Source organism: Legionella sp. PATHC035 (assembly GCF_026191115.1).
Taxonomy (GTDB): Bacteria; Pseudomonadota; Gammaproteobacteria; order Legionellales; family Legionellaceae; genus Legionella.
In genome coordinates this window covers 1,617,501-1,675,171 of record NZ_JAPHOT010000001.1, presented here as the reverse complement: position 1 = coordinate 1,675,171, position 57,671 = coordinate 1,617,501, and the positions used below count along the sequence as shown (strand labels likewise).

The window sequence follows — 57,671 nt, the reverse complement described above, 5'->3', positions numbered from 1 at the left end:
GATATCCCAACGTGTAGGGATTAATGCCGCTGTAATAAGGGCTGTTATAAGACGGTTGCATAATGACGTTAGTATGGCTTTGTAAGATCTCCAACATGAACTCATCGGTAACCAAACCTTCATCATACAGTGCATGTAAAATCGTATAGTGCCAAAAACAGGCCCATCCTTCATTCATCACTTTGGTTTGCCCTTGAGGATAAAAATATTGGGCCATTTTGCGTACGATACGCACGATTTCTCTTTGCCAAGGTTCTAATAAGGGCGCATTTTTTTCTATAAAATACAAAATATTTTCTTGTGGTTCTTCAGGGAAGCGTTTTTTCTTTGTCTCTTCGGCGACTTGCCTACTTTGCGGGATGGTTCGCCATAATTCATTGACCTGGGATTGCATGTAAATTTCGCGGTTTTGTTGGCGAATTTTTTCTTCCTGGATGGATAAAGGAGCAGGATGCTTGTAGCGGTCTACACCATAGTTCATCAATGCATGACAGGCATCCAAGATGGCTTCGACTTCATTGATGCCATAACGTTGCTCACAATCACTGATGTATTTTCGAGCGAATACTAAATAATCGATGATGGCATCTGCAGAAGTCCACATCTTAAACAAATAATTATTTTTAAAAAAAGAGTTATGGCCATAACACGCATGAGCAATCACGAGCGCTTGCATCGCCATAGTATTTTCTTCCATGAGATAAGAAATGCATGGATTTGAATTAATCACGAGTTCATAGGCCAAACCCATTTGCCCTCGTTTATAACTCTTTTCAACGCCCACAAAATGTTTGCCAAAAGACCAATGATGATATCCAATAGGCATGCCTACGGAAGCGTAAGCATCCATCATTTGCTCGGCGGTAATCACCTCAATTTGATTGGGATAGGTATCTAATTTAAAATCTTTAGCAATGCGCGCAATTTCGCGATCGTAGTCTTGAATTAATTCAAAGGTCCATTCTGCACCAGTGGATAATGGCTTCTTCTTTTTCATGCAGTTTTCCTTTTAAATAGCTCATGAAATACGGGATAGATGTCTGCGACCGTATCAATGTTCTCCATAGCAAAATTAGGGTAGCTCTCTTTCACCAATTGATAGACTTCCCATAAACTTTGATGATGGCGTGGCATGATTTCTATGTACGCAAAATATTGTAATAAAGGCATAATCTTATCTTGCAGTAACTCCTGGCAATAGGGCGAATCCGCATTCCAATTATCCCCATCCGATGCTTGGGCTACATAAATATTCCAAGCCTCTGGAGGATAACGTGTCTCAATAATCGTACTCAAAAGTTCCAAGGCGCTGGAAACTACAGTGCCTCCTGTTTCGCGAGAATAAAAGAACTCTTCTTCATTTACTTCTTTAGCGGATGTATGGTGCCGAATAAATACCAATTCTATTTTTTCATAATTTTTGGTAAGGAACATGTAAAGCAGAATAAAAAAGCGTTTTGCGATGTCTTTTTTCGCTTCATCCATGGAGCCGGATACGTCCATAACACAAAACATCACGGCTTGAGTGGATGGTGAAGGCACACGAACGCGAAAGTTATAGCGTAAATCAATGGTGTCGATAAACGGTACAGTTTGTATTTTCCTTTTCAGCAATTCAACTTTCTTTTGTAGATCCCTTAGGATTTCAGTGTCTTGAATAGGCTGCGCTTGCAATTGCTCTAGCTCCTCTAACGCTTCTCTTAATTGTTTTTTATAGGGGGAGGCTAAAGCCACTCGACGCCCAGTTGCTTGTTTCATCGAGCGAAGCACATTAATATTGTTTGGAATACCACTGGTGGTGACTCCAGCTCGTACTGTTTTGAAGGTGCTAACGCGGGCTAATTCTTTCTTAATCAAATCGGGTAATTCCAGATCTTCAAAGTACAGATCAAGAAATTCCTCCCGAGATAATTCAAAAACAAAATTATCTTCGCCTTCGCCACTGTCGCTGGCATTAGAACCCTCTCCACCACTACCCGAGCTGCCACTGGGTCTTCTAATTCTATCGCCAGTAATAAAATTATCATTTCCTGGGAGCACGCGTTCTATATGTCCACCTTGGCCGCGGTGAAATACAGGCTCAGAAATATCTTTGGCTGGAATCGTTATTTGCTCACCCTGATCAATTTCGGTAATACTTCGTTTGCCCACAGCATCAGAGACGGCTCGTTTGATCTGATTTTTATAACGACGAAGAAAGCGTTGGCGATTAACCGTACTTTTTTTCCCTGCATTTTGTCGTCTATCAATCAATTGCGACATAATTTAGCCCCAAATAATCTTTTATCTTGCACCTATTTGTAGTTGAGTAAGGACAACAGCCTACTCAAGTAAGCGTCATTACATAGATCCCCAACTACAAATAGCAGTACCCTTGGCTTTCTCTCATGCGAGTGAACGCGTTTTATTATTGTGACTTACGTACTCGCAAATACCATTCACAAAGCAAGCGTACTTGTTTGCGTGTATATCCTTTATCAATCATTCGAGAAATAAACTCTTCATGTTTTTTCTTATCATCTTCTGATGCTTTGGCATTGAAGGAAATTACTGGTAATAAATCCTCAGTATTGGTAAACATCTTTTTCTCAATGACGGATCTTAATTTTTCATAACTATTCCACACTGGGTTCTTACCACGATTATTGGCACGAGCACGTAAAACAAAGTTTACGACTTCATTACGAAAATCTTTTGGATTAGATATTCCTGCTGGTTTTTCTATTTTTTCAAGTTCTTGATTTAATAAAGCACGGTCAAATATTTCTCCGGTATCAGGATCTCGATAATCCTGATCTTGAATCCAGAAATCAGCATAGGTAATGTAACGGTCGAAGATATTTTGTCCGTATTCAGAATAGGATTCTAAGTAGGCTGTTTGAATTTCCTTACCAATAAATTCGACATACTTCGGTGCCAAGTATTCTTTGATGAAACCTAAGTACGACTCCTGAACTTCCTGGGGAAATTGTTCTTGCTCAATTTGGCGTTCCAATACATACATCAAATGGACAGGGTTTGCAGCAACTTCACTGTGATCAAAATTGAACACCTTGGAAAGAATTTTGAAAGCAAAGCGAGTGGATACCCCACTCATTCCCTCATCAACACCGGCAAAATCACGATATTCTTGATATGATTTTGCTTTGGGATCAGTATCTTTTAAGCTTTCTCCATTGTACACACGCATTTTAGAATAAATGCTGGAGTTTTGTGGCTCTTTTAAGCGGGTTAAGACCGAAAATTGCGCTAACATGTCCAAGGTCCCTGGAGCACATTGAGCATGAGTTAGCGAACTGTTATCAATCAGTTTTTGATAGATTTTAATTTCTTCAGAAACACGGAGACAATAAGGCACTTTCACGATATTAATACGGTCTATAAAGGCTTCATTGTTTTTATTGTTTCTAAATGATTGCCATTCAGATTCATTCGAATGCGCTAAAATAATGCCCTCGAATGGAATGGAAGATAAACCTTCAGTCGCATTGTAATTGCCTTCCTGCGTTGCCGTTAATAAGGGATGCAATACTTTGATTGGCGCTTTGAACATCTCGACAAATTCTAAAAGACCGCGGTTTGCGCGACACAATCCACCAGAGTAGCTGTATGCATCCGCATCGTCTTGGGAAAAGTTTTCTAATTTACGAATATCAACTTTACCGACCAAAGATGAAATGTCCTGATTGTTTTCATCGCCAGGCTCTGTTTTGGATACAGCGATTTGTTTCAAACGAGAAGGTCTGACTTTAACGACTCTAAATTGGCTAATATCCCCATTGAATTCATGTAATCTTTTAACTGCCCAAGGCGACATCAAGTAACGCAAGTATCGAGAGGGAATGCCAAAACGTTCCTGGAGTAACTCGGCATCTTCAGTTGGATTAAATAAAGACAATGGCGATTCAAAAACCGGCGAACCTTTAATGGCATAGAAAGGGATTTTCTCCATTAAATCTTTTAATTTTTCAGCAATAGACGATTTACCGCCTCCTACAGGTCCTAAAAGATAAAGTACTTGTTTGGTTTCTTCCAGGCCTTGAGCGGCGTGTTTTAGGAAACCGACAATTTGCTCTATCGGTTCTTCCATACCATAAAAATCTTGGAATACCGTATAGCGAGGGATGATCTTATTGGAAAAAATTCGTGATAAAATAGGATCATGACGTGTATCAATCATTTCAGGCTCGCCTATAGCCATGAGCAAGCGCTCCGCTGGATTGGCATAAGCAGACGGGTCATTTTTACACAATTCCAGGTATTCCTCCAAACTCATCTCTTCTTCTTTGTTATCTACAAATCGTTTGGTATAGCTGGTTAAAAAGTCTTGAGTGTTCATATGCCATCCCCTTTTATCCTTATGAAGGATATCTTGTGTTTCTTTACATTTATTGCATTTTACTGGTAAAAGCAATAAGTGAATTTCAGCTAACTTCGTAATACTTATAAAGATTGACCTAAGAAGTTACCCCTTTATAATCATTATAGGCTAAACTAAGAAAATTGTTATATAACTCAATAAACTTAATCGCTTTTTGCAAAGGATGTACTAATCATGCCTGACACTACCGTTTATTTAAAAAACTACCAGCCCCCTTTTTTTGCAATTGAGACTGTCAATTTAAATTTTGACCTCTATGATGATCATGCCTTAGTCACTAATGAACTTAAATTCATTCGACAACATGAAGGTCCTTTGCACTTATATGGTGATGAGCTCGAGTTGGTTAGTGTGCATATGAATGGTCAAAAATTGGAGCCATCTGCTTATGTCCTGCAACCTGATGCACTCATTATTGAAAATTGTCCTGATGAGTTTACATTAGAGATAGTTACGCGTATTTACCCACAAAATAACACTCAATTATCCGGACTTTATCGTTCCAATCATTTGTTTTGTACCCAATGTGAGGCCGAGGGTTTTCGCCGCATCACTTATTTTCTTGACCGTCCGGATGTCCTTACGACTTATACAACGCGCATTTCAGCTGATAAAAAACAGTATCCTGTTTTATTATCCAATGGAAATTTGATTGATTCTGGGACAGCTGCGGATGGGCGTCATTGGGTGATTTGGCAAGATCCCTTTAAAAAGCCATCCTATTTGTTCGCTTTAGTTGCAGGTGATTTAGCGAGCATTCGCGATACATTTGTGACCAGCTCCGGGCGAACCATTGATTTGCGTATTTATGTTGAGCCAGGAAATGAAGATAAGTGTCTGCACGCGATGGAATCATTGAAAAAATCCATGCGTTGGGATGAAGAAGTCTATGGGCGTGAATATGACCTCGATATTTTTATGATTGTCGCAGTCAGTGATTTTAATATGGGCGCCATGGAAAACAAAGGATTAAATATTTTTAATTCCAAATACATTCTCGCCCGTCCCGATACCGCAACGGACCAAGATTTCGCTGATGTCGAGGGGGTTGTTGCCCATGAATATTTCCATAATTGGACCGGTAATCGGGTCACCTGCCGCGATTGGTTTCAATTAAGTCTGAAAGAAGGCTTAACTGTTTTTCGCGATCAGGAGTTTTCTCGAGATATGAATTCCCGAGATGTGAACCGAATTATGGATGTTCGGGCGTTACGAAGTGCGCAATTTCCTGAAGATGCGAGTGCTATGGCACATCCTGTTCGTCCAGAGTCTTATCAAGAAATCAATAATTTTTATACCGCAACCGTTTATAATAAAGGTGCCGAAGTGATTCGTATGCAGCATACCTTACTCGGAAAAGACGGTTTTCGACGGGGTATGGATTTGTATTTTAAACGTCACGATGGTCAGGCAGTTACTATTGATGATTTTGTTGCGGCGATGGAAGATGCCAATCACATTGATTTAACTCAGTTTAAACGATGGTATAGTCAAGCAGGAACCCCAGAGGTACTGGTGAGCAGTGAATATGCACAAGGACAGCTTACCCTCAAGATGCAACAACACTGCCCGCCAACCCCTGAATGCCATGATAAAAAACCATTCCATATTCCCATTCGGTTTGCACTATTTGATGCTCATGGTCATCAGCTACCGGTCGATAAAGAGATTTTGGAATTAAAGGAACAAGAACAAAGTTTTACTTTTACGGACTTGAGTGAAAAACCCGTCATTTCATTATTACGAGAATTTTCCGCACCGATTAAATTGAAACAGGATTTGAGTCAGGACGAGTTACTCTTTTTATTACGTTATGAAACGGATGGCTTTGCCAAGTGGGATGCGGCGCAAAATCTGATTCTAAATTGCCTTAAAGAATGCTTGAATCAACCCGCTAACACATGGAAAGTTCCCTCTGCTTTAATTTCAGCCTTGCAGCATGTATTACTCGATGATTCACTGGATGCTGATTTACGGGCAGAATTACTCACTCCCCCGGGTTTTGAGGATGTTGCTACGCAATTAGACCGTGTGGATGTGAGTGCCGTGGAGCAAGTTCGTGATTTTTTCCATCAGCAATTAGGATGGTATTTATACGAAACAGCCCAATCACTCTATCAACAGTTATGGCAAATTGAAGATCATCGCATGAATGGCCTTGCTTATGGGCGCAGAAAATTGCGTAATGTATGCCTATGGCTCATGATGAAAGCTAAAGAAGCGGCTACTTTAGAACGGTGCGAGCAGCAGTTTATCGCTGCACAAACGATGACGGATCAAATCGCCAGTTTTTCTTTATTGGTTAATTCCACGAATCAAGGGTTGCGTGAACAAGTCATTGAAGATTTTTATAAGCAATGGTCTAAAAATGACCTGGTATTAGATAAATGGTTTGCCATTCAAGCGATGAGTGAGCTCCCCGAAACATTAACCCACGTCAAGGTGTTACTCAAACATTCCGCTTTTTGTATCAAGAATCCCAATAAAGTCCGTGCATTGATTGGCGCATTTTGTATGGGAAATCCCCGAAACTTTCATGCGTTAGATGGAAGTGGCTATCGTTTTCTAACTGAAATGTTAGTGACGCTGGATAAAATTAACCCCCAAATTGCTGCCCGTTTAGCCAATCCATTTACGCGCTGGAAACGTTATGACCAATCCAGACAAGAGCTGATGCGAGAGCAACTGCAACAGCTGGCAAAGCTGGAGTTATCACGTGATTTGGCCGAGGTCGTTTCTAAAAGTTTGCTGGTAAGCTAGCGAACCGATTGGTGCTATAGCCTGGGTGATGCGAAGCCGCAAACCAGGCTATGGGCTTCATTTTCTATCTCCAATCCAATACGGCTTCGAACCCTGCTACCATAGCTCGGTATCTCCATCTAACCATAATAGGAGGATAAGGTGTCTCAACGTTTTGCAGTGATTGGAAATCCTATTGCACACAGTTTATCGCCGATTATTCATCAATGTTTTGCGAAACAAGTGAACATACATCTGACTTACGAAAAGATTAAGGCCGATGACCCAGCCTTTGAACGCTTAGTGGCTGATTTTTTTGCTCAAGAGGGTAAGGGACTTAATGTTACTTTACCTTTCAAACAACGAGCTTTTGAAATGGCACCGCAGCGTAGTCTGCGTTGTAAACAAGCTGGAGCAGCGAATACCTTATGGATGGAAGCCAACCAGTTGCATGCCGACAATACCGATGGTATTGGGTTTATTCGTGATTTGAATCATTATATTACTGTGGAAGGCAAGCGTATCTTGATATTAGGGGCTGGAGGAGCGGCACGCGGGATAGTGCATCCCTTATTGGAAAATAGTCCTGAAGAACTGATTGTAGCCAATCGTAGCTTCGCTAAGGCGGAGGAATTTCAACGAGCTTTTCCACAAACAAAATGTGTAGCCTTTAATGAGATTAAAGGCCACTTTGATTTGGTGATTAACGCAACTTCCGCGAGTTTGGCCGGAGAATTTATCGCTTTACCTGATCAGTGCATGTCAGCCAAACCATTTTGTTATGATTTGTCCTACAAACAACACGGTACAACTGCTTTTGTTGAATACGCTAGAGCACTTAATTGTGAGGCGACAGATGGTTTAGGAATGTTGGTTGAACAAGCTGCAGAGGCTTTTTATATTTGGCATAAGATTATGCCTGAAACTCAAGAGGTGCTGATGTTTTTACGTACATCAAGGCCGCTGTGATAGATGTGTGGCCTGGGTTAGGTGAGGCTGTAACCCAGGGCCTACTTTACTTTGATGATCCAAAAGAATAAAAAAATTTTAGAGAGCCTTACTCAAAAAAGGCAATTACTTCTTTGGCATTATTAATCGTATCTTGGAATCCTAGCTCAAGCAATTCTCGAGTGTAATCTCGTTCAAACAGCACAAAACTTAAGAGATCGCCGGAATGTTTTTTTTCTCCTAAGAAATTGAGCAGATATCGAAGCAATGTCGGTAAGGCTTTAAAGTGTGCTTGCGCTAGAGGAGCCAGGTCTTGACTAGGACGTAAATGCAAAGTGGTAATGGGACGCCATGGGGAGCGGCGCTTTTTCCATATCGACAGCAGCATGGCAATTTCGTTCATGCGATTGACCATTTCAATGTCGCGGTCAAGGTTATCCAAAAAAAGCGCATTTAACATGTTTCCAAAAATATGAGAAAAGGGAATGTCGTCATGATTGCGTAAATTTTCTTGTTCAACAAATGTAGGCAATGCTCGAGTTCCTATAATTAGAATCTTATCTACTTCGAAACGGATGGAGCCACGAAGAGGGGCAGCCAAGCCCACACTTCCATCTCCATAATGAAAGCCATCAAGCAAAACGGTTGGAAAAAATAAAGGCAAGGCACTGGATGCTAGAATATGTTCTGCCTGAAAACTAACGCGTTTGCTGCCATGTCGTGGGTAATTCCAGTCTACAAACTCAGGACGGTTGTGCTCATAAAAAGAAACCGTTTGACGTGTCTCATAACAGTTACTGATTATTTCTAAAGTATCGAGGTATCCATTCTGGATATTTTGCGCAATCTTGTTGAAATCAAGTCCATCAGCAATCATTTCTTTCAGTGGCGTCGTGTCCAGCAGATGCGCCGCCTGTCGTTGTTTAATCATCATTGTGCTCATATTACGCACAACAGATTTGCTTAATGCCAAATTACTGGCTCGGTATACTTGCTGGCAATGAATTTCACTCCAAATGGTCTCCAGTTTATCAAGTGCTGTTGGGAAGTCATCGGCGTTTTCTGCAAGTACCGCCGCATTCATACTCCCGACACTAACCCCACTGACCATTTCAAAAGGTAATGTTTTTACTTGTAAAATATGACCAATTGCTTTCAAAACACCTGCTTGATAGGCGCCTCGAGCGCCGCCACCTGCCAAATAAAGGGCTTTTTTAGACATAATGATTATTTTTATCGCATTTATTTAGTCTCTACCTGAAATATAGTTGAACTTACGTCGGATTAGCAAGTTCTCATTTTTATTTTGAAAAAAATTTACACAAGTTCGGCGAAATCGGATATTATATCTTTCCATCAAAATGAGCTATTACTGAGCATGATAGAGTCTGAGATTGCGAATACGATACATGAAGCAGCTGTAATTCTTCAGGATATTCAGCGCCCAATCAATTATGATGCAGAACTTCCGCTTTCTAAGTTCCACTCTGACCAAGTCTCAAAAAAAGTAGTTTTGATCTCACAGATTATCAAAAGTACGGGTGATTCAAGCAAAGCAATGATGCAGATTGGTTCTTCCGCCAGAACCTTTCAAAATATTCCTCCTACAGAATCACTGACCACCGGATTGAGTGCCGGCTCAATTATTGTAGCTGTATTAGATTTTCTACTTATTCCCTTTATTTATCTTGCCTGTTATCTACTCCATACCAAAATTCCGGTAACCCGGGAGAATAATGCAAAGTGGTTTATTTCTGGGGTATTATTTGCCCTGACCATCACGTCAATTGCTGTCCCTACCATAGCCCTAGCAATTGCCTTTACCTCAGTTTCAATCTCCCTGGCTTTGAGTGTGTTTTTATTGGCCAAGACGCTTCATGAATACTATCAGGTAAGTCAAGAAAGAAGGGCCAATGGGAAATTGCTTGCCGGTGCTGAACTTGAAATGGAAGCGATTCAGAACCAGGCAGTGGGATTGACCATTGCTTTACATAAAGTGCGCACTGGATTTGAGCTGATTTCGCTATGTACCGAAATTCGCTTGCTTCAAGAAGCTTTTGCAGCCCAAAAAAGACACTTACTTGAACTTAAGTTAAAAGAATTAGATTTAAATAATAAACTAGAAAATGCGGACTTGAAGCAAGTAATGACTAAAGGCGTTGCTTTTAGTTTATCTGCGCTGGGTTTGCTTGGTTTGATTGTCTCTCTATTTTTTCCGCTAGCAGGTTTAGGAATACTAACCGCAGTATCCGCTATGTCACTTGCCTTTGTTGTTGTTCGTTTGGCAATACCGTTGTCGCAGCTTATAAGGGGACGGATTGGTAGTCAATTCAACTCCAATGCAGCAGAAAGTGAGCACACTGAAACATATGCCCTTGAGCATGAGCTCTCCACGGATTTGATGTTAGAGAGTTTTTGCGGCAGTAAAGAAAATGCCTATGAAATTTTAAAAAAGGCGCCTCCCCAAGACATCGATGATTCATTAACGAGCACAGCACCACTATTCCAACCTGGAAAGAACACCGCTGACCCTACCAGCATCAGTGGGTATCAACCCAATATGAATGGACTGTCTTAACCTTTTCAACCGATAACCATCATATTGATGTATCTTTGCTCATCTCTTTTTTAGACTCAAGCTCATTGCAAAAAATGAAAAACTCCTTTAATTTAAAAACATACCCCTCAAAGGAAGAAAACTCATGGTGAATATACTTCGCGAGCAACCTCGTGCATTCCACATGATTTTTATGTTGGAGTTATGGGAGCGGTTTGGGTTTTATACGGTACAAGGGATTTTGACTTTATTTTTTATTCGTTATTTGGGGTACAGCGATACGATTTCTTATTATACGTTCGGCGCTTATTCCGCTTTAGTTTACGGAATGGTGGTTATCGGCGGCTATTTAGGTGATAGGCTGTTGGGTACCAAGCGCACCATCGTTCTCGGTCTTGTTGTCTTGGCTGCAGGTTATTTTTCTTTAGCAGTTACTGATAAAGCCCATGTTTTCTTTGCGTTAGGCCTGATTTGTGTTGGCAATGGTTTATTTAAAGCAAATCCATCGAATTTGCTGGCAAAGTGTTATCAAGAAAATGATCCCCGCTTGCATGGGGGGTTTACCTTGTATTACATGGCAATCAACTTAGGTAGTATGATTGCGTTATTTGCAGGCCCAGCCATAGCGAGTCGCTATGGTTATTCATATGCTTATTTGATGAGTGCAATTGGTTTGTTAATTGGTTTGGCCAATTATTGGCTGCAGCGTCAATTTATTGAGCACATCAATACAGAGGCTGACCAACGGAAAATATCCGTTGCCCAATGGCTGATGATCTTGATTGGGATATTCATTCTTACTGAGTGTTCTGCTTATTTATTACAACATGTGATGCTTGCTAAAAATTTATTTTGGTTTATTACCCTGGCGGTCATTGCTTATTATCTTTTTATGACCCGTAAAGAAAGTAAAATTGTCCGGAGACGCATGCTGGTTGCCTTGGCCTTGATGCTGGAAGCAATCATTTTCTTTACTTTATATCAACAGATGCCAACTTCGTTAAATTTATTTGCAGTACATAATGTAATCCCCGTTTTCTTGGGCATTACAATTGATGCACAGAGTTTTCAGGCATTAAATCCTATCTGGATTGTATTAATGAGTCCTGTTTTGGCCTATTTTTATGATCTTCTCAACAAGAAAGGCATCCAGTTTTCTATTCCTTATAAATTTTCTCTAGGGATGACCATGTGTGGGGTGAGCTTTTTAATGCTCTTTTTTGCTCGTTATTTTTATACAGACCAGGGCATGGTTTCTTCTTGGTGGTTGATCATAAGTTATTTGTTTCAAAGTCTTGGTGAATTACTGGTATCTGCACTGGGTGTCGCGATGGTTGCAGAATTAGTACCCGCACAAATTGTCGGTTTTGTGATGGGGATGTGGTTTTTAACTTCCGCGATTGCAGGGTTTATTGGCGCTACCGTCGCTTCTTATACCGCACTTCCCGAGCACATTAAACCCGGGGTGGACTCATTGATGATTTATACCTATGTGTTTGCTTGCATTGGCCTTGTCACTTTAATCATTGCGTTGCTGATGTGGTTATTATCGCCACGATTGAGTCGCTATATTGCGGTGAAAAAGACAGACTTAAACCAAGAAGCACAAGAAGCACAATTCTCTGTGTCTAAGTGCTTTATAGTACAACCATGAGCAGAGTCATTTCATAGACAAAAAAACCGATGGAACTACAGTTTAATCAGGGCTCTAATTTGAAAGAATCATGTTAACCTAAACTCAGTTGCGAATTTAGGTTAACTGAATGTATTCCTATCTCCAGTGACCGTGGCCACCGTGCCAACCATGCCAGCCGCCATGCCAACCACCACCGTGCCAACCGCGACCACCATACCAGCCGCGTCCTCCCCAATAACCCCAGTTTCCACGATGACCCCAGCCGGAATAGTAGTAACCACCACTTGGATAGTAGTAACTTGAGTAGTAACTTGGGTAATAGCCGGAATAATAGTAGCCCCCAGGGTAAGAGGAGACATAACAACCGCTTAATAGGAGTGTAGGTACAAACACTAGCGTTGCGATAACAAGTTTTTTCATGTTCGCTTCCTTAGTCAATGTTCGTACATTAATTATACTTCATGAGCATAAGTTAATCAAAGGGGTTATGTATTTTGCCTTCTTATCGCTGAGAACCCGCTATTGATTAGGGAGTAATTAATATAAATTGGATAAACTGTGTTCATGTGGATTGATTCTATTGTACTATTGTCCAGTACCAGGTAATAAAGTTGAAAAATTGTAATCGAGGTGCAGCGTAGTGGGGCTATCGTTTACTGCCATTGAATTAAAGGATCGCTGAGCTTATGCCACTTCTGCGTTCCGTGGCGAGCCCTCGGAATCCAAGAATACCCTAACATCACTGGCTCCCTGGAACAAGGCACGGGACGTAGACAAGATTTTTAAAGCACTAAGTTGGTCTTCTCCCCACTGCGATAATGAGAAAGAAATGAACATCTTAATTAGCCAACGTTCTCAAAAATTGATAAGGAAGTATTGGTTAGCATCTGGTGCTGAACGCGATGAACTTCCTAGTATTACGTTGTCTATTGATCTGAATACGTTGATATCCTGGTTAAAAAAAGAACAACCCAAGCATTCCAATAAGTCAAAAACAGACCAACAAAAAGTCGAATTTATTCTGGTCTCTCTACGAAAGGAGCTGTTGCACGATTTATTTGCCGCGATGAAAGGGGATGACATCAAATTGCCGCAAGAAGAGAAAAACGAGTCGGTGACAGAAAAAATCAAGTTTGCATTACTTACCGCGGCTGGCATTTTGGTCGCTGCGTGTCAGGGGTTTGATGGTATCGTCACCATGTTGGGCATTTTCGAGTTGTCCTCGTCAGTGATTCTGGGGGCTGGATTTGTATTTTCAATTCTTTCTGTAATCGTTTTTTGCGGGTTTGATTTAGTGAAAGTATCAAATGCTTTGGGAGTTAAGCTTAGCGAAGCTTATAAATTATTGGATGCTTACTTGTCGCAATTGCAGATGATTAAATCCATAAGAAAAAAAATCGAGGGATACGATTTTTCAGACTCAGAGTTGTCTCCAAGTGATTTACAACAATTAGAAAAAATAATTTCCATGCTGCAAACACGGTTTAAATCACTGACAGAGGCCAGTAAGCAATTTGAGCAAGCGCTTCATAGTGACGACATGCAAATGGCCAAAACGCTCATTTCAGGAGCGTCTGCAGTCCTTTTCTTGGGTGGTGGTTTTTTTGCAGGCCAATCAGTAGCCCTTTTTATATCCAGTCTTTTTGTCAATCCAATAATACATACTTTTTGGCCGGTAATTATATTTAGTACTCTAGTTGGAATAGCCGCATTTAGTCTTTATTGGTATGTTGAGCGCCCTGGACTCAATAAGTTAATGAGCAGCTGGTTTGGCCTGAATGAAGAACATGTGCAGAAACTATGTGATCAGGATTTAATAATCAAGGAAACAAAAAAGCTCGCTAATTTAGAGAAAAAAATAATTAATGCATCCAGATTAGCCGATAGACTGGCTCAGTTAGGGGGCCCTTTTTGCCGTAGCGACAATGAACTTACGGCGGAACGCGCAGTCATTAACATAAAAGCAAGCACCAATTATTACTCCTTTCTTAAATCTCCGGATTTATCACCGCCTATTTCCAGTGAGCAGGAAAATTTGGATAAGACCCTATGTATTTCTATCTAGAGCCTGTCGGCATTGGATACAAGTAATCCATTCTCTTGAATGTGATCTGCTTTTGAAGTTATATATTCAAGATATCTTTTACAAAAGGAATGGTTATTTTTCGTTGCGCGGCAAGTGAGGCATCATCCAAACGATTAAGTAAATTCTGCAAATCATGCATATTTCGCGAACATCGATTGAGGAGGAATTGCCCTACACTATAGGGTAAATCAAATCCTCGTTTTAAAGCATGCAGTTTTAATGTATTAATTTTATCTTCATCGTTTAATTCCATTAACTGGATGACCAAACCCCAACTTAATCTAGAGCGTAGGTCAGCTAACTGGATGGGGATTGTGGTTGGTGATTGATTTCCCGAAATGATTAAAGTACTTTTTTCCATATCTTTGATTTTATTGTATAAATGAAATAAAGCCTCTTCCCACTCCGGATCTTTGGCAATCATGTCTATATCATCAATACAGATTAATTCTTGATCTTCCACACCTTCTATGGTTTGCGGTCCCCATTCTTTAAGAAGAGTCAAAGGAAGATAGATGGCGGTTTGCGTGGCGTTAACGGCTTGACAGCATGCCTGCAATAAGTGAGTTTTTCCACTACCTGTATTACCCCAAAGATAAAGCAACCGATCTTCTCTATGCGTGAGCATGTGATGCAATTGTTGCTGCAGGAGTTTATTCGAACCCCAATTGAAATCAGCTAGGGTTGATTCATCATTTAGTTTTATAGCCAGTGCTAATTGCTTATTCATTATGATGGTTCTTTTTTGGGCCAAGCTTTTCTGCCCCATGTCCAGATATAATCAATATAAGTAATTGCTGTAGTAAATGTCGTTAACAGAATCAACACATTAAGGAGGTAGGGAGGAAATTCAAAATAAGCTAATTCAAATAAACACGAGGTGACAAGCGTTAATTGTAATGCTGTATTAATCTTACTGAGTAATGTAGGTTGAAAGTCCAGTTTGCGGCGTATAAATTGATACCAAGCTAGGACCCCCAAAGAAATTGTCAAATCTCTGAGAAAAACTAAAATGACTAACCACCAAGGCAAAACGCCAATTAAGGCTAAAGAGATGAAGCTAGTGGCAATTAATAGTTTATCAGCGAGCGGATCGATGAACGAACCAAAAAAACTTTGCCAGTTAAAACTTCGGGCTAAAAAGCCATCCAAGCCATCACTTAATCCAGCGAATATAAATAAATAAAAAGCAATGGTGTACTCATGATGGTATAGATAAAATGTGAAAGGCCCAATCAATAGGAGACGTAATAGAGTCAGAGCATTTGGAATGTATTTTAATATCATAGGCCATACGATAATTTAATAACCCTTATCTGCCCGCACCGTTCACACTTAATTGAGGGATTGGATTTTGAAGGGAATATGTGTTTTGCTAAACGATAAATCTAGTGTATACAATACTCGTAGTTCTGTCACTTATGTTTCTCTTCATTTTTACGGTACATAATCACGGTATTACCTATCATTTGCACGAGTTCTGCATGCAGTTGCTGGCATAGCTCACCTGCCATAATCAGTCGGTCTTCTCTTTCAGCGCCGTTAATTTTTACCTTTATTAATTCGTGCGAAAGCAATGCAACATCAGTTTCCGCAATAACTGCTTCAGTTAATCCTTTGGCTCCAAGAAGTACGACAGGTTTTAAGTGATGTGCTTGAGCTTTAAGCGCTTTTTTGAGTGCGGTATCCACTGTAACGTTTCCTTAATACCCTCCAATAATTCAATTATTTTGGAGGTTGATTGATAAAATGGCAAATTATTGCACGTTTTGCTGGGAAAAGGTAGTGAAATTCAGTATCATAGGTCTAATTGATACTCATAAAAAAATTTATGAAGCGTACTAAAAGCAGTAAACGGTGGTTGCAAGAGCACTTTGATGATGTTTATGTAAAAAAAGCACAAGCAGAGGGCTATCGTAGTCGTGCCGTATACAAGTTAAAAGAAGTTGACGAGAAAGAGTCATTACTTAAACCCGGGATGACTGTAGTTGATCTAGGGGCGGCTCCTGGAGGGTGGACTCAGTATGTATCTCAACGGTTACAAGGGCGCGGCCGCATCATCGCTTTGGATATATTGCCTATGGATGCTTTACCTGATGTCGATGTTATTCTCGGTGATTTTCGAGAAGATGAAGTGTTGCAAAAACTGATGGATCTGATTCCACAGCGCAGTGTTGACTTGTTATTATCAGATATGGCCCCAAATATGAGTGGCTCCGCTGCGATTGATATTCCCCGGGCCATGTATCTGGTGGAACTGGCTTTTGATTTTGCGGAAAAAATGTTAAAGCCTGGTGGGTCCATGCTGATTAAAATCTTTCATGGGGTTGGCTTTGATGATTTAGTAAAACAGGCGAGAGCTTCTTTTGAGAAAGTCGTGATTCGGAAGCCTTTAGCTTCCCGAGCTCGCTCAAAAGAAACCTATTTGCTGGCAAAGGGATACAATTTATAGTAACTTTATGATCTAAAGGAATTCGATCATAAAATAAAGCTGTACGTCACTAACGAGGTTAATACTTTGAACGACATGGTTAAGAATTTATTTTTATGGCTGATTATAGCAATTGTGCTTGTTTCAGTTTTCAGTAATTTCGGCCCTCGAAACTCGGTCGCTGAGAAACTCTCTTACAGCCAGTTTTTGAAAGAAGTCGATCAAGGTATGGTTAATTCAGTCACCATTGAGGATGATAAAATCATCAAAGGGATGACGAAAAATAACAAACGTTTTGTTACCTACATGCCGATGCAAGATAACGCTTTGCTTGGTGAATTATTGAAAAGCAAAGTCGATGTAAGTGGCCAAGAAAAGCAACAAGAAAGCTTCTTACTCCATTTGTTTATCAACTGGTTCCCCATGTTGCTTTTAATTGGGGTATGGGTTTTTTTCATGCGCCAGATGCAAGGCGGGGGTGGTCGAGGGGCAATGTCTTTTGGTCGTTCACGTGCACGCTTGCTTGGTGAGGATCAAGTCAAAGTAACTTTTGCAGATGTTGCTGGAGTCGACGAAGCGAAAGAAGAAGTTAAAGAATTAGTTGATTTTTTACGCGACCCTACCAAATTCCAAAATCTGGGGGGACGTATTCCCCGCGGTGTATTACTAGTTGGTTCTCCTGGAACCGGTAAAACTCTTTTAGCTCGAGCTGTTGCAGGGGAAGCTAAGGTACCCTTCTTCACCATTTCAGGTTCTGATTTTGTTGAAATGTTTGTAGGTGTTGGTGCATCTCGTGTTCGTGATATGTTTGAACAAGCTAAAAAACACGCGCCCTGCATTATTTTCATAGATGAGATCGATGCCGTAGGTCGCCACCGTGGTGCTGGTCTTGGCGGAGGTCATGATGAACGTGAACAAACGCTAAACCAATTGCTCGTTGAAATGGATGGTTTTGAAGGCAGTGAAGGGGTCATTGTTGTTGCAGCAACCAACCGTCCGGATGTTTTGGACCCTGCATTATTACGTCCAGGCCGATTTGATCGCCAAGTTGTAGTTCCTTTACCGGATATTCGCGGCCGAGAACAAATATTAAGAGTGCATTTGCAAAAAGTTCCAGTAGATGGCAATGTGGACATTATGGCAATTGCTCGAGGTACTCCAGGGTTCTCAGGAGCAGATTTAGCAAATCTTGTGAACGAAGCCGCTTTATTTGCCGCGCGGGCTAATAAACGTAAAGTCAGCATGATAGAGCTGGATAAAGCAAAAGATAAAATCATGATGGGGGCTGAACGGCGCTCGATGGTGATGGATGATAATGAGAAAAAGCTGACTGCATACCATGAAGCAGGTCATGCGATTGTGGGATTAAGTGTCCCAGAGCATGATCCTGTTTATAAAGTCTCCATAATTCCACGAGGCCGTGCTCTTGGTGTGACGATGTTCTTACCAGAACAAGATAGATACAGTCACAGTAAACGACGTCTGGAAAGCCAATTATCAAGTTTATTTGGTGGCCGGATTGCAGAAGAACTTATCTTTGGTGTGGATAGCGTGACCACCGGGGCGTCAAATGACATTATGCGTTCCACTGAAATCGCGCGTAAAATGGTCACGAGTTGGGGCTTATCAACTTTGGGGCCGCTTACTTTTGGTGAAGAAGAAGAGGAAGTATTTTTAGGTCGTTCAATGAATAAACATAAGGAAATGTCAGATAGAACGGCGCAACAGATTGATGATGAAGTACGTGCAATTATCGATAGAAATTATAAACGCGCCAAGGAAATTTTGGTTTCGAATATGGATAAGTTGCACTTAATGGCTCAAAGCCTAATTAAATACGAAACTATAGACTTCAAGCAAATACAAGAAATTATGTCCGGTAAGGAGCCTTCTCCTCCAGAAGATTGGGGTTCATCTAAACCTTTAGATGGTGCCGAAGTGGTAAATAACTCGCCAGAAAAGCCATCGGAGCATGAAGTGATTGTAAATCCTGCTGAAGAGCACTGATACCATTAGTGAGAGAAGCAGGTGAACATAAAGCAATTTTCAGGTTGGCTTGAACGCCAACCTATCTTAAAAAATTTCCCAGAAAAACCGCTCATTATGGGTATATTGAATGTCACTCCAGATTCTTTTTCTGATGGAGGCAAATTTCTATCTCTAGGTAGGGCGTGTGAACATGCATTTCACTTAATTAGCCAAGGAGCTGATTTAATTGATATTGGTGGACAATCAACTCGACCAGGAGCACAGCCTGTCCCAATAGATGCAGAATTAAATCGTGTTATTCCTGTTATCGAACAAATCCGTGCTAATTCAGATGTTTGTATCTCAATTGATACAAATAAACCCGAAGTAATGGAAGCTGCGGTGTCCGCAGGCGCTAACATAATTAATGATGTTTATGCTTTACGTAGCCCAGGAGCGCTTGAGATGGCGGCGAAACTTGCAGTTCCTGTTTGCTTGATGCACATGCAGGGAGAGCCCCACAACATGCAACACCAGCCCTATTATCCACAGGGTGTGCTTAGTGAGGTGACTCAGTTCTTTTCAGAACGTATTGCTGAGTGCGCGCGCGTAGGGATCAAAAATACAAATATAATCCTAGATCCAGGCTTTGGATTTGGAAAACAAGTACAAGATAATTTGCTCTTAGTCAAAAATCTTGATAGCTTTGCAACATTTGCAATGCCGCTGCTTTTAGGGGTTTCACGTAAAAGCACAATTGGAGCAGTACTTGCTAAAGAGGTGGGTGAGCGGTTAATAGGAAGTATAGCGGTCGCAGTTTATGCAGCATTGAAAGGTGCGAGTATCATAAGAACGCATGATGTAGATGAAACAAATCAAGCGTTGCATATGATCACCATGATTGGTAAAGCGGGCGTTTAGCAGCTCACGCGAGCTATAAATTCTTAATAAGAAGGTGGTTAAGGATGAGTCAACGTAAATATTTTGGTACTGATGGAATACGGGGGCATGTAGGGTTGTCCAATATTAACCCTGAATTTGTGTTGAAATTAGGCTGGGCGGTTGGCCGCGTACTGGCTAATGGTCATCGCAAAAAAGTAGTTATTGGAAAAGATACAAGGGTATCAGGTTACATGTTAGAGTCTGCTTTAGAAGCAGGACTCTCAGCTGCTGGCGTCGACGTCGCTTTGTTAGGACCGATGCCAACGCCTGCTATAGCTTATCTGACCCAAACACTGAGGGCAAATGCAGGGATTGTGATTAGTGCATCTCATAACCTGTTTGAAGATAATGGGATTAAGTTTTTTTCCTCAGAGGGGGGGAAGTTACCCGATAGTGTTGAGTTGGCAATTGAAGCAGAACTGGACAAGAAAATGCAAACAGTGCCTTCACAAAATTTAGGTAAGGCAACGCGAATTAATGACGCAAGCGGACGTTATATCGAGTTTTGTAAATCCACTATTCCATCATTAACACGACTATCTGGCTTAAAAATTGTAGTTGATTGTGCCAATGGGGCGACTTATCACATTGCACCTAATGTTTTTTCTGAGCTAGGTGCGCAAGTGATCTCCATAGGCAATCGTCCTGATGGTTTCAATATCAATGAAGATTGCGGCTCAACGTGTCCTGAACTTTTAAGGCAAAAAGTTGTGAGCACGGGGGCAGATATTGGCATTGGCTTAGATGGCGATGGCGATCGTGTGGTGTTAATCGACGCTAATGGTCGTTTAATTGATGGAGATCAGATCCTTTATATTATTGCTAAAGATAGACATCAGCGTGGTGTCTTAAATGGCGGTGTAGTTGGTACTCAAATGAGCAACTATGGTCTGGAAATTGCAATTAAAAGTTTAGGCATTCCTTTCGTAAGAACACGGGTCGGCGACCGCTATGTATTGGAGGCTTTACGAGAAAAAGATTGGAAAATTGGTGGTGAAACCTCCGGTCATATTGTCTGTTTGGATAAAACCACTACAGGTGATGGGATCGTAGCTGCCTTACAAGTACTTTCAATTATGGTAAAACAGGGTAAATCACTGGAGCAGCTCATTGAAGGGATTAATTTACTGCCGCAAAGCTTAGTTAATTTAAAAACCAATTACGCTACCTTACTTGCGGAACATACACAAGTGATCGAAGTTGTTAGGGCTTTGGAGTCAAGCTTAAATGGAGAAGGAAGAGTCTTACTCAGGCCCTCAGGTACCGAGCCCTTATTGCGTGTTATGGTAGAAGGCATGGATGAATCTAGAGTAAGACAGCATGCGCAAAAGCTATGTGAGGATATAAGTCAAATTGAGAGAAATTTGGGTTTTCAGTAATAAAAAAGGTCGGATAGACTTTTTATCTGCTAAACCTTTAAATAAAAAAATCGCTTTAGGGCTACACATCAGCAATGACTTTGGGTATAGTCCGCAATTGAAAGCGAGGGGGCATAGATGAGACATAAGATAGTTGCTGGCAACTGGAAGATGAATGGACAGCTGCAGCAGGTGATTCAACTAAGTAAAGAGCTTAGAGAATTACTGGACACTATTAATGGGCTCCGAGTTATTGTAATGCCACCAGCTGTTTATATCCCGACGGTTCGAGATATACTTGCTGATTGTAAAATTGAAATAGGTGCCCAGAATGTGTATCCAAAAGATTTTGGAGCGTATACTGGGGAGATATCAGCACCAATGCTAAAGGATTTCAACTGTCGCTATGTATTGGTTGGACATTCTGAGAGAAGGCACTGTTTTCACGAAGATGAAAATTTTGTGGCACAAAAATTCCACCATGTAAAAGAACATGGTATGATACCGGTTCTTTGCGTAGGTGAAACGCTAAAAGAACGTGAAGCAGGGCAAACAGAGCAAGTGATTGCTAAGCAATTGCTCGCAGTAAGCGAACATGATAAAAATTGTTTTCGTGATTGTGTTGTAGCTTATGAACCGGTTTGGGCGATAGGCACAGGAAAAACTGCGTCACCAGAACAAGCGCAAGAAGTACATCAGTTTATAAGAAAACTGGTTGCAGAGATTAATGATAGCGATGCCGAACATTTATCACTTCTCTATGGAGGAAGTGTAAATGAAAATAATGCCAAGGCATTATTTACCATGCCAGATGTTGATGGTGGTTTGGTAGGTGGTGCATCGCTGAAGGCGAAACAGTTTGTGGAAATTGTGAAATGTATCAATTGATATTAATGATTCATGTAATCGTTGCTGTGGTTTTAATAGGCTTAGTTCTTATCCAACATGGCAAAGGCGCTGATATCGGTGCCGCTTTTGGATCTGGGGCTTCAAATACATTATTCGGAAGCCAAGGAACAGGTGGATTTTTATTTAAACTAACAGGTGGCTTAGCATTGACCTTTTTTGTCACCAGTTTATTGTTATCTTACTTAGTGTCTGTGCAATATCAAAAAGCAGAGCAACAAGTAATTCCTCAGCAAACTAGTGCACCTGCGAATTCAATTCCAGTGCCAGTAGATAACAGTAAAAAGAATAAATAAGATTTCTTGAGCTGCGCTGAAGCGCGTAGCCCAAGGGTTATTAACAGAGTTAATGGAGCTTGTTCACGTTATACTTGTCCGGCTAAAATAGCTTAAATTTTGAACACTAAAGTGCAGAAATTAAAGCAGATGAGCCAAGAAGTGAAACAGTTAACAGTCCCAAAAAAGAATATGCCGAAGTGGTGGAATTGGTAGACACGCCGTCTTGAGGGGGCGGTGGCGAAAGCCGTGCCGGTTCGAGTCCGGCCTTCGGCACCATTTTAATCCGTGCAAGGTGAAAAAATGCTATCTCAATATTTACCTGTTCTTATTTTCATAATTGTCGGATTGGCATTAGGCATCGCAATGATTGGGGCAGGCGCCTTATTTTCAAAGCATAAGCCTGATAGTGCCAAGAATTCTCCCTATGAATGTGGATTTGGAGCTTTTGAAAATTCACACATCCCATTTGATGTTCGTTTTTATCTAGTCGCTATACTATTTATTATTTTTGATTTGGAAACAGCATTTTTCTTTCCATGGGCATTAGTTTTACGCAAAATCGGCTGGTTTGGTTTTGCTGGAATGATGTTATTTTTAGGATTATTGGTTATTGGTTTTATTTATGAATGGAAACGTGGCGCACTCGAGTGGGAATAGATAATAAGAGTGCGAAGTAGGGCTTGTTGACAGTACGCGAGATTGAGCCTATCGCCAGATTTTTAATTAAACAGAAACATATTTAAAAATCGATGCGCGATAATCAAGACAGTAGCGTTGTAAACAGGTTCCAAATTCACTTCTGAACGCAACTTCAATCGAGAAGAAGCAGTCAGAGGTGATTTTTTATTAATAATTATCTGCTTAGAGGCTAGCTATGGCGGTTGCAGAATTGCAAAAAAGTGGCTTTGTAACGACTTCAGTCGAGAAACTTCTCGGATGGGCACGTAGTGGTTCTATGTGGCCTATGACTTTTGGATTAGCATGTTGTGCAGTAGAAATGATGCACGTTGGTGCGGCACGTTATGACTTGGATCGATTCGGTATTATTTTCCGTCCCAGTCCACGTCAATCCGATGTAATGATAGTTGCCGGTACCTTATGCAATAAAATGGCTCCTGCTTTACGTAAAGTGTATGATCAAATGCCCGACCCTCGGTGGGTTATCTCTATGGGTTCTTGTGCGAACGGTGGAGGATATTATCATTACTCCTACTCAGTAGTTCGAGGGTGTGATCGTATCGTTCCAGTAGATGTATACGTGCCAGGTTGTCCTCCAACTGCAGAAGCATTGCTGTATGGCATTATTCAATTGCAGAACAAAATCAGGCATAAAAAAGTCTTAGAAGCTTAAGATCATCAAAGGTGCAAATAGATGACAAAAAATGATTCTTTGGTTGAACAACTCAAAAGTGAATTATCAAGCCATATTAATGAAATTACTGTCGCTTATGACGAAGTAACTATTGAGTGTGGTATAACAACTTTAAAAGCAATGATGTTGGAATTGCGTGATCTGGACGCATTTTGTTTTGATCAGCTTATAGATCTTTGTGCTGTAGATTACCTGCTCTATGGTGAATATGATTGGGAAACAGAATCTGCAACAGGAAGCGGCTTCTCTCGAGGTGTGGAACGCCAAGAAACTAAAGCGTATACTTTAGACAGACCCCGTTTTGCCGTAGTTTACCATTTACTTTCGACCAAAAAAAATCATCGTTTACGTGTAAAAGTATTTGTAGATGAGTCTCATCTGATTGTTCCTTCTGTACATGATTTGTGGAAGGGTGCGAATTGGTTTGAGCGTGAGGCTTATGACTTATTTGGTATTTTGTTTGAAGGACATCCTGATTTAAGACGCATATTGACTGATTATGGATTTATCGGACACCCATTCCGTAAAGATTTCCCGCTGAGTGGTCATGTTGAAATGCGCTATGACGCAAAACTCGAAAAAGTTATCTATGAACCTGTAGATATCGAGCCCAGAGTTTTGGTGCCCAAGGTTATCCGCGAAGATAACCGATATATTGGTGATAAAAGGGGCAAAAAATGATTGAATTAAAGAATTACACTCTAAACTTCGGTCCACAACATCCAGCAGCACATGGTGTATTGCGTTTAGTTCTTGAGCTTGAAGGCGAAACGATTGTTCGCGCAGATCCCCATATAGGCTTACTGCATAGAGCAACAGAAAAATTGGCAGAGACAAAGCCTTATCTCCAATCGATCGGTTATATGGATAGACTGGATTATGTGTCTATGATGTGTAATGAGCACGCCTACGTACGAGCTATAGAGAAGCTTTTAGGTATTGAGGCGCCAATTCGTGCTCAGTACATTCGCACTATGTTTGATGAAATAACTCGAATTTTGAATCATCTGCTATGGTTAGGTGCTATTGCATTAGATATTGGAGCAATGACTGTATTTTTGTATTGTTTCAGAGAGCGCGAGGACCTTTTTGATTGCTATGAAGCCGTATCAGGGGCTCGTATGCATGCTAAATATTATCGACCTGGCGGGGTTGCTCGTGATTTGCCAGACACTATGCCTCAATACAAAGCATCAAGATGGCATAATGAACGCGAAATTGAAAAACTAAATGAAGATCGAAGTGGAACTTTGCTTGATTTTCTATGGGCATTTACCGAGCGTTTCTCTCATTGTGTCGATGAATATGAAACATTGTTAACAGACAATAGAATATGGAAACAACGTACCGTAGATATCGGTATCGTTTCTCCCGAAGAGGCCTTACAATGGGGTTTTACCGGCCCAATGCTTCGTGGTTCTGGAGTTGCATGGGATCTGCGCAAGAAACAGAGTTATGCTGCCTATGATCGTGTGGATTTTGATATTCCAGTAGGTAAAACTGGTGACTGCTATGATCGTTATTTGGTTCGCGTAGAAGAGTTAAGGCAGTCTAATCGTATCGTCAGACAATGTATTGAATGGCTTAAAGCAAATCCTGGTCCGGTTCGCATTGATGATCATAAGATTACCCCGCCGCGCCGCGTTGAAATGAAAGAAGATATGGAAGCCTTAATCCATCACTTTAAACTGTTCACGGAAGGTTTTTGTTTGCCAGCTGGAGAAGTGTATAGTGCTGTTGAGGCACCTAAAGGTGAATTTGGTATCTATATGGTATCTGATGGTGCTAATAAACCCTATAGAATGAAAATTCGTGCTCCTGGATTTGCGCATCTGTCCAGCTACGATGCGATGACAAGAGGACATATGATCGCTGATGGTGTCGCAATTTTGGCGAGCCAGGATATAGTATTTGGTGAAATCGATCGTTAATTTGTGGAATATCATTTTTGATAATCGTTGAAAGATGTTCCAGAAAATTACAATTTAAAAAGGTTTTAAGAAATGTCTGATAATTCAGCAAAAATATTAAATCAATTGGTGTCAGCTCAAAGAATAAAGGACATAGATCATTGGATAGCAAAATATCCACAGGATCAAAAGCAATCTGCGGTAATGAGCGCATTGAGAATCGTCCAAGAGGAACATGGCCACCTAAGTACAGAATTAATGGATGCTGTAGCTGATTATCTTGATATGCCGGCTATTGCTGTTTACGAGGTTGCCAGTTTCTATACAATGTATGAACTCAAACAGGTAGGCAGACATTCAATTAATGTGTGTACAAATATTTCATGTATGCTGCGAGACTCAGCTGCAGTGGTTGAGCATTTAGAGAAAAAATTAGGCATTAAATTAGGTCAAACTACAGATGATGGGCGTTTTACCTTAAGATCTGTTGAATGCTTAGGTGCTTGTGTTAACGCACCAATGATGCAAGTGGACAAGGATTATCATGAGAATCTGACTCCTGAATCTATAGATAAAGTATTGGAACAATACCAATAAAAAGATAGAGGTGGTTGCCGTGGTTGAACTAAATCAAGTTTGTTATCGAACATTTCATCTACCAGAGCCCTGGACACTATCTGCTTATGAAAGTGTTGGCGGATACAGCGCTTGGAGAAAAATATTAAAAGAACAAACTTCTCCACAATCGATTATTGATGAATTAAAAACTTCTGCATTGCGCGGACGAGGCGGTGCCGGATTCCCTACGGGATTAAAGTGGAGTTTTATGAACCGTAATACTCCTGTGCAAAAATATGTAGTCTGTAATTCCGACGAAGGTGAGCCAGGTACATGTAAGGACCGAGAAATACTGACCTTAAATCCACACCAACTCATTGAAGGAATGGCAATTGCCGGATATACCATGGGTTCTACTGTAGGCTATAACTACATTCGCGGTGAATTCTGGTTGCCTTATGAGCGTACAGAAGCAGCATTAAAAGAAGCTTATGCAGCCGGCTTACTCGGTAAGAATATTTTAGGTTCCGGTGTTGATTTTGATTTGTACAATCATTTGGGAGCGGGGGCCTATATTTGTGGGGAAGAGACTGCGCTGCTCAACTCTTTGGAAGGAAAAAAAGGTCAACCAAGATTTAAACCGCCATTTCCAGCGAATTACGGTTTATATGGCAAACCGACAACGATAAATAATACAGAAACTTTTGCCTCTGTACCGGTGATTATGGAAAAAGGCGGCGAGTGGTTTCTCAAATTAGGTAAGCCAAATAATGGTGGCACTAAGTGCTTTAGTGTTAGTGGCCATGTGAATAAACCTGGCAATTATGAAATTCCTTTGGGAACACCATTTAAGACACTGCTTGAGCTAGCTGGCGGCGTCATAAAAGGCCGAAAAATTAAAGCAGTAATTCCCGGCGGTACTTCCATGCGGGTGTTGCCTGGTGATGTCATGATGGAACTCGATATGGATTATGACAGCATTCAAAAAGCAGGCTCAGGATTAGGTTCAGGTGCTGTAATAATTATGGATGAAACAACCTGTATGGTTGATGCTTTATACCGTATTTCTGAATTCTATATGGATGAGTCTTGTGGTCAATGCACGCCTTGCCGCGAAGGTACCGGATGGTTAGTCCGATTATTACATCGTATTAAAGAAGGTCATGGAGAACCTGGGGATGTAGAGAAATTAATCAATGTTGCGAATAATATCGAAGGACGCACTATTTGTGCATTAGGTGAGGCAGCAGCTTGGCCTGTACAAAGTTTTGTTAAGCATTTCCGCGATGAATTTGAATATTTCGTTAAGCATAAACGCTCAATTGTCGCAGCATAATTAAAAGGTTTGACCATGACTACTACTATTGAAATCGACGGTAAAACATTTGAAGCAGAAAACGGTAAGATGATTATTGAAGTTGCCGATGAAGCCGGCATTCATATTCCACGTTTTTGTTATCATAAAAAATTATCTGTGGCTGCAAACTGCCGCATGTGCCTAGTTGAAGTAGAAAATGGCCGCAAGCCAGTTCCTGCGTGTGCTACTCCAATTACTGACGGAATGAAGGTATTTACTAAATCCAAAGAAGCCTTACATTCTCAAAAAGTGGTTATGGAATTTCTCCTGATTAATCACCCACTGGATTGTCCTATTTGCGATCAAGGCGGTGAGTGCGAGCTGCAAGATGTATCGATGGGTTATGGCGCAGATGCATCAGAATATACTGAAACAAAGCGTTCAGTAGACGATGATAATTTAGGTGAGCTGATTTCAACCGAAATGACTCGCTGCATTCATTGTACTCGTTGTGTTCGCTTTGGCGAAGAAATAGCCGGATTGAGGGAGTTGGGTGCAACCGGTCGTGGCGAACACATGCAAATTGGAACTTATGTCCAGCACAGCATGAAATCAGAAGTCTCTGGCAATATTATCGATCTGTGCCCGGTAGGTGCTTTAACATCAAAACCATATCGTTTTACAGCTAGATCTTGGGAACTTACCCAGCATGACGGCGTCGCGCCCCATGACTGCCTTGGTTCTAATATCTATATACATACGCGCCGCAATGAGTTAATGCGAGTTGTTCCTAAAGAGAATGAGCAAATTAATGAAACCTGGTTATCCGATCGAGACCGATTTAGCTACCTTGGTTTAAAGAGTTCATTAAGAGCAAGCCAGCCGCAAATTAAACGTAATGGCCAATGGGAAGTCGTAGATTGGGAAACCGCTTTAAAATTTGCAGCCGAAGGCTTAGCACGAGTTATAAAACAAAACGGTCCAGAACAGGTGGCAGCATTTGCATCAAGCTCTTCTACACTAGAAGAAATGTACTTACTCCAAAAATTGATGCGTGCCATAGGTGTCCATAATATAGATCACCGATTGCAACAAGTAGACTTTAGAGATCAAGAGACTCAGCCTACGACCCCCAAAAGTTCATTAACTTATGCAGAGGTAGAACAACAAAATACGATTGTGTTGATTGGGTGCAATATTGATCGTGAAGTTCCGCTTGCAGGGGTAAGGGTACGTAAGGCTTATCGTAATGGTGCCGACATTTATGCCATAAACCCAGTAGATTTTGAATATCGTTTCGATCTGAGCGAGCGTTTCATTGTGTCACCGTTAGAAATGCCAATGCAACTTGCAAAGCTTGCTTTAGCGCTTGCTGATGATCTCAAGACGCTCCCCGCGCCAGTACAAAAATTATTAATAGGACTTGAACCAGACAAGGCTACTCAAAAGGTTGCCAAAGCATTGAAAAACAATAAAGCGTGCTTAATTACGGGGGCTCTTTGTGAAAATCATCCTGAAGCCGCATTACTCCGTACTTTAATTTCCCATATCGAAAAATTAAGCGGTGCCAAAGTGCTCCGCCTTACTCATGGTGCCAATACAGCTGGTGCTTGGATGGCAGGCATGGTTCCCCATCGTACCACCGCTGGAAAGGCTGATTCTGCTCCAGGCATGGATGTACAGGCTGCGTTAAATGCCAAGCTTAAAGGATATTTCCTAATGGGAGTAGAGCCTGGATTTGATTTTGCTAATCCTTATGGCGCAAGACAATCAATGCTTGCTTCCGAGTTTGTCGTATTAATGTCTGCTTATAATCACGAATCAATGCATGACTATGCGGATGTTATTTTACCAATGGCTCCTTATGCTGAAACCTCAGGAACCTACATTAATGTTGATAATAGTTGGCAAACGGTCAAGGGGGCTTTAACTCCTTATGGAGAGTCAAGGCCGGCATGGAAGATATTGAGAGTATTAGGTAATTTGTTGCATTGTGATGGCTTTGATTATTTGTCAACAGAAGATATTTTGTCTGAAATTAAAAATAGTGTTGCAATCACAATGGAGCAAGAATATAAACCCTATTATCCTGAGAGCCTACCTATGATGAATGAATCGTTAGTTCGAGTAGGAGAGTGGCCACTCTATCGCTGCGATGCAATTGTCAGAAACAGTAAAGAACTGCAATTATGCGCAGCTGCTGAGCAAGCATGCATACGTATCAATCCTCTAACAGCAGATCGATTGAAATTAGAAGATGTTGCTACTGTATCTCAGGGAGATATTGAGATAACATTGCCGCTGAAACGTGATGAACGCATTGCGGCAGATGTTGTATGGGTAGCAAACGCGATGCCTGAAACAGTAGATTTAGGTCATTCATTTGCTGCAATAACTATTAAGCGCTAGGCAGGTAAGAAAATGCTGCAAGATATTAGCATATTAATTTGGGTCATCATTAAAATATTGGTAATCGTAGTGCCTTTGCTACTATGTGTTGCATATTTAATCTACGCAGAGCGTAAGGTTATTGGGTATATACAAACACGTATAGGACCCAATCGCGTTGGCTTAAGAGGATTGCTCCAACCCATTGCGGATTTAATTAAATTAATCACTAAAGAAATTATTATCCCTACCCGCTCCAATAAATATCTTTTTATTGCCGCACCGCTATTCGCATTGGTTCCGGCTTTAGCTGGTTGGGCGGTTGTTCCTTTTCAAGAGGGGATGGTGCTCGCCAATATAAATGCAGGCGTACTTTACGTTTTTGCTATGAGTTCGCTCGGAGTCTACGGTGTTCTGATTGCAGGTTGGGCATCTAACTCTAAATATGCAATGTTTGGTGCTCTAAGGAGCACAGCGCAAACTGTATCTTATGAAATTGCCATGGGTTTTGCTTTAGTGGGCGTGCTATTGGCTGCTGGAAGCATGAATTTCACAGATATTGTTAACTCACAAAGAGGTGGAATTTTACACTGGTGGTTTATTCCTCTTCTTCCATTATTTTTTGTATTCTGGATTGCTGGGATTGCCGAAACCAATAGAGCGCCCTTCGATTTAGCTGAAGGCGAATCTGAAATCGTAGCTGGTTTCCATGTGGAGTATTCAGGGATAGGGTTCGCATTATTCTTCTTATCTGAATATGCAAGCATGATTCTTGTCTCTGTACTGCTTAGCATTATGTTTATGGGCGGATGGATGTCACCTTTTGAAGGAATTCCCTTCTTAGAAAATATATTTTTTGTAGTACCTGGCTTTGTTTGGTTACTCGTAAAAGTGAGCTTTTTCCTGTATGTGTATTTATGGATAAGAGCTACTTTTCCTCGTTATCGTTATGACCAACTTATGCGCTTAGGTTGGAAAGTACTCATTCCGGTCACCATTGTTTGGATTATTGTAACTGCGCTCATGGTCGTTACACATGTTAAACCTTGGTTTTAATGGTTAATAGAGAAGCCGATGAAAAAAGCATATCAATTTATTAAATACTACGTACGCAGTTTTCTTTTAATCGAATTACTGCAGGGTTTAAAATTAACTGGTAAATATTTTTTTAAGAAAAAGACCACAGTTCAATTCCCTGAAGAACAAACACCCATATCTCCTCGCTTTAGAGGGGCGCTGGCTTTACGTCGCTATCCTAATGGAGAAGAGCGTTGTATCGCCTGCAAATTATGTGAAGCGGTTTGTCCTGCATTGGCAATCACTATCGAAGCAGAGCCTCGGGAAGATGGATCTCGACGAACCACGAGATATGACATTGATGTCTTTAAATGCATTAATTGTGGTTTATGTGAAGAGTCTTGCCCTGTAGATTCCATAGTAGTTACACCAGTACTTCACTACCATATTAGCGAACGTGGTCAGAACATTATGACTAAAGAAAAGCTCCTGGCACTTGGTGATTTGCTGGAGCCAAGACTTGCAGCAGATCGAGCTGCTGACGAAAAATACCGATAACGGGGTACAGTATGCATGAATTATTAGTTCCAATCATTTTTTATGTTTTTGCGGCTATAGCAGTCGGTGCTGCCTTTATGGTGATCATACAAGACAACCCTGTGCGTAGTGTTTTATTCCTAGTTCTTACTTTTTTTGCCAGTGCCATCTTATGGATACTTGCAGAGGCAGAATTTCTTGCCTTGATTCTGGTACTGGTTTATGTGGGGGCAGTGATGACCCTGTTCCTCTTCGTGGTCATGATGCTCAATATTGACATAGAAGTAATTAAAAACCATTACAAACGTTATTTACCTTTTGGCTTGATTCTGGTTGCGTTATTAACAGGACTGTTGATGGTATCTATCCCAGCAGGTACCTTTAAGTCCAATGTTGAAACACAAAATAACGCGACTGAAAGTTCTCAATTTCTTGATGTGGCACAAAACAATACCGCAGGACAGCCATTATCAAATACCGAAGCCTTGGGTATGGTTCTGTATACCGATTATTTACTGGCTTTTGAGATTGCCGCTGCATTGTTGCTTATTGCAATTATTTCTGCAATTACCCTGGTGCATAGAGGTCCGAGAAAGTCGAAGAGACAGGATGTGAAACAACAGATTCTGACAAGTCGAAATGAACGGGTTAAATTAATTAATATGAAAGCAGAAAAATAATGTTGGGGAATTCTATATGATACCGGTTAATAATTACCTGATTTTAGGTGCGATTTTATTCGGGTTTGGTCTTATTGGCATAATGATGAATCGTAGAAACATCATCTTATTGTTGGTATGTATCGAATTAATGTTACTTGCAGTGAATACTAATTTTATTGCATTTTCTCATTACTATAGTGAGATTAGTGGTCAGGTTTTTGTCTTTTTTATTTTAACAGTTGCTGCTGCAGAAGCAGCAATAGGATTAGCGATAGTGATGTTGCTTTATAGAAATAGAGGCAATATTGACGTAGATAAAATGAATCATTTAAAAGGTTAACATTGTGAGTATCCAACAACTTTGTTTAATAATTGTTTTAGCTCCCTTGGCGGGCTCCATAATTGCTGGCTTTCTCCGTAATCAAATAGGACGCGTCGGGGCCCATAGTGCTACCATCCTTGGTGTCACCATTTCTTTTGTCGTATCGCTGTATGTTGCTTGGCAACTGTTTTCTGGTGCCATGCCAACTGAAAGCTCGGTTCTTTATCATTGGGCGAGCGGTGGCTTAATCCTTCCTTTTGAATTTAATATAGGTTTTTTGATTGACCCCCTAAGTGTTGTAATGCTGGTAACTGTAAATTTTGTCTCATTGCTGGTACATATCTACAGTATTGGGTATATGGCAGATGATGACGGATATCAACGCTTTTTCAGTTACATCTCTTTATTTACCTTTATGATGCTTATGCTGGTCAGCGCAAATAACTTTTTGCAATTGTTCTTTGGCTGGGAGGGTGTAGGCCTTGTTTCATACCTCCTTATCGGCTTCTGGTATCAAAAGGAGTCAGCAATTGAAGGTAGCCTCAAAGCATTTATTGTAAATCGAGTTGGTGATTTCGGTTTTCTAATAGGTATTGCGTTGGTTTTCGCATATACCGGTAGCGTCGATTATGAAACGGTGTTTAAAAGCGTAAGTTACTTATCAAGCCAAAGCATCGAGTTATTTCATGGACATCCTTGGTCTTTAGTGACCGTGATTTGTTTGGCTTTATATGTGGGGGCTATGGGTAAGTCTGCACAAGTCCCTCTGCATGTATGGTTACCTGAGTCAATGGAAGGTCCAACACCTATTTCCGCACTGATTCACGCTGCAACCATGGTTACCGCAGGCGTATTTATGATTGCGCGTATTTCACCGTTAATTGAATTTTCTACTACTGCCTTAAGCGTGGTGTTAGTGATTGGTGCCACGGGTGCACTGTTTACAGGCATTTTAGCTTTGGTAATGAATGATATTAAGCGAGTAGTGGCCTATTCAACCTTATCTCAATTAGGTTATATGATGGTTGGAATGGGTGCCTCTGCATATAGTGCAGGAATGTTTCACCTTCTCACTCATGCATGTTTTAAGGCGCTCTTATTCCTTGGTGCTGGTTCAGTAATTATTGGCATGCATCATGAACAAGATATGCGAAAAATGGGCGGCCTATGGAACAAAATGCCGATCACATACGTAACCTATGTGATTGGATCGCTGGCACTCTGTGCGTTGCCACCATTGGCAGGGTTTTATTCAAAAGATACTATTATCGAAGCGGCACAATTATCCCATATACCTGGAAGTGGCTATGCCTATTTCTGTGTACTTATTGGAGCCGGCGTAACCGCATTGTATACCTTTAGGTCTCTATTTATGACCTTTCATGGTAAACCACGAATGGATGAGCATACCTTGAGTCATGTTCATGAATCACCATGGGTCGTATGGTTGCCGCTCGTTCTTCTTGCTATTCCTTCAATAATCTTGGGTTACGTGCTGTATATGCCAATGCTATACGATAATCCGACAATTTTAGGTTCATCTTTGTTTGTTCTTCCTGAACATAATGTTTTGGCTGAGCTTGCTCATGAAGTGACTTCTCCTTTTGAAAGTATGTTGCATTCGGTTTATTCACTTACCCTTTGGATAACTTTAGCGGGGATTGCTGTTGCATGGATTTGTTATATTGCTGTTCCCTCAATCCCAGGTTATCTGGCACGCAAATTTTCACTCATTTATAAGATACTTGTTAATAAATATGGATTTGATGCATTTAACAACTTATTCTTTGTGAAAGGTTCTAAGGGTATAGGAACTGTATTTTACAGTCTGGGTGATCAAAAGCTCATCGATGGAATGTTTGTTAACGGCAGCAGTCGACTGGTTAGATGGTTTTCAGCTAAAGGTCGCGCTATACAAAGTGGTTATCTGTATCATTATGCAGCAGTAATGGTTTTTGGATTGCTTGGATTTTTATGCTGGTTAATACTCGGCTGAATATAGGGTGAAGGTATGCATTATTTGCTCAATTTACTAATTTGGTTGCCAGTAATAGGCGGTGTTTTTGTTCTTCTCGCTGGAGATGATCGGAGCCCGAATATTTCCCGTTATTTGGCATTATTTACTGTAATACTTTGTTTGCTGCTTTGTATCCCCCTGGTTGCAGGTTTTGATCCTAAAGTATTGGGAATGCAATATCTGGAGGAATTTCAATGGATGCCTACCTTGGGGATCAGCTACAGCTTAGGTATTGATGGGATGTCTTTACTCTTAATCGTGCTGAGTATTTTCACCAATTTAGTGGTGATCTTGGCGACCTGGGAAAGTATTACCAATAGGGTGGCACAATATTTAGCTGCATTTTTAATTATGCAAGGTTTATTAGTCGGTGTTTTCTCGGCTTTAGATGCAATTTTATTCTATGTCTTCTGGGAAGCAACGCTTATTCCTATGTACCTCATTATTGGAATATGGGGGTCAGATAACCGTGTTTATGCTGCCATAAAATTTTTCTTGTATACCTTCTTAGGGTCAGTGCTCATGTTGGCTAGCTTTTTGTATATGGGCTATATAGCAGGCACGTTTAATATCGAAGCACTTTATTCGATTAAATTGGGAATGACAGCACAAACACTGATTTTTATTGCCTTTTTTCTTGGTTTTGCAATTAAAATCCCAATGTTCCCAGTTCACACCTGGTTGCCGGATGCACATACCGAAGCCCCTGCAGGCGGTTCAGTAGTACTGGCAGCAATTTTATTAAAGCTCGGTGCTTACGGATTTATTCGTTTTTCATTACCAATAGTTCCAGACGCATGCAGTCGCTATGCAGGGGTCATGATTGCCTTGTCTTTAATTGCAATAGTCTACATTGCGCTAGTGGCAATTATTCAAAAGGATATGAAGCGGCTGATTGCCTACTCCTCTATTTCGCATATGGGATTTGTAACATTGGGCTCTTTTGCTATCTTTGCTATAGCCAAGCAAACAGGGTTGAGTGCTGCGGGGCTGATATTAGAAGGTGCGATAGTAGTCATGATCTCCCATGCCTTTGTCTCAAGCGCACTGTTTGCCGGTGTAGGTTATATTTATGACCGCATGCATACTCGCCGCTTGGCAGATATGGGCGGAATAGTGAATACCATGCCAATATTTGCCTCTTTCTTTATGCTGTTTTGTATGGCAAATGCCGGTTTGCCAGGAACCTCGGGTTTTGTTGGTGAGTTCATGGTGATTTTAGGGTCTATGAAGGCCGGTTTTTGGATTACATTTTGGGCTGCTACGACTCTAATTACTGCAGCCGGCTATAATCTTTGGATGTATAAACGAGTCATTTTCGGTCCCGTAGCAAATGAAAAGGTTGCTGCATTAAAAGACCTCTCGGGCTTTGAGTTAAGTGCTTACGTTCTACTTGCTTTGATGGTTATCGCTATGGGGGTTTATCCTAAGCCATTGTTAGAGTACATACATCAAACAGTAAGCCATACTCTAGCATTAGCAAGTCAATCAAAATTGTAATCAAGGTTAATCAATATGACAGCATTACTTGAAAATATCCATGTAGCCCTTCCGGAAATGATCGTGTTAGTTGCAGCGTGTGTTGCGCTGCTTGCTGATTTATTTTTACGGCATCGGTATAAATCAATAGCCTATATTATATCGTGTATTGGCTTAGTTTTAGCTGCTGTTGTTAGCTTCCTTTATATCGGCATGTATAAAGTCATTACTCTTCATGGTCTGTTTATTAGTGATGACGTTGCCAATTTAATGAAAGTCTTTATCTATCTGACGGTATTATTGAGCTTTATCTATTCAAAAAATTATATCGATGAGCGTCAAATGCCTTCAGGGGATTACTACATTTTGGGAATGTTTTCTACTTTAGGGATGATGCTTCTTGTTTCGGCACATTCTCTGTTGACTATTTTCCTTGGTTTGGAATTATTGTCATTGCCTTTATATGCCATGACTGCCATTCGTCGAACTGATAGTGATGCTTCTGAAGCCGCAATGAAGTACTTTGTAATGGGCTCAATTGCATCTGCAATGCTTTTATATGGAATTTCCCTAATTTATGGTGCGACTGGAAAACTTGATTTAATGGAGGTTGCTAATGCAATTGCCGCGAATTGGCAACAGCAAAGTACCTTAGTTGTTTTTGCTCTCGTGTTTATCTTATCTGGAATTGCATTTAAATTAGCGGCAGTTCCCTTTCATATGTGGGTTCCAGATGTATATCAGGGAGCACCGACGTCTGTTACCTTATTCATCAGTGCTGCTCCCAAAATTGCTGCTGTGGGTATGACTTTTAGATTATTAACTATTGGCCTGGTGGATGTCAGCACGCAATGGCAACAAATCTTATTGGTCATGACACTGCTTTCAACTGGCTTAGGGAATTTATTCGCGGTGGTACAAAACAGTATTAAACGGCTGCTAGCCTATTCAGCGATTTCACATATGGGATATGCTTTGTTTGGTATTTTAGCCGCGACTGCCGCAGGGTATTCTGCCGCCCTTTATTATATTTTGATCTATGCAATAACTTCAGCAGCATCTTTTGGCTTGATTGTTTTAATGTCCAGTCAAGGAATGGAAATTGATAACGTTGATGATTTGAAAGGTCTCAACAAAAGAAGTCCATGGTTAGCATTTATGATGTTAATCATTTTGTTTTCTTTGGCAGGAGTTCCGCCCACTGTTGGTTTTTTTGCTAAATTACTTGTACTTAAAGCATTGGTCGATGCACAAATGACCTGGATTGCCGTAGTAGGTTTATTCTTTACAGTAATTGGTGCTTATTATTATTTACGAATTGTTAAAATCATGTATTTTGACAAACCAACACAAGTCGAACCAGTTATTATGAATAAAGGGAATACTTTAGTATTTTCTTTAAATTGCTTGTCACTTCTTTATCTAGGTATTTTTCCAGGCACACTAATTGTGGCGTGTATCAATGCTTTTGGTTCCTAAAAAGTAAATATAACGTTTCTGCATTAGAAAAACCCCGTTTTTCGTAATGCAGAACAATATTTATTTATAATCTGTACGAAAGTACTTGCTAAGCGTACCGACTCTCAGTATACTTCCCATCAGTTGACGCGGGGTGGAGCAGCCTGGTAGCTCGTCGGGCTCATAACCCGAAGGTCGTAGGTTCAAATCCTGCCCCCGCTACCACTTATTAAGAACCCCATTTATGGGGTTTTTTATTATGTATAATTTGTAACTGCACTAAAAAAATAGAAGTAGCCCAGTAAAGTCAAGGCAGTACTCGGAAACATAGTTTTATCAGCAATCACTTTCTAGAGTTAAGTCCTTCCCTGAACTTAGGTTACTATATTGTATTTGTATTAGGCATGTACCCTTTTAGGTTTGTTAATACTATGATACAAGATGAATTGGAACACATATTAGAGCCGGCAATCAATGATATGGGCTATGAACTTTGGGGATGTGAATATCTTTCGCAAGGTAGACATTCTTTATTGCGTATATACATTGATAAGGCGGATGGAATAGGAATTGATGACTGTGAAGCGGTGAGTCATCAAGTTAGTGCTTTGCTTGATGTTGAAGATCCAATTCCCGGGAATTACAGCTTGGAAGTATCATCACCTGGCATTCCAAGACCTCTATTTAAAAGTTGGCAATATCAACGTTACATAGGGAATGAAATACAAGTAAAAACTTTTAAACCAGTTGATGGTAAGCGTAAATTTACAGGTACTATTGTCTCAGTATCTGAGCGTTCTTTGGTACTTAATGTAAATAGCGAAGATCAAGAATTACTTTTTTCAAATATTGTGAAAGCAAGTTTGACAGTATAGAGAGGCGAACAATGAGCAAAGAATTGTTACTAGTTGCAGAGGCGTTATCAAACGAAAGAGGTGTAAGTAAAGATGTAATTATACTTGCCATTCAGGCCGCATTGGAGTCTGCAACTCGCAAGATCTTTGGTTTAGATATAGGCGTACGAATTAAACTGGATCCCCGAACTGGTGACTATGAAACGTTTCGATATTGGGATGTAGTGAATGATGATGAGTTGGAACACGCAGATCGCCAATTAACTCTCGAACAAGCAAAAGAACGTAATCCAGCGGCAAAAATTGGCGACCGCATCGAAGAATCGATCCCTTCGATTGAATTTGGCAGAATTGAAGCTCAGGCAGCACGCCAAGTGATCATGCAAAAGGTTAGAGAAGCTGAACGTGAGCTCGTCATTGACCAATTTAGAAGCAAACTAGGTCAGTTGATTTATGGTACTGTTAAGAAAGTAACACGGGATAATATTATCATCGACTTAGGCGGTAAAGCAGAAGCCTTTTTACCACGTACGGAGATGCTTCCTCATGAAATGTTCCGTCCGAATGATAGAGTTCGAGCTTATTTATATGAGATAACTCCACAAGCGCGTGGCCCGCAGTTGTTTGTAAGCCGTACTCGTAATGAAATGCTTATCGAGCTCTTCCGAATTGAAGTACCCGAAATTGGTGAGAACGTTATTGAGGTTAAAGCGGCTGCACGTGATCCAGGAAATCGAGCTAAAATTGCAGTAAAAACTAACGACGGACGGATTGACCCTGTAGGCGCTTGTGTTGGTATGCGTGGAGCACGCGTTCAAGCGGTTTCGAGTGAACTCGGTGGTGAGCGTGTAGACATTATTTTATGGGATGACAATCCTGCTCAATTGGTCATTAATGCGATGGCTCCAGCAGAGATTTCTTCAATTGTAGTTGATGAAGACACACATACAATGGATTTAGCTGTAGAGAAAGATCAGTTATCTCAGGCTATTGGTCGTAATGGTCAAAACGTTCGATTGGCGAGCCAATTAACAGGATGGACTCTGAATGTAATGACTACGGACGAATTTGAAAATAAGAATTTAGAAGAGTCGAGTAAAATAGTGAAGTTGTTTACGACGGCACTGGAAATTGATGAAGAAATTGCTACATTATTGGTAGCGCATGGCTTTTCCTCGCTTGAGGAAATCGCTTATGTTCCCAAGGAAGAGTTGCTTGCAATCGATGAATTCGATGAAGAAATTGTTGAAGAACTAAGAAATCGAGCAAACGATAAATTACTCACTATGGCTCTTTCATCGGGTAAAGAGCTATCTGGTTCACCTGACGAATCACTACTCTCAATGGAAGGCATGACTGAAGAGCTAGCTAATAAATTAGCTGCCAAGGGAATTACCTCTATGGAAGATTTAGCAGAGCAATCTGTAGATGAGTTGTTAGAAATTGATGGGATAACAGAAGAAAAGGCCGGAGCTTTAATTATGAAGGCCAGAGAACCATGGTTTTTATGAGACTATGGATTTATTATAAATTAATGTAGTGCAAATATGCAGCTCTGTCCTTGAAGATGAATAGAACTGCTGAAAGGGGATCAAAATATGGCGGATGTGACGGTTAAACAATTAGCTCAAGTCGTTGGTATTCCGGTTGAACGCTTATTGAACCAGTTACAGGAAGCAGGGTTATCTTTTACTGATGACCAACAGACTGTGAATGAGGAGCAAAAGCGAATCCTACTCAATCATTTGAAGAGGGCCTCGCTGCGTGACGTGAATGCTTCACCTGAACGAATTACTTTACGACGAAAAAGTTTATCACAAGTCACGGTTGGCCATGATGCTCATAGTGGAAAAACTGTAAATGTTGAAGTTCGTAAGAAAAAAGTATTTGTAAAGCGAGCTCCAATCGTAGAGCAGCATGAGGTTGAAGAACCCGACGTTTTGCCTGAAGAAAATCAAATGGCTGCTGAACAGCTTCCAGTTGAAGCTGCGCCAGAGGTTTTATCTGAAACTCCTGCTGAGGCAGTTGAACAAGCTGTTGAAGCTACGGATACTCCTGTACAGATGCAGGAAGAACATGAGTCAGAACAAAAACCACAGGAAGAAAATACAGAAGAACTCTTGGAAACTTTGGCTACAGAATCTGTTGAAGACACAACTGTTCCTGAAACAATTGAAGCAATAGCAGTCAAAGAAGAGCATCGATTAGAAAAGCCATCTAAGAAGAAGCATGTTGATCAAGGTCCCGAGTCCGATGCATCAGACTTTAGAAAAGTTAAGAAAAAACCAAAATATCAAGCAGCTTATGAACGTGATGATGAAGAGCAAGAGGGTCATAGACGCGGCGGACGTAGTAAATTTAAAAAGCGTAAAGGCATCGAGAAATCTGATAAACTCAGAGAGGCCGAAGAGTCATTGACGCATGGCTTTGCATTGCCTACAGCACCTTTAGTAAGAGAAGTTTTAATCCCAGAAACCATTACTGTAGCTGAACTGGCAAAAAGAATGTCTGTAAAGGCTGCTGAAGTCATTAAGATCATGATGTCTCTTGGGGCAATGGCAACCATAAACCAGGTTATTGATCAAGAAACAGCAGTGATTGTTGTTGAAGAGATGGGACATAAGGCTCATGTAATTAAAGAGGATGCAATTGAGGTCGGTCTAGGAGAGTCGATTACTAAGGGTAGTCGTACTGAATCCAGAGCTCCAGTAGTTACCATTATGGGCCATGTGGATCATGGTAAAACGTCTTTACTGGATTATATTCGTCGAACTAAAGTTGCCATTGGTGAAGCAGGTGGTATTACCCAACATATTGGTGCGTACCATGTGAGCACACCTAAAGGGGATATTACTTTCTTAGATACCCCAGGTCATGCTGCCTTTACAGCAATGAGGGCTCGAGGAGCAAAGGTTACCGATATCGTTATATTGATCGTAGCTGCCGATGATGGCGTTAAGCCACAGACAATAGAAGCGATTCAACATGCGAAAGCGGCCAAGGTACCCATCATCGTTGCCATCAATAAAATGGATAAACCAGATGCTGATCCTGACCGTGTCATGAATGAATTATCTGTGCATGAAGTAATACCAGAGGCATGGGGTGGTGATACGATGTTTATCAATATCTCAGCCAAATCAGGTATGGGTATTGATGAGTTACTTGATGCAATATTATTGCAATCTGAAGTTTTAGAGCTGACTGCGGTTACTGATGGAGCCGCTAAAGGCGTAGTGATTGAATCACGCTTGGATAAAGGTAGAGGACCCGTAGCAACAGTGCTGGTACAAAGTGGAACCTTACACAAAGGGGATATTTTGCTTGCTGGTTTTCAGTATGGTCGAGTCCGGGCTCTCGTCGGTGATAATGGCGATATGGTTGATGATGCAGGTCCATCAATTCCAGTGGAAGTTCTTGGTTTATCAGCAATTCCTCATGCGGGAGATGAAGCGGTTGTTGTTCCCGACGAGAAAAAAGCAAGAGAAGTGGCTTTATTCCGCCAAGGTAAATTCCGTGATGTAAAACTTGCCAGACGCCAAAAATCAACAATTGAAGGCATCATGGAAAATATGGCTGCCGGAGAATCTAAGGTTCTAAATGTAGTTCTCAAAGCGGATGTTCAAGGTTCCCTGGAAGCAATTTCAGATGCTTTAGTGAAATTATCTACTGATGAAGTAAAAGTTGAAGTTATTTCAAGTGGTGTAGGTGGTATCACTGAATCGGATGTGCATTTGGCTATAGCCTCTAATGCGATTCTGGTTGGTTTTAATGTCAGAGCCGATAGCAGCGCGAAGAAATTGGCTGAGCATGAATCAGTATCTCTACATTATTATAGCGTTATTTACGATATCGTTGATCAAATCAAGGGTGCGTTAACAGGCATGCTTGCGCCACAATTTAAAGAAGAAATTATTGGTATTGCCGAAGTTCGTGATGTGTTTAAATCACCAAAAATTGGTGCAATTGCAGGTTGTATGGTCGTTGAGGGCGTTATTAAGCGCAACAATCCTATTCGTGTACTACGTGCTAACGTGGTCATCTATGAGGGCACTTTGGAATCTTTGAGAAGATTTAAAGATGATGTGGTTGAAGTCCGTCAAGGATTCGAATGTGGTATTGGCGTCAAAAATTACAATGATGTAAAACCAGGCGATCTAATAGAAGTCTATGAAACAGTAGAAATTAAGCGTGATTTATAAAGATGGGTCATAATTTTAAACGTACAGATCGTGTCGCTGAGATGATTCAGCGTAAGCTAGCTCAGATAATACCTATGGAAGTAAAAGATCCGCGCTTAACCGGATTTGTGACTATATCGGCAGTCAAAGTGGCTGCTGATTTAGGGCATGCCAAAGTATATTTTACCGTGCTTAATGATGATAAAAAAACGGTTACAGCAATTTTAAATGCTGCTGCCAGTTATTTGCGTAGCGCTTTAGCACGAAGTATTACATTACGCACAGTCCCACAATTGCATTTTGTATATGATGAATCAATAGAGTACGGGCAACGTTTAAGTCGACTCATTGATGAAGCAAATCCTCCAACTTCAGAAGATAATGAAAGCGAATAAATCGTTAGCAATAGATGGAATTTTATTGCTGAACAAACCGGAAGGAATGTCCTCTAATACAGCCTTACAGAAAGCAAAAAGGCTGCTAGGGGCACAAAAAGCGGGACATACGGGAAGTTTAGATCCATTAGCTACTGGTATGTTACCACTTTGCTTCGGTGAAGCGACGAAAGTATGTCAGTTTTTACTTGATGCAGATAAATGCTACGAAACTACGGGTCTGCTGGGTATTAAAACGAATACTGCTGATGCTACAGGAGAAGTCACTGCGCGTGTGGATGGATTTACTATTTCTGAAGGGCAATTATTGGAAGTATTGGAGCAACATACTGGACATATAAAGCAGGTTCCTTCGATGTTTTCCGCTTTAAAACACAACGGGACGCCTCTTTATCGGTTGGCTCGAGAAGGGATTAATATTGAGAGGAAAGCACGAGAGATCCTGATTAGTAATTTACAGCTTACTGCTTTTGATGGAATTCATTTCTCCTTAACAGTGACTTGTAGTAAAGGAACTTATATTCGTAACTTAGTTGAGGATATAGGTGACGTTTTAGGTGTAGGAGCTCATGTGACTCGCTTGCATCGAGTTTATACATCAGGTTTAGATAATATGCCCATGTATTCGCTTGATGCATTAGAGGCAATGTCTGTGTCCGAAAGAATGGATTGCTTAATTCCTATGGATAGAGCAGTGAATCATTTAGAGCAAGTCACTCTTTTGGATGACGAGGTAATTACTATCCGTCAAGGCAGAACAGTAATAAATAAAATTGATGTTGGAGTAGCTGATTGTGTACGTCTTTATAATGAGAGTGCGCAATTTATTGGGTTAGGTGAACGCACTACACAAGGTGATATTAAAGCGAAACGATTGCTTTCTTTTTAGCGGTTATCATGTGATCAAAGAAACAATCACAGCGAAATATGAAATTTTTTGCACAAAAATAATTTTCAGTACTTGTTTCGTTGGACATGCCTTGGTAGAATGTTCGCCTTTAAATGAATACTTAGTAGTTCCGGGAGTGTATAATGTCGCTAAGCAGCGCGGATAAAGCAGCAATCGTTAAAGAATACAAGCGTTCCGATAAAGATACTGGTTCGCCTGAAGTTCAGGTTTCTATCATTACAAGCCGCATTAAATATTTAACTGACCATTTTAAAGAGCACAAAAAAGATTTCCATTCTCGTCGTGGACTACAAGAACTGGTTAATAAGCGTCGCAAGTTGTTAAAATATTTAAAGCGCAACGATGAAGCTCGCTATCAAACATTAATCCAAAGTCTGGAACTGAGAGATTCTTATTGATTGATGAGCAAACACATTTCTTTAGAAATGTACTTTATAAAAAATACTTTAAATAAAGGCGCAATTTTCTGCGCCTTTTTTTCGTTATAATTACTTAATGAGGAAGATTACGTGGCTAAGTTTACAAAAGAAATTGCATTTGGTGACCACACTCTTATATTGGAAACTGGTGAAATTGCGCGACAAGCTGATGGAGCAGTATTAGCCAGTATGAATGGCACCCAAGTATTAGCTACGGTAGTTGGAAAAAAAGAAGGTGCCGAAGGAAATGATTTTTTCCCTCTGACTGTAAACTATCAAGAAAAATTTTATGCAGTGGGTAAAATCCCCGGCGGATTTAACAAACGTGAAGGTAGACCATCTGATAATGAAACATTGATTTCACGCTTGATCGATCGCCCCATTCGACCTTTATTTCCAGATGGTTTTTGTAACGAAGTCCAAGTTATCGCGACAGTTCTTTCTTTAAATCCTGAAGTTTCCGCAGATATTCTGGCAATGGTTGCCTCTTCTGCAGCGTTAGCCCTCTCTGGCGTCCCTTTTAACGGGCCAATTGGCGCTGCACGGGTTGGTTATAAGGATGGTATTTACCTGCTTAATCCGAGCCGCAAAGACTTAGAGCAATCAAGACTGGATCTAGTTGTTGCCGGAACTAAAGATGCTATTTTGATGGTAGAGTCAGAAGCAAAAGAATTAAGCGAAGACATTATGCGTGGCGCGATTATGTTCGGTCATGAAATGATGAAAAATGTCATCAAGGCAATCGAAGAACTCGCAGCGCAAGGTGGTAAGCCTCGTTGGGAATGGACCCCTCCAGAAGTGGATAGTCATTTGCAACAACGAGTTGCTGATATGGTTAAGCATGAGGTTGAGGCAGCATACTTGATTAGAGACAAACAAGAGCGCTACCAACGTTTGGGTGAATTAAAAGAGCAAACAATCGCAGCCTTGCAAGCTGAAAATGATGAGTTAAAGGCAGATGTTATTGGTTCTATGTTTGTTGAAATCGAACGTGCGACTGTGCGCAATCGAATCCTTGATGGTGAGCCACGAATTGATGGACGTGATCATAAGACAGTTCGTCCTATTGCGATTCGTACAAAACTTCTGGAAAGAACACATGGCTCTGTTTTATTTACTCGCGGTGAAACACAAGCGATTGTTGTTGCGACTTTAGGAAATGAACGTGATGCACAAATGCTCGATAATATTATCGGAGAGACAAAAGATCGCTTTATGCTGCATTACAATTTCCCTCCCTATTCCGTAGGTGAGACGGGTATGGTTGGCAGCCCCAAACGTAGAGAAATTGGACATGGTCGCCTGGCCAAACGTGCGATTATGGCGGTATTACCAGAGGCAAACGAATTTCCTTATGTATTAAGAGTGGTCTCTGAAATCACTGAATCTAACGGTTCCAGCTCAATGGCTACAGTGTGTGGTACCAGCCTTGCATTGATGGATGCAGGCGTTCCATTGAAAGCCCCTGTTGCTGGGGTAGCAATGGGTTTGATTAAAGAGGGTGACCGGTACGCTGTATTAACGGATATATTAGGTGATGAAGACCATTTAGGTGATATGGATTTCAAAGTTGCTGGAACAGAACAGGGAATTACCGCATTACAAATGGACATTAAAATCCACGGGATAACCAGTGAAATTATGGAGCAAGCCCTGGATCAAGCTTTAGCCGGCCGCCTGCACATTCTAGGTGTCATGAATAATGCATTATCTGAGCATAGAGACGAATTGTCTCAACATGCACCTCGAATTACTACCATGAAAGTTGCTGAAGACAAGATTCGAACTATTATTGGTAAAGGCGGAGCAACGATTAAAGGATTGATTGATAGCACAGGTGTTTCTATAGATATCGATGATACAGGTGTAGTTCAATTGTTTTCTCCAGACATGAATGCATTGGAAGAAGCACAAAAGCAAATTAAAGCATTAATTGCCGAAATTGAGGTTGGTCAAACTTATCAGGGCAAGGTAAGTAAGATTGTTGATTTTGGTGCTTTTATTAATCTTTTACCTGGAAAGGACGGTTTACTCCATATTTCTCAGATCTGCAGTGATCGATCTCAAAAAGTTGAATCTGTATTGCATGAAGGCCAAGAGATAGAGGTCTTTGTTGCTGGCATCGATAAACAAGGTCGTGTGAAGCTGGAGTGGAAAGATAAGCCCCAAGCAGAAGGCGCAACTGACGCTCCAGTTACACCCGCTGCAGCGGAGCCTCTTGAGGAAGTTCATCAAGACGCGCCCAGTGTAAGTGATCGTGTAGGCGAAGAAGAGTAAACCTTGCTTGATAAGCTCTCTGACCTGTTGGTGTTGGAGAGCTTAGTTTCATAGAAGAGCGTATGGTGCTGTTAAGAGATATGCCGCATCAAATCCAATCGCAGGCCAATATTTAAATCCACTACTTAGACAGTTCAGATTATTTTGAGACGTTTTCGACTCACGCGCTCATGCTTATAGCAGCATATTTTATCATCATGATCACATCCTATCTTCAGGGTAGAGCATCTTCCGTGAATGCTTACCGCTGGAATAATGATCGAGATGAAATTAAAGCAGGATTACTTGCCTTGGGTCAAAGTTAAGAATTCAGCACGACTTGTTGGGTTAGTACGCATTTCACCTAGCATAACTGAAGTGGTCATTACGGAGTTTTGCTTTTCAACCCCCCGCATCATCATGCATAGATGCTTTGCTTCAATCACAACAGCCACACCACGTGCACCAGTAATGGATTCCAGGCATTTTGCTATTTCCGTGGTTAAACGCTCCTGAATTTGCAAGCGTCGAGCGTAGTAATCAACGATACGTGCCATTTTTGATAACCCGATTACTTTTCCATTAGGAATGTATCCTACATGACATTTCCCAAGGAATGGGAGTAAATGGTGTTCGCACATTGAATACATTTCTATATCCTTCACGATTACCATTTCGTTCATGTCCGAATCAAAAAGTGCCTCATTGATGATGTCATCTAAATTTTCGTTATAGCCTTTAGTCAAATAACGGATGGCATTGGCTGCACGTGCAGGCGTGTCAACCAATCCTTGACGAGTTATGTCTTCACCTATCTGTGTTAGCAGTTCTTTATATAGTTTTTCCATAGTTATTTCCTAGCCTGGGGGCCAAGTCATCTGACGTCCGCCCAGTAAATGTAAATGAATATGATATACTGTTTGGCCACCGTCGGGATTAATATTGAAAACTAATCGATATCCTGCGTCACTTATTCCTTCAGTTTGAGCAATTTTTTTTGCCCCTAAAATCATTTTTCCCAACAGGGCCTGGTTCGCATCGCTGGCTTCATTCAGTGTAGCAATATGTTGCTTTGGAATAATCAGCAGATGTTTAGGAGCTTGCGGGTTGAGATCGTGAAAAGCCATTATCTCATCATCTTCAAAAACTACTGATGCAGGGATTGCACCTTGTGCAATTTTGCAAAACAAGCAATTCATAGGCAATCTCATTTGAATCAAAAGAGCTATTATACATTGCATTACTTATAATGCGACAGCTTCTCTTTGCCTTTTAGTGTGTTTTTTCGCATAATAGCCGCTTTATAGCGTCATTCTAGATTGGGGCAATGATCATTTTTAAAATGAAAATCGCTTTGTATGACAAGATTTGCTTTTATAGTGAGTGAGCTGATAAGACTTTTTTTATGCTTTTATTTCAAGCTAAATGAACGCTGAGTTATTTTTACTTCGACGAGAGGGGAGATGAATAAATGAGTTTAATGAAGATTAGCAGTGGTCGTGATTTGCCAAAAGAAATTAATGTAATTATTGAAATCCCTATGCACAGTGAACCTGTAAAATATGAAGTGAACAAAGAGTCTGGGGTGTTATTTGTTGACCGCTTTTTATCAACACCAATGTTCTATCCAGTCAATTATGGCTATGTCCCTAATACTTTATCGGAAGATGGAGATCCTGTTGATGTACTCGTTGTCACTCCAGTGCCTCTAGTTGGTGGCTCAGTAATTCCATGTCGACCTGTTGGAATGTTAAAAATGACTGATGAGTCGGGTGTGGACGCTAAAATTTTAGCTGTTCCTACCAACAAACTTACTAAAATTTATGAAGCAGTCAAAACCCATGAGGACATTCCACAACATTTATTAAACTCCCTAGAGCACTTTTTCAGCCATTATAAGGACTTAGAAGAGGGAAAATGGGTTAAGCTAAATGGTTGGGTTGGTCCTGAAGCCGCTTACGAAGAAATTATGGCTAGTGTGGCGCGTTTTGATGATAAAGAGAAAAAATAGGTACTTGTTATCCTTTTAACGAAACATCTCTAGATAGTGTCATTCCGGCGTAGGCAGGAATCCATCTCTGAATTGGCTTTGTTGTCCAGTAAGAGATGGATCCTAACTTACCCTGAAATGACAATCTCATCGTGAACTAAAAATCATGAGTCTAATTTTGAGGAATAGGTGCAAAAATTTTTTGACACAGGTGTCGAGCATAGAGTGCAGTCCGCACTGGAGTAAAAAATTTTTTAACGCGTTCAAAGAGCAACTGGTTGTTACATAACTCTTGTGCTTTCTCTATCTCGCTTTCTTTGAAACCATATGGTACTTTATTTCGGGTGATAAAAGCTTAAGGAAAATCGGTGACATACCATCTTTCTACACTGTTCATCATACTGCTTTTTTTAATTTTTTTGGCTGCTTTTTTTTCAGGCACTGAAATCGGTATGATGTCGATAAACCGCTATAAGTTAAAGCATTTGGTCAAGAAAGAAAACAAACAGGCAACAAGAGTGAATCAAATACTCTCTCGACCCGACCGATTATTGAGTGTGGTGTTAATCGGTAATACCTTGGCTAATATTCTTGCCTCAACAATAGCAACATTGATTGGCCAACATATTTATGGTGATGCGGGTATTGCTATAGCCACCGCCTTTTTGACCCTGGTGATTTTAGTATTTGCAGAAATGATACCCAAAACATTTGCCGCAATTTATCCCCAGAAAGTTGCATTTGCCACTTCGTTACCCTTGCAAATTTTACAATTGATTCTTGCCCCGCTGGTATTTATAACCAGCTTTATGTCCAACGGTGTCTTACGTTTATTTCGAGTCTCAATTCATAAAATACAAAAAGAATCATTGACGGGCGAAGAATTACGTTCCGTGGTGCTTGAAGCGGGAGGTTTGCTCCCGGTGGAGCACAAAAGTATGTTAATTAGCCTATTGGATCTGGAACAAGCAACAGTCGAAGATATTATGATTCCTAAATCAGATATCGTTGGCATTGACATAGAGGAGCCTTGGTCGGAAATTCTCTATCAATTAGAAACAGCAAAGCATACCCGCTTGCCTTTATACCGAGATTCGATAGATGATTTGGTCGGCATGATTCACGTGCGTGATGTACTGAATCTAGCTATTGAGAATGAGTTGGACCTTGATAGTCTATTGGCTGCTGCTGATAAACCCTACTATATTCCTGAAGCAACCCCTCTCAACATTCAGATTTTAAATTTCAGGAAAATGAAAAGACGGAGTTCTTTTGTCGTCGATGAATATGGAAATATTCAGGGCCTCGTCACTATGGAGGATATACTTGAAGAGATCGTAGGCGAGTTTACCACCGATGTCGCTGCATTAAGTCGCGGGATTACTCCCCAAAGTGATGGCTCAGTTATTGTCGATGCCGGTCTTACATTACGTCATTTAAATCGTTTAATGGGATGGCACTTACCGCTGATAGGCCCTAAAACCTTAAGTGGTTTAATCGTAGAACATCTTGGATATATTCCCCCACCTGATTCATGTCTGGCTATAGAAAACTATCGTATGGAAATATTAAAAGTAGGCGATAATACGATTAAAAGTGTCAAAGTATTTAAAATGAGTAAAAAGCGCAAATAATAGTCTCTTTCAAAGGAGGGGCATTTATTTTCCTAATTGTTCCAATACATTTTTACACTGATTAAGAAAATCGTTGAATTGTGTATCCTTAATAAAATATCCATCAATATTAAAATCTTCAGTCGCGATCTTATCTTTGTTGTTATTTGAAGTAGTAAGAACAAAAATTCGTATACTTTTAAATTTTGAATGGGTGCGAAAAGATTGCAAAAATTCTAAGCCATTCATTTTAGGCATCATTAAATCTAAAACAATGATCGTAGGCAATACTGGGGTCTCAGTATCATCCTTCATCAAGATATCTAAGGCTTCAATCCCATTTCGTGCTATTTGCAGTGTAAGAGGCATATTTAATTTGCCAAGCTCTCTTTCTACATAGATGCGATCAATTTCATCATCATCAACCACTAAGATAACAGGGATTGTCTTTCTATGAGTCACGCTGCACCTCCTATTTTTTTTGGCCAAGTAAAATGAAATATTGCTCCCTGATTTTTATCTGATTTGACCCCAATCCGCCCCCCTTGAGCTTCAACAATTTTCTTGGCAATGCTGAGCCCAACGCCACAGCTTTCTAATACATCACGTGGTTGCAGGGTTTGAAAAAGTTGGAAAATTCGATCTTGATATGCGAGCTCGATACCAGGTCCATCATCGGCTACAAAAAACTCATAATAATCATTCTTTTCAACAACACCGACTTGAATGTGCCCTTTTTGAAGATGGTGGTGTTTTACTCCATTGTCAATTAGTTCATAAATTACTTCTTGTAATAGCTTTTTTTCTGCCTCGACCGTAAATTCACAGCGCTCACAACAAATATTAAAGTCATTTGCCGCTTCTACTTGATGGGCGACAGAGTTGACTAATTCGGGAAAATTAATTTTTTCAACTTTTGAGTGCATGGTTCCGGCTTGTGCGTATTTTAATAGCCCATCTAATAAATTAGACATGCGATAAGCACGCTTTCTTAAGAAGGTTAGATATTTTCGGGATTGGGAAGTTAATTGATTACCTACATCTTCTTCAATCCAAGAAACTAAATGTTCGATTGCCGGTAAGGGTGATTTTAAATCATGGGCGGCTAAGTAAACAAAACGCTCTAATTCATCTTCTGCATGTTTGACTAAAATCAAATTGGCAATTCTTGCTTTAAATTCTTCGGTAGAGAAGGGTTTAATCATATAATCTTGAGCTCCCTCTTGAAGCATGCGCACACAAAGTTCCTCGTCTGCTTTCGCAGTGACAATCATAATAGGGGTAGACAGGAGGGGCGAATACTGTCTTATTGCATGGACCATTTCTATTCCGTTCATATTGGGCATCATGATATCAGTAATGATTATTTGAGGATGTAAATTAATCGCCTTATCCAACCCTTCTTGACCATCACGCGCACTGGCGATACGATATTCTTTGCTTAACAGTTCACACAAAAATTCATTCATGGTCAAATTATCTTCTACCACTAAAACAAGAGGTAGATTGGCATGATTTTCTCTATTGAGCTGCTTGGTCACTATTTTGCTCTGGCTCACAATGCGAGGGATTTCAATGGTTTTGTGCATGGGTTGTTCACTATGCACCAATTGATCTGCTGGAGCATTTGTCGGGATTTGCATGATAAAAAGCGCACCACCTAATTTTGATTGCTGCACTTTAATTTTGCCCTGATGCAATTCGATAAAATCTTTTACAATTGCTAACCCTAAGCCAGTGCCTTCTGAATGCCCCATGCTTTCCTCCATTTGAAAGAAACGTTCAAAAATCGCTTCTCTATACTCTGAGGGAATTCCTGGGCCATTATCTTCAATAGAAAACTCCGCATACGTATTTTTTTTATCGAGCTTCAGATTAATCGTTCCTTGAAACGGACTAAATTTTATCGCATTGGAGAGCAAGTTGATGATCACACGCTCAATCTTTTCATAATCGATTTGAATGCATAATTTGGGGGGGAAAGAATAAGAAAGGTGTAACCTTTTTGCTTCAATATCTGCCTCAAATAGAGAGAGAATCCTTTTAACAAGGTGGACAAAATCAATGTTGTAATAATTAATTTGTAATCTACCTGAATCAAATTTTGCAATATCTAATAAATCATTGACATGTTTTAATAAAAGAAGTGCGTTCTCTCTCATTAATTGAATTCTTTTGACTTGTGATGGCGCTAAAGATTTATCTCGTAACAAACTATCTATAGGGCCCAAAATTAACATGAGTGGGGTACGTAATTCATGGCTGATATTCGCAAAAAATTGCGTTTTTAGTTGATCAAGCGATGCTAAATTGTAATTGGCAATTTGTAATTTTTTGTTAATGACTTGAATTTCTTGCGCTCGTTGATAAATTTCAATCTCCATCTCCCCGGCACGGGTACGCAACGCCTCCATTGCTTTTAGTTGATCATAGCGCGTTTTTTTTAGTTGAATGTATTCTGTGACGTCTTCGACTCGATGAATAATATATTTAATTTTTTTATGATTATCGAAAACGGGTAGATTTATCGGACTCCAATAACGTTCTTCATATCCTCCACCTTGTTCGCTAGGGCGACGAATATCGTATTTTTGGATTGCCATGGTGTCGTGAGTTTTATTTATTAACACTCTAGTCAATGAATCGTTTAAATTACTTACTCCAGTTGCCTGAGGGTCTTCTGGATTATCGGGAAACACTTCAAATATATTTTTCCCAATAATTTGTTCTCTAGTTACCATGGTGGCTTGCAGATAATTATTGCTGGCAGCAATAATCGTAAACTCTTTATCCAGAACAAGATAAAGTCCAGGAGCAGACTCAAAAATAGATTTATAATCAATGGGTTCTTTTGTACTCTCCATTGCAGCACCTCACAATCCGTGTATATTAAGTATAAAATATATACAATATATTTAAAAGTAATTCGGTGAATGTGTTAAGCTGCTATATTTCATCACTTTGTTTTAGGGTCACTACCTGTGCTGTGAACATATACCCTCCATTGCGAATGGTCTTGATTAAGGCGGGTTTTTTGGCATCAACTTCTATCTTTTGGCGAAGCCTGCTTATTTGTACATCAATTCTGCGATCAAAAGGATTTAAATCACTGTTTTTCGTGATCTGCAGCAGGAGCTCACGATCCAAAATGCGTTGGGGTTGTTGCACAAAAGTAAGTAGCAAATCATATTCCCCAGCGCTTAATGACAATTCTTCATTAGCATTACTAAACACTTGCCTGGATGCAGGATAAAGCCGCCAATTGGCAAAAACAAGAACCTCTTTTTCATGATCAGATTGTTGTTGTGCGCGTAACACCCGTCGATTAATTGCACTAACGCGCGCATGAAGTTCTCTTGGTAATAGTGGCTTTACAATAAAATCATCTGCCCCGGCTTCGAGTACTTTGATGCAGGCTTCTTCATCTGGGGTATCATTGATAATCAATAAAGGTACTGGATAATCTATATAAAATTGATGAATCGCCTGAGGGCTATTTTTTAGAATAGACCAGCTAATCAAAATAGCAACAACTTTCCCTAACCCGTTTTGAATGGGAGTTAATTGGTTTTGCTGCACGATATTAATATTAAATTGAGCAAAGTATTTTTTGAGATCCTCACTCACAGGATCGTTATCAATAAATAATAGATAACTGGGTTGCGGCATTAATTTATTCCCGATTTTTGTAAGCACTATTCGTCATAATTTTGTCAAGATTAATATAGACTTGCAATTATTTTCGATATTATCCTAGAAAAAGTAGCTGAAAGCCTATCGATTTTCTATGTGGCTGCTAGTCGGGTCAAAAATGTTTCCTGAGAGGAATAGAGCATCACATTTTCCCCAGCTAAGAAAATACATTAACTCAAGACATCGCTCAAGGAGAGAGGATGAATCATAAAAGTGCTCCATTTTCAAATTGGTTTGTCGCTGAACAGGACCGGAAACAAATCCATCCTCAGTCGCAAGAAGTACATCAATTATTTTCGAAGCGACAATTTAATTTGTGGATGGAAGGATTGGTTGATTTTTTGAATAAAAATAATGAGGTGCCGGTTACATGGGCTGCTCTACTTCATCAATGGAGTGTTGAGCAACTACACGTGGTATTGGACTATTTTTCTAATCCACAGTTTGCTGCTTTAGTTAATGCCATTTTCTTCTACAAGTTCCATCCGGACAAATTATTTACTGAGGTAATACATCCGGAAAAGCTCATTTCAGTACAAATGCGTTTAGGGGTATTGCATCATTACATTGAATTAATACAACAACAATTATATCGAGTTGCCTTAAAAAATGATTTAACTCCGGCAGTTGATTATTTCTTACATAACGAAGAACCCCCACAAGGCATCTTCATCGAGATCCATGAAGAGCACAGACAACTAATACAAGCGGCAGTTAAAAAACTTAGAATAAATGTGAGTCTGAGTCAGGAAAAACCTGAGGCTGGTGATTGGTTATATAATCTGATGCGGGCTTATAAATTCTCATTTAATCCAAATCGTTTAATCGATGCCGTGATGATGCTCCAGCAAAGTTTATTATCCGAAGTTATCGAACACGAACAACGTTCAGTTATTTTTCGAGAAAAAATGGTGATTTTGTACCATCAACGTTCTTCTGCAGAATGTTTGGACTTATACGGTTACTTTGCTAATGAGGATACGCGTTGTTTACTTAATACTTTCTATAAATTCGTACAAGGTAGTACTTTTGACTGGTTACCCATTCTAAATACAGAAGAAAGAATTACGGTGCTGAACGTATTTGATGCTTTAAGCTGTGTTCTGGAAGCATTACGAATCGAATTAAAAAATAGAAATTTGCTTGCTGCACCTTACAGGTATGATTTAGCTAATCCAAACATCGATGTCAGTGAGTCTAATCGCAATGCAGTGTTTCGAGTGCTAAGTATTTATCAACAACTTAAAGTCATTCCAGACAATGTAATTGAACAATTATTTCAATCTATTGAATGTTCTGATTGATTGAAACCTGTTGGCAACACACATCTTTTAGCAAAATGAGGGCTTTATGCACGCGGATACTCGATGACTTCATGTACTGTGTATCAGTGTTCAAAGGCTACATCATATGATTTCAATCTTGAGAGGGCTTCACCGGTCTAGAAGATTAATTCGCCTTATTATTCTTTTTCTTATCTTCTAAAAGGAATGAACGCAAAAATTTAATGATTAAAGCCCCTAGTTTTCTTTCCCTACCCGATTGAGTCAATGGAATACCAATTTTTCGTGAAATTTTAGCTTTAAGGGCCGAGATGCCAACCAATCTTTTCCATGAAAATCCACCAAGATTCATTTTTCTCACCTCCTCATGATAAATAGGCGAGTATACTCTTGTTTTTCATAGTTTAAAGTAATTTTTATTGCGATTTTTAGAGCGAGTTGCCAAGGGTAGGATTGGCCAAAATAATGTGATTTTAGCGTATAGAACTTCAACGATAACAACTACAACGAGTAATTATTACTCCGCAGCCTAATGTTCGGGGGGGAAAGCACTTTGGTGCTCAAGATGGCGTGAGTATTGCAACAGCCCTCTATTCCTGATCATGAGAAGGGCTGTTTAAATGCCAATTATAAATGTAACTGTCAATGGTGTTTATGTGTTTGAGTTGGCTCAGTAAAGGTTCTTTAGCAAATTGTAATAAATGAAAAATGACATCTTTTTTGTTTCCACCAAAATCCTCTTCATACCAATCGTATAATTTAGAGATGATTAGTTTTCCTTCAATAACATTTACTCCTCTCAGTGAGTTAATGTAATTTGAGGCAGCTTGATTTAGTTGTTCTTCAAGCATTTTACCTTGATAGATTTTTCTACTTAGATTAGGTGCGCCAATAGTGCCATTACTCAAGGCATAATGAGTGCGAGGATCATTCCAAATCGCTCTGATGATGCGGTTATTAATGTCATCTAAAGTTAAAGAAGTGTCTTTTACTGTGATTAGATTAGCCCCCCAGGGGCCTATACTGAATAATCCTGGCGAAATATTTATTTCTTGGATTGAAGTAACTGGATAATAATTAGATATAATTTGCACCGTAAGCGCATTGTAAACATTAATCCAATACGCCAATTGTTCATCCCGGTTGTAATTATCAATATTTACTTCAGACATGCTCTTTAAGTAGTCTTTAAGTAAATTTAAGTCTGTTTGAGTCATGTGGGCATAATCAACCAGATTGATATTTTCTTCATTGGTAACAATACGTCGATTTAGAAAATCCTGCCACAGTTTATGAGAAATTACTTCTTTTGATAAAGGGTTATTTACTTCCCATGTTGGCCATAAATTTTTATAAAAAGACGCATTTGCTAACCCTGATATGAGAAGCATGAGGATAAGAAGATATTTACTGCGAAATACTGTTTTAAACATGAATTATTGCTCTGTTGCGAAGGGCGTTTCCTATGGTGTTACCATCTAAAAACTCTAATTCTCCACCAGAAGGGATGCCATGCGCCAATTGAGTAATATTGATTGGCAGATTATGCAAAAGCTGGTGAATAAAATGAATGGTCGTTTGTCCTTCTATGCTGGGGCTTAACGCCAATATCACTTCTTTAACTTGTTCTTGGATGATAAGGTTTTTCAGTCGGGGTAATCCAATGTCTTCTGGGCCTAATCCATCGAGTGGGGATATTTTTCCCATGAGAACGAAGTACTTCCCTTGAAACGCGTTGCTTTGTTCTATAGCAGATACATCAGCTGGGCTTTCTACGACACAAAGTAAGGAGGAGTCCCGATTTGGATTTTGGCAGAGAGTACAAACTTTTTGCTCTGTATAATTGGCACAGCGTTCACAATGATGAATGTTGTTCATCGCTTCCTCTAGACATGAGGCAAGGTGTAACCCTCTCTGTCTTTGATGCTGGAGTAAATGAAACACCATACGCTGTGCTGATTTTGGACCTACGCCTGGCAGACAGCGTAACGCTTCTACCAGACGGTTTAGCATATCCATCGTTAGGACTATTCCTTATCGCCGCCCATTAAGTCAGTTGGAATGTTTAGACCAGCGGTCAATTGACTGATTTTTTCTTTAGACGCTTTTTCAATTTTGCGTACCGCATCGTTAATCGCGGCAGCAACTAGATCTTCCAACATTTCTACATCTTCTTCCATCATTGTCGGTTTGATTTTAACTTCAGTAGCATCATGTCGGCCGTTCATTTTAATAACGACCATCCCACCACCTGCTTCACCAGTGACAACTAATTGACTTAGTTGTTGTTGCGCCTCTTGCATACGTTGCTGCATTTTTTGCGCTTCTTTCATCAGGTTGCCAAGATTTTGATTCATATCCATTATTAAGGCCTCATATGTTTAGGTTTAAAAATTCAATCTATTATAAGTCATCTTTAAGCGGGACAATAGAATTTTTGACCAGTTCCGCTGAAAATTCTTGCTGAAGTTGCTGGAACATTGGATCATTGTTCAATGCTACTTCTGCTTGGTGCTGTTTTTGTTGCGCTGCTTGCTCTTTCTGCTGAGCAGGAGAGGCTTGCACCGATTCATCACTGTTTAAAATAATTTTTATTGGATTCTGGTAATATTGACCTAGAGCTGCTTCAAGGCGTGAGAACACCGTTGGAGTAAATAAGGACTGATGTCCTTTGGCCACACGTAATGTGATTTCTCGCCCATCTTTTGCAATTAATTCCGCATTTTCTGCCGCATTGAGTGCCAAACCAGTAAGTTTCAGATGAGGGATAATATTGGCCCAATCTTTATCTTCATGATTCGTCTGCTGTGGGATGTTTTCCTTTACTTCT

Annotated in this window: 53 protein-coding genes and 2 tRNA genes (2 of these 55 cut by a window edge); 37 read left to right on the top strand and 18 right to left on the bottom strand. The window is 40.3% G+C overall.

The window, feature by feature from the left end; all coding sequences use genetic code 11:
- From OQJ13_RS07440 to OQJ13_RS07430, 3 genes are all read right to left on the bottom strand, one after another.
- On the bottom strand, positions 1 to 997 hold the 5' portion of the coding sequence (locus tag OQJ13_RS07440; protein ID WP_265710235.1) for a SpoVR family protein. Its footprint begins 518 nt before the window's first position; the window shows 997 of its 1,515 coding nt (coding positions 1-997); its start codon is at positions 995 to 997; its stop codon lies beyond the left edge, outside the window.
- Complete coding sequence (locus OQJ13_RS07435; protein ID WP_265710234.1) at positions 994 to 2,262, bottom strand: YeaH/YhbH family protein; 1,269 nt, start codon at positions 2,260 to 2,262, stop codon at positions 994 to 996. The genes OQJ13_RS07440 and OQJ13_RS07435 overlap by 4 nt, the downstream gene beginning before the upstream one ends.
- 145 nt (positions 2,263 to 2,407) lie before the next feature.
- Positions 2,408 to 4,339, bottom strand: a complete 1,932-nt coding sequence (locus OQJ13_RS07430; protein ID WP_265703523.1) for a PrkA family serine protein kinase — start codon at positions 4,337 to 4,339, stop codon at positions 2,408 to 2,410.
- Positions 4,340 to 4,555: 216 nt separating this feature from the next.
- On the opposite strand from OQJ13_RS07430, the gene pepN reads away from it, so the two are divergent.
- Together pepN and aroE are read left to right on the top strand one after the other, a co-directional pair.
- Positions 4,556 to 7,141, top strand: coding sequence for an aminopeptidase N (gene pepN, locus OQJ13_RS07425; protein WP_265710233.1), 2,586 nt, complete (start codon positions 4,556 to 4,558; stop codon positions 7,139 to 7,141).
- A gap of 141 nt (positions 7,142 to 7,282) precedes the next feature.
- Complete coding sequence (aroE, locus tag OQJ13_RS07420) at positions 7,283 to 8,089, top strand: shikimate dehydrogenase (protein ID WP_265710232.1); 807 nt, start codon at positions 7,283 to 7,285, stop codon at positions 8,087 to 8,089.
- 88 nt (positions 8,090 to 8,177) lie between these two features.
- On the opposite strand, the gene OQJ13_RS07415 is transcribed toward aroE, so the two are convergent.
- Positions 8,178 to 9,290: a patatin-like phospholipase family protein gene (locus OQJ13_RS07415; protein ID WP_265710231.1), complete on the bottom strand. Its 1,113-nt coding sequence runs from the start codon at positions 9,288 to 9,290 to the stop codon at positions 8,178 to 8,180.
- A gap of 156 nt (positions 9,291 to 9,446) precedes the next feature.
- On the opposite strand from OQJ13_RS07415, the gene OQJ13_RS07410 reads away from it, so the two are divergent.
- Positions 9,447 to 10,646, top strand: coding sequence for a hypothetical protein (locus OQJ13_RS07410; RefSeq protein ID WP_265710230.1), 1,200 nt, complete (start codon positions 9,447 to 9,449; stop codon positions 10,644 to 10,646).
- Between the two features lie 124 nt (positions 10,647 to 10,770).
- On the top strand, positions 10,771 to 12,279 hold the full coding sequence (locus tag OQJ13_RS07405) for an oligopeptide:H+ symporter (RefSeq protein WP_265710228.1): 1,509 nt from the start codon (positions 10,771 to 10,773) through the stop codon (positions 12,277 to 12,279).
- A gap of 101 nt (positions 12,280 to 12,380) precedes the next feature.
- Here the strand turns inward: OQJ13_RS07405 and OQJ13_RS07400 are convergent, their stop codons facing one another.
- Positions 12,381 to 12,620, bottom strand: a complete 240-nt coding sequence (locus OQJ13_RS07400) for a hypothetical protein (RefSeq protein ID WP_265710227.1) — start codon at positions 12,618 to 12,620, stop codon at positions 12,381 to 12,383.
- 470 nt (positions 12,621 to 13,090) lie between these two features.
- Between OQJ13_RS07400 and OQJ13_RS07395 the strand changes: the two genes are divergently transcribed.
- Entirely contained in the window at positions 13,091 to 14,326 is a 1,236-nt protein-coding gene (locus OQJ13_RS07395) for a hypothetical protein (protein ID WP_265710226.1), read from the top strand.
- A 58-nt stretch (positions 14,327 to 14,384) separates the two neighbouring features.
- Here the strand turns inward: OQJ13_RS07395 and hda are convergent, their stop codons facing one another.
- From hda to yhbY, 3 genes are all read right to left on the bottom strand, one after another.
- Positions 14,385 to 15,077, bottom strand: a complete 693-nt coding sequence (hda, locus tag OQJ13_RS07390) for a DnaA regulatory inactivator Hda (RefSeq protein ID WP_265710224.1) — start codon at positions 15,075 to 15,077, stop codon at positions 14,385 to 14,387.
- Positions 15,077 to 15,634: a CDP-alcohol phosphatidyltransferase family protein gene (locus OQJ13_RS07385; RefSeq protein ID WP_265710223.1), complete on the bottom strand. Its 558-nt coding sequence runs from the start codon at positions 15,632 to 15,634 to the stop codon at positions 15,077 to 15,079. Before OQJ13_RS07385 ends, hda begins: the two co-directional genes overlap by 1 nt.
- Positions 15,635 to 15,762: 128 nt before the next feature.
- On the bottom strand, positions 15,763 to 16,038 hold the full coding sequence (yhbY, locus tag OQJ13_RS07380) for a ribosome assembly RNA-binding protein YhbY (protein ID WP_265710222.1): 276 nt from the start codon (positions 16,036 to 16,038) through the stop codon (positions 15,763 to 15,765).
- Positions 16,039 to 16,178: 140 nt separating this feature from the next.
- On the opposite strand from yhbY, the gene rlmE reads away from it, so the two are divergent.
- The 29 genes from rlmE to pnp all read left to right on the top strand — a co-directional run bounded on the left by rlmE (position 16,179) and on the right by pnp (position 46,283).
- Entirely contained in the window at positions 16,179 to 16,799 is a 621-nt protein-coding gene (rlmE, locus tag OQJ13_RS07375; protein WP_265710221.1) for a 23S rRNA (uridine(2552)-2'-O)-methyltransferase RlmE, read from the top strand.
- 75 nt (positions 16,800 to 16,874) lie between these two features.
- Entirely contained in the window at positions 16,875 to 18,785 is a 1,911-nt protein-coding gene (gene ftsH, locus OQJ13_RS07370; protein ID WP_265711908.1) for an ATP-dependent zinc metalloprotease FtsH, read from the top strand.
- Between the two features lie 21 nt (positions 18,786 to 18,806).
- A complete protein-coding gene (folP, locus tag OQJ13_RS07365; protein WP_265710220.1) occupies positions 18,807 to 19,667 on the top strand; it encodes a dihydropteroate synthase in 861 nt (286 codons plus the stop codon).
- A gap of 44 nt (positions 19,668 to 19,711) precedes the next feature.
- Positions 19,712 to 21,067, top strand: a complete 1,356-nt coding sequence (glmM, locus tag OQJ13_RS07360; protein ID WP_265710219.1) for a phosphoglucosamine mutase — start codon at positions 19,712 to 19,714, stop codon at positions 21,065 to 21,067.
- 117 nt (positions 21,068 to 21,184) lie between these two features.
- Positions 21,185 to 21,934, top strand: a complete 750-nt coding sequence (gene tpiA, locus OQJ13_RS07355) for a triose-phosphate isomerase (protein ID WP_265710217.1) — start codon at positions 21,185 to 21,187, stop codon at positions 21,932 to 21,934.
- Entirely contained in the window at positions 21,922 to 22,248 is a 327-nt protein-coding gene (gene secG / locus OQJ13_RS07350; RefSeq protein ID WP_028381736.1) for a preprotein translocase subunit SecG, read from the top strand. The genes tpiA and secG overlap by 13 nt, the downstream gene beginning before the upstream one ends.
- 173 nt (positions 22,249 to 22,421) lie before the next feature.
- Positions 22,422 to 22,506, top strand: a tRNA-Leu gene (locus tag OQJ13_RS07345).
- A 24-nt stretch (positions 22,507 to 22,530) separates the two neighbouring features.
- Entirely contained in the window at positions 22,531 to 22,887 is a 357-nt protein-coding gene (locus tag OQJ13_RS07340; RefSeq protein WP_028381737.1) for an NADH-quinone oxidoreductase subunit A, read from the top strand.
- A 217-nt stretch (positions 22,888 to 23,104) separates the two neighbouring features.
- Positions 23,105 to 23,581 carry a NuoB/complex I 20 kDa subunit family protein gene (locus OQJ13_RS07335; RefSeq protein WP_028381738.1) on the top strand — a complete coding sequence of 159 codons (477 nt, stop codon included), beginning with the start codon at positions 23,105 to 23,107 and terminating at the stop codon, positions 23,579 to 23,581.
- Between the two features lie 21 nt (positions 23,582 to 23,602).
- On the top strand, positions 23,603 to 24,283 hold the full coding sequence (locus OQJ13_RS07330; RefSeq protein WP_265710216.1) for an NADH-quinone oxidoreductase subunit C: 681 nt from the start codon (positions 23,603 to 23,605) through the stop codon (positions 24,281 to 24,283).
- Positions 24,280 to 25,533 (top strand): NADH-quinone oxidoreductase subunit D, encoded by a 1,254-nt coding sequence (locus OQJ13_RS07325; protein WP_265710215.1) that lies wholly within the window; start codon positions 24,280 to 24,282, stop codon positions 25,531 to 25,533. The genes OQJ13_RS07330 and OQJ13_RS07325 overlap by 4 nt, the downstream gene beginning before the upstream one ends.
- A 72-nt stretch (positions 25,534 to 25,605) precedes the next feature.
- Positions 25,606 to 26,109: an NADH-quinone oxidoreductase subunit NuoE gene (gene nuoE / locus OQJ13_RS07320; protein WP_028381741.1), complete on the top strand. Its 504-nt coding sequence runs from the start codon at positions 25,606 to 25,608 to the stop codon at positions 26,107 to 26,109.
- 19 nt (positions 26,110 to 26,128) lie between these two features.
- Positions 26,129 to 27,406 carry an NADH-quinone oxidoreductase subunit NuoF gene (nuoF, locus tag OQJ13_RS07315; protein ID WP_028381742.1) on the top strand — a complete coding sequence of 426 codons (1,278 nt, stop codon included), beginning with the start codon at positions 26,129 to 26,131 and terminating at the stop codon, positions 27,404 to 27,406.
- Positions 27,407 to 27,421: 15 nt separating this feature from the next.
- Positions 27,422 to 29,776: an NADH-quinone oxidoreductase subunit NuoG gene (gene nuoG, locus OQJ13_RS07310; protein ID WP_265710212.1), complete on the top strand. Its 2,355-nt coding sequence runs from the start codon at positions 27,422 to 27,424 to the stop codon at positions 29,774 to 29,776.
- Positions 29,777 to 29,788: 12 nt separating this feature from the next.
- A complete protein-coding gene (nuoH, locus tag OQJ13_RS07305) occupies positions 29,789 to 30,811 on the top strand; it encodes an NADH-quinone oxidoreductase subunit NuoH (protein ID WP_028381744.1) in 1,023 nt (340 codons plus the stop codon).
- An 18-nt stretch (positions 30,812 to 30,829) separates the two neighbouring features.
- Positions 30,830 to 31,330, top strand: coding sequence for an NADH-quinone oxidoreductase subunit NuoI (gene nuoI, locus OQJ13_RS07300; RefSeq protein WP_028381745.1), 501 nt, complete (start codon positions 30,830 to 30,832; stop codon positions 31,328 to 31,330).
- Between the two features lie 11 nt (positions 31,331 to 31,341).
- Positions 31,342 to 31,989 carry an NADH-quinone oxidoreductase subunit J gene (locus OQJ13_RS07295; RefSeq protein WP_265710211.1) on the top strand — a complete coding sequence of 216 codons (648 nt, stop codon included), beginning with the start codon at positions 31,342 to 31,344 and terminating at the stop codon, positions 31,987 to 31,989.
- A gap of 16 nt (positions 31,990 to 32,005) precedes the next feature.
- Positions 32,006 to 32,311, top strand: coding sequence for an NADH-quinone oxidoreductase subunit NuoK (gene nuoK, locus OQJ13_RS07290; protein WP_028381747.1), 306 nt, complete (start codon positions 32,006 to 32,008; stop codon positions 32,309 to 32,311).
- Between the two features lie 4 nt (positions 32,312 to 32,315).
- The gene (gene nuoL / locus OQJ13_RS07285; protein ID WP_265710210.1) at positions 32,316 to 34,289 is read left to right on the top strand and encodes an NADH-quinone oxidoreductase subunit L; all 1,974 of its coding nucleotides are present in this window, start codon (positions 32,316 to 32,318) and stop codon (positions 34,287 to 34,289) included.
- 15 nt (positions 34,290 to 34,304) lie between these two features.
- Positions 34,305 to 35,810: a complex I subunit 4 family protein gene (locus OQJ13_RS07280; protein WP_265710208.1), complete on the top strand. Its 1,506-nt coding sequence runs from the start codon at positions 34,305 to 34,307 to the stop codon at positions 35,808 to 35,810.
- A gap of 15 nt (positions 35,811 to 35,825) precedes the next feature.
- Complete coding sequence (gene nuoN, locus OQJ13_RS07275) at positions 35,826 to 37,268, top strand: NADH-quinone oxidoreductase subunit NuoN (RefSeq protein WP_265710206.1); 1,443 nt, start codon at positions 35,826 to 35,828, stop codon at positions 37,266 to 37,268.
- 127 nt (positions 37,269 to 37,395) lie between these two features.
- Positions 37,396 to 37,472, top strand: a tRNA-Met gene (locus OQJ13_RS07270).
- 206 nt (positions 37,473 to 37,678) lie between these two features.
- Positions 37,679 to 38,122, top strand: coding sequence for a ribosome maturation factor RimP (gene rimP / locus OQJ13_RS07265; RefSeq protein WP_265710204.1), 444 nt, complete (start codon positions 37,679 to 37,681; stop codon positions 38,120 to 38,122).
- 11 nt (positions 38,123 to 38,133) lie between these two features.
- A complete protein-coding gene (nusA, locus tag OQJ13_RS07260) occupies positions 38,134 to 39,612 on the top strand; it encodes a transcription termination factor NusA (RefSeq protein WP_265710203.1) in 1,479 nt (492 codons plus the stop codon).
- Positions 39,613 to 39,699: 87 nt separating this feature from the next.
- On the top strand, positions 39,700 to 42,303 hold the full coding sequence (infB, locus tag OQJ13_RS07255) for a translation initiation factor IF-2 (protein ID WP_265710202.1): 2,604 nt from the start codon (positions 39,700 to 39,702) through the stop codon (positions 42,301 to 42,303).
- 2 nt (positions 42,304 to 42,305) lie between these two features.
- Positions 42,306 to 42,677: a 30S ribosome-binding factor RbfA gene (gene rbfA, locus OQJ13_RS07250; RefSeq protein ID WP_265710199.1), complete on the top strand. Its 372-nt coding sequence runs from the start codon at positions 42,306 to 42,308 to the stop codon at positions 42,675 to 42,677.
- A complete protein-coding gene (gene truB / locus OQJ13_RS07245; RefSeq protein WP_265710198.1) occupies positions 42,664 to 43,566 on the top strand; it encodes a tRNA pseudouridine(55) synthase TruB in 903 nt (300 codons plus the stop codon). The genes rbfA and truB overlap by 14 nt, the downstream gene beginning before the upstream one ends.
- A gap of 143 nt (positions 43,567 to 43,709) precedes the next feature.
- Positions 43,710 to 43,985 carry a 30S ribosomal protein S15 gene (rpsO, locus tag OQJ13_RS07240; protein ID WP_028381756.1) on the top strand — a complete coding sequence of 92 codons (276 nt, stop codon included), beginning with the start codon at positions 43,710 to 43,712 and terminating at the stop codon, positions 43,983 to 43,985.
- Positions 43,986 to 44,096: 111 nt separating this feature from the next.
- Positions 44,097 to 46,283 (top strand): polyribonucleotide nucleotidyltransferase, encoded by a 2,187-nt coding sequence (gene pnp / locus OQJ13_RS07235; RefSeq protein WP_265710197.1) that lies wholly within the window; start codon positions 44,097 to 44,099, stop codon positions 46,281 to 46,283.
- A 281-nt stretch (positions 46,284 to 46,564) separates the two neighbouring features.
- Here the strand turns inward: pnp and folE are convergent, their stop codons facing one another.
- Both folE and OQJ13_RS07225 read right to left on the bottom strand, forming a co-directional pair.
- Positions 46,565 to 47,110, bottom strand: coding sequence for a GTP cyclohydrolase I FolE (gene folE, locus OQJ13_RS07230; protein WP_265710195.1), 546 nt, complete (start codon positions 47,108 to 47,110; stop codon positions 46,565 to 46,567).
- Between the two features lie 9 nt (positions 47,111 to 47,119).
- Positions 47,120 to 47,461: a histidine triad nucleotide-binding protein gene (locus OQJ13_RS07225; RefSeq protein WP_265710194.1), complete on the bottom strand. Its 342-nt coding sequence runs from the start codon at positions 47,459 to 47,461 to the stop codon at positions 47,120 to 47,122.
- 272 nt (positions 47,462 to 47,733) lie between these two features.
- On the opposite strand from OQJ13_RS07225, the gene ppa reads away from it, so the two are divergent.
- Together ppa and OQJ13_RS07215 are read left to right on the top strand one after the other, a co-directional pair.
- A complete protein-coding gene (gene ppa, locus OQJ13_RS07220) occupies positions 47,734 to 48,273 on the top strand; it encodes an inorganic diphosphatase (protein ID WP_265710193.1) in 540 nt (179 codons plus the stop codon).
- 347 nt (positions 48,274 to 48,620) lie between these two features.
- The gene (locus tag OQJ13_RS07215; RefSeq protein ID WP_265710192.1) at positions 48,621 to 49,886 is read left to right on the top strand and encodes an HlyC/CorC family transporter; all 1,266 of its coding nucleotides are present in this window, start codon (positions 48,621 to 48,623) and stop codon (positions 49,884 to 49,886) included.
- 24 nt (positions 49,887 to 49,910) lie between these two features.
- Here OQJ13_RS07215 and OQJ13_RS07210 read toward each other — a convergent pair whose 3' ends face one another.
- From OQJ13_RS07210 to OQJ13_RS07200, 3 genes are all read right to left on the bottom strand, one after another.
- The gene (locus OQJ13_RS07210; RefSeq protein ID WP_265710191.1) at positions 49,911 to 50,327 is read right to left on the bottom strand and encodes a response regulator; all 417 of its coding nucleotides are present in this window, start codon (positions 50,325 to 50,327) and stop codon (positions 49,911 to 49,913) included.
- Complete coding sequence (locus OQJ13_RS07205; protein WP_265710190.1) at positions 50,324 to 52,729, bottom strand: ATP-binding protein; 2,406 nt, start codon at positions 52,727 to 52,729, stop codon at positions 50,324 to 50,326. The genes OQJ13_RS07210 and OQJ13_RS07205 overlap by 4 nt, the downstream gene beginning before the upstream one ends.
- An 82-nt stretch (positions 52,730 to 52,811) precedes the next feature.
- Positions 52,812 to 53,534 carry a winged helix-turn-helix domain-containing protein gene (locus OQJ13_RS07200; RefSeq protein ID WP_265710189.1) on the bottom strand — a complete coding sequence of 241 codons (723 nt, stop codon included), beginning with the start codon at positions 53,532 to 53,534 and terminating at the stop codon, positions 52,812 to 52,814.
- A 224-nt stretch (positions 53,535 to 53,758) separates the two neighbouring features.
- Between OQJ13_RS07200 and OQJ13_RS07195 the strand changes: the two genes are divergently transcribed.
- Positions 53,759 to 54,862 carry a hypothetical protein gene (locus tag OQJ13_RS07195; protein WP_265710188.1) on the top strand — a complete coding sequence of 368 codons (1,104 nt, stop codon included), beginning with the start codon at positions 53,759 to 53,761 and terminating at the stop codon, positions 54,860 to 54,862.
- Positions 54,863 to 55,007: 145 nt separating this feature from the next.
- On the opposite strand, the gene OQJ13_RS07190 is transcribed toward OQJ13_RS07195, so the two are convergent.
- The 5 genes from OQJ13_RS07190 to dnaX all read right to left on the bottom strand — a co-directional run.
- Complete coding sequence (locus OQJ13_RS07190) at positions 55,008 to 55,193, bottom strand: hypothetical protein (protein ID WP_265710187.1); 186 nt, start codon at positions 55,191 to 55,193, stop codon at positions 55,008 to 55,010.
- 238 nt (positions 55,194 to 55,431) lie between these two features.
- Positions 55,432 to 56,274 (bottom strand): DUF547 domain-containing protein, encoded by an 843-nt coding sequence (locus tag OQJ13_RS07185; RefSeq protein ID WP_265710186.1) that lies wholly within the window; start codon positions 56,272 to 56,274, stop codon positions 55,432 to 55,434.
- Complete coding sequence (recR, locus tag OQJ13_RS07180) at positions 56,267 to 56,860, bottom strand: recombination mediator RecR (RefSeq protein ID WP_265710185.1); 594 nt, start codon at positions 56,858 to 56,860, stop codon at positions 56,267 to 56,269. The genes OQJ13_RS07185 and recR overlap by 8 nt, the downstream gene beginning before the upstream one ends.
- A gap of 8 nt (positions 56,861 to 56,868) precedes the next feature.
- Positions 56,869 to 57,204: a YbaB/EbfC family nucleoid-associated protein gene (locus OQJ13_RS07175; RefSeq protein WP_028381768.1), complete on the bottom strand. Its 336-nt coding sequence runs from the start codon at positions 57,202 to 57,204 to the stop codon at positions 56,869 to 56,871.
- Positions 57,205 to 57,244: 40 nt separating this feature from the next.
- On the bottom strand, positions 57,245 to 57,671 hold the final stretch of the coding sequence (gene dnaX / locus OQJ13_RS07170) for a DNA polymerase III subunit gamma/tau (protein WP_265710184.1). The gene runs 1,226 nt beyond the window's last position; 427 of the gene's 1,653 nt are visible here — the last part of the coding sequence; the start codon falls outside the window, past its right edge; the stop codon is at positions 57,245 to 57,247.

What these genes read in the sequence shown, in the direction of transcription:
- glmM (WP_265710219.1), top strand. Translation starts at nt 19,712, where the DNA reads ATGAGTCAACGTAAATATTTTGGTACTGATGGAATACGGGGGCATGTA.
- OQJ13_RS07400 (WP_265710227.1), bottom strand. Translation starts at nt 12,620, where the DNA reads ATGTCTCCTCTTACCCTGGGGGCTACTATTATTCCGGCTATTACCCAA.
- ftsH (WP_265711908.1), top strand. Translation starts at nt 16,875, where the DNA reads ATGGTTAAGAATTTATTTTTATGGCTGATTATAGCAATTGTGCTTGTT.
- nusA (WP_265710203.1), top strand. Translation starts at nt 38,134, where the DNA reads ATGAGCAAAGAATTGTTACTAGTTGCAGAGGCGTTATCAAACGAAAGA.
- OQJ13_RS07200 (WP_265710189.1), bottom strand. Translation starts at nt 53,534, where the DNA reads ATGCCGCAACCCAGTTATCTATTATTTATTGATAACGATCCTGTGAGT.
- rimP (WP_265710204.1), top strand. Translation starts at nt 37,679, where the DNA reads ATGATACAAGATGAATTGGAACACATATTAGAGCCGGCAATCAATGAT.
- OQJ13_RS07205 (WP_265710190.1), bottom strand. Translation starts at nt 52,729, where the DNA reads ATGGAGAGTACAAAAGAACCCATTGATTATAAATCTATTTTTGAGTCT.
- OQJ13_RS07195 (WP_265710188.1), top strand. Translation starts at nt 53,759, where the DNA reads ATGAATCATAAAAGTGCTCCATTTTCAAATTGGTTTGTCGCTGAACAG.
- OQJ13_RS07435 (WP_265710234.1), bottom strand. Translation starts at nt 2,262, where the DNA reads ATGTCGCAATTGATTGATAGACGACAAAATGCAGGGAAAAAAAGTACG.
- OQJ13_RS07185 (WP_265710186.1), bottom strand. Translation starts at nt 56,274, where the DNA reads ATGTTTAAAACAGTATTTCGCAGTAAATATCTTCTTATCCTCATGCTT.
- ppa (WP_265710193.1), top strand. Translation starts at nt 47,734, where the DNA reads ATGAGTTTAATGAAGATTAGCAGTGGTCGTGATTTGCCAAAAGAAATT.
- nuoI (WP_028381745.1), top strand. Translation starts at nt 30,830, where the DNA reads ATGAAAAAAGCATATCAATTTATTAAATACTACGTACGCAGTTTTCTT.
- OQJ13_RS07385 (WP_265710223.1), bottom strand. Translation starts at nt 15,634, where the DNA reads ATGATATTAAAATACATTCCAAATGCTCTGACTCTATTACGTCTCCTA.
- nuoE (WP_028381741.1), top strand. Translation starts at nt 25,606, where the DNA reads ATGTCTGATAATTCAGCAAAAATATTAAATCAATTGGTGTCAGCTCAA.
- nuoG (WP_265710212.1), top strand. Translation starts at nt 27,422, where the DNA reads ATGACTACTACTATTGAAATCGACGGTAAAACATTTGAAGCAGAAAAC.
- OQJ13_RS07225 (WP_265710194.1), bottom strand. Translation starts at nt 47,461, where the DNA reads ATGAATTGCTTGTTTTGCAAAATTGCACAAGGTGCAATCCCTGCATCA.
- OQJ13_RS07395 (WP_265710226.1), top strand. Translation starts at nt 13,091, where the DNA reads ATGAACATCTTAATTAGCCAACGTTCTCAAAAATTGATAAGGAAGTAT.
- OQJ13_RS07335 (WP_028381738.1), top strand. Translation starts at nt 23,105, where the DNA reads ATGGCGGTTGCAGAATTGCAAAAAAGTGGCTTTGTAACGACTTCAGTC.
- OQJ13_RS07325 (WP_265710215.1), top strand. Translation starts at nt 24,280, where the DNA reads ATGATTGAATTAAAGAATTACACTCTAAACTTCGGTCCACAACATCCA.
- secG (WP_028381736.1), top strand. Translation starts at nt 21,922, where the DNA reads ATGTATCAATTGATATTAATGATTCATGTAATCGTTGCTGTGGTTTTA.
- OQJ13_RS07190 (WP_265710187.1), bottom strand. Translation starts at nt 55,193, where the DNA reads ATGAATCTTGGTGGATTTTCATGGAAAAGATTGGTTGGCATCTCGGCC.
- hda (WP_265710224.1), bottom strand. Translation starts at nt 15,077, where the DNA reads ATGAATAAGCAATTAGCACTGGCTATAAAACTAAATGATGAATCAACC.
- nuoH (WP_028381744.1), top strand. Translation starts at nt 29,789, where the DNA reads ATGCTGCAAGATATTAGCATATTAATTTGGGTCATCATTAAAATATTG.
- nuoN (WP_265710206.1), top strand. Translation starts at nt 35,826, where the DNA reads ATGACAGCATTACTTGAAAATATCCATGTAGCCCTTCCGGAAATGATC.
- pepN (WP_265710233.1), top strand. Translation starts at nt 4,556, where the DNA reads ATGCCTGACACTACCGTTTATTTAAAAAACTACCAGCCCCCTTTTTTT.
- recR (WP_265710185.1), bottom strand. Translation starts at nt 56,860, where the DNA reads ATGGATATGCTAAACCGTCTGGTAGAAGCGTTACGCTGTCTGCCAGGC.
- OQJ13_RS07330 (WP_265710216.1), top strand. Translation starts at nt 23,603, where the DNA reads ATGACAAAAAATGATTCTTTGGTTGAACAACTCAAAAGTGAATTATCA.
- OQJ13_RS07340 (WP_028381737.1), top strand. Translation starts at nt 22,531, where the DNA reads ATGCTATCTCAATATTTACCTGTTCTTATTTTCATAATTGTCGGATTG.
- OQJ13_RS07415 (WP_265710231.1), bottom strand. Translation starts at nt 9,290, where the DNA reads ATGTCTAAAAAAGCCCTTTATTTGGCAGGTGGCGGCGCTCGAGGCGCC.
- rlmE (WP_265710221.1), top strand. Translation starts at nt 16,179, where the DNA reads ATGAAGCGTACTAAAAGCAGTAAACGGTGGTTGCAAGAGCACTTTGAT.
- OQJ13_RS07175 (WP_028381768.1), bottom strand. Translation starts at nt 57,204, where the DNA reads ATGGATATGAATCAAAATCTTGGCAACCTGATGAAAGAAGCGCAAAAA.
- rpsO (WP_028381756.1), top strand. Translation starts at nt 43,710, where the DNA reads ATGTCGCTAAGCAGCGCGGATAAAGCAGCAATCGTTAAAGAATACAAG.
- OQJ13_RS07405 (WP_265710228.1), top strand. Translation starts at nt 10,771, where the DNA reads ATGGTGAATATACTTCGCGAGCAACCTCGTGCATTCCACATGATTTTT.
- OQJ13_RS07410 (WP_265710230.1), top strand. Translation starts at nt 9,447, where the DNA reads ATGATAGAGTCTGAGATTGCGAATACGATACATGAAGCAGCTGTAATT.
- rbfA (WP_265710199.1), top strand. Translation starts at nt 42,306, where the DNA reads ATGGGTCATAATTTTAAACGTACAGATCGTGTCGCTGAGATGATTCAG.
- OQJ13_RS07430 (WP_265703523.1), bottom strand. Translation starts at nt 4,339, where the DNA reads ATGAACACTCAAGACTTTTTAACCAGCTATACCAAACGATTTGTAGAT.
- tpiA (WP_265710217.1), top strand. Translation starts at nt 21,185, where the DNA reads ATGAGACATAAGATAGTTGCTGGCAACTGGAAGATGAATGGACAGCTG.
- truB (WP_265710198.1), top strand. Translation starts at nt 42,664, where the DNA reads ATGAAAGCGAATAAATCGTTAGCAATAGATGGAATTTTATTGCTGAAC.
- OQJ13_RS07280 (WP_265710208.1), top strand. Translation starts at nt 34,305, where the DNA reads ATGCATTATTTGCTCAATTTACTAATTTGGTTGCCAGTAATAGGCGGT.
- nuoK (WP_028381747.1), top strand. Translation starts at nt 32,006, where the DNA reads ATGATACCGGTTAATAATTACCTGATTTTAGGTGCGATTTTATTCGGG.
- OQJ13_RS07295 (WP_265710211.1), top strand. Translation starts at nt 31,342, where the DNA reads ATGCATGAATTATTAGTTCCAATCATTTTTTATGTTTTTGCGGCTATA.
- folE (WP_265710195.1), bottom strand. Translation starts at nt 47,110, where the DNA reads ATGGAAAAACTATATAAAGAACTGCTAACACAGATAGGTGAAGACATA.
- infB (WP_265710202.1), top strand. Translation starts at nt 39,700, where the DNA reads ATGGCGGATGTGACGGTTAAACAATTAGCTCAAGTCGTTGGTATTCCG.